General features: G+C 66.0%; 60 protein-coding genes and 2 pseudogenes (2 of these 62 only partly in view). 31 read left to right on the top strand and 31 right to left on the bottom strand.

From position 1 onward, the window contains the following. From FFS49_RS04060 to FFS49_RS04045, 4 genes are all read right to left on the bottom strand, one after another. Nucleotides 1-198: the 5' portion of a BolA family protein gene (locus FFS49_RS04060; RefSeq protein ID WP_071334625.1), read on the bottom strand. Its footprint begins 111 nt before the window's first position; the window shows 198 of its 309 coding nt (coding positions 1-198); it begins with the start codon at nt 196-198; its stop codon lies beyond the left edge, outside the window. Nucleotide 199: 1 nt separating this feature from the next. Continuing rightward, nucleotides 200-730, bottom strand: a complete 531-nt coding sequence (locus FFS49_RS04055) for a septation protein A (RefSeq protein ID WP_011352350.1) — start codon at nt 728-730, stop codon at nt 200-202. Between the two features lie 125 nt (nt 731-855). Continuing rightward, nucleotides 856-1287, bottom strand: coding sequence for a peptide-methionine (R)-S-oxide reductase MsrB (msrB, locus tag FFS49_RS04050; protein WP_046545914.1), 432 nt, complete (start codon nt 1285-1287; stop codon nt 856-858). Between the two features lie 44 nt (nt 1288-1331). Beyond that, entirely contained in the window at nt 1332-2900 is a 1569-nt protein-coding gene (locus tag FFS49_RS04045; protein WP_105818567.1) for a protein adenylyltransferase SelO, read from the bottom strand. Nucleotides 2901-3046: 146 nt separating this feature from the next. Here FFS49_RS04045 and FFS49_RS04040 point away from each other — a divergent pair, with 146 nt between their 5' ends. The 5 genes from FFS49_RS04040 to FFS49_RS04020 all read left to right on the top strand — a co-directional run bounded on the left by FFS49_RS04040 (nt 3047) and on the right by FFS49_RS04020 (nt 10543). Beyond that, nucleotides 3047-4693 (top strand): 3-(methylthio)propionyl-CoA ligase, encoded by a 1647-nt coding sequence (locus FFS49_RS04040; RefSeq protein WP_046545912.1) that lies wholly within the window; start codon nt 3047-3049, stop codon nt 4691-4693. A 200-nt stretch (nt 4694-4893) separates the two neighbouring features. Next, on the top strand, nt 4894-6978 hold the full coding sequence (locus tag FFS49_RS04035) for a 3-hydroxyacyl-CoA dehydrogenase NAD-binding domain-containing protein (protein WP_105818566.1): 2085 nt from the start codon (nt 4894-4896) through the stop codon (nt 6976-6978). 40 nt (nt 6979-7018) lie between these two features. Next, nucleotides 7019-7651, top strand: coding sequence for a bifunctional nicotinamidase/pyrazinamidase (gene pncA, locus FFS49_RS04030; RefSeq protein ID WP_105818565.1), 633 nt, complete (start codon nt 7019-7021; stop codon nt 7649-7651). Between the two features lie 51 nt (nt 7652-7702). Next, nucleotides 7703-8881 carry an acetyl-CoA C-acyltransferase gene (locus tag FFS49_RS04025; protein WP_105818564.1) on the top strand — a complete coding sequence of 393 codons (1179 nt, stop codon included), beginning with the start codon at nt 7703-7705 and terminating at the stop codon, nt 8879-8881. Nucleotides 8882-9142: 261 nt separating this feature from the next. Then, nucleotides 9143-10543: a GGDEF domain-containing protein gene (locus tag FFS49_RS04020; RefSeq protein ID WP_105818563.1), complete on the top strand. Its 1401-nt coding sequence runs from the start codon at nt 9143-9145 to the stop codon at nt 10541-10543. 163 nt (nt 10544-10706) lie between these two features. Here the strand turns inward: FFS49_RS04020 and FFS49_RS04015 are convergent, their stop codons facing one another. Next, nucleotides 10707-12854: a hypothetical protein gene (locus tag FFS49_RS04015; RefSeq protein WP_105818562.1), complete on the bottom strand. Its 2148-nt coding sequence runs from the start codon at nt 12852-12854 to the stop codon at nt 10707-10709. A gap of 794 nt (nt 12855-13648) precedes the next feature. Between FFS49_RS04015 and FFS49_RS04010 the strand changes: the two genes are divergently transcribed. Beyond that, a complete protein-coding gene (locus FFS49_RS04010; protein ID WP_105818561.1) occupies nt 13649-14179 on the top strand; it encodes an isochorismatase family protein in 531 nt (176 codons plus the stop codon). Nucleotides 14180-14461: 282 nt separating this feature from the next. On the opposite strand, the gene FFS49_RS04005 is transcribed toward FFS49_RS04010, so the two are convergent. The 8 genes and pseudogenes from FFS49_RS04005 to FFS49_RS42475 form a co-directional block, all read right to left on the bottom strand. Next, nucleotides 14462-15385, bottom strand: coding sequence for a recombination-associated protein RdgC (locus tag FFS49_RS04005; RefSeq protein WP_039367103.1), 924 nt, complete (start codon nt 15383-15385; stop codon nt 14462-14464). 265 nt (nt 15386-15650) lie between these two features. Then, nucleotides 15651-15935, bottom strand: coding sequence for a hypothetical protein (locus FFS49_RS04000; protein WP_071334617.1), 285 nt, complete (start codon nt 15933-15935; stop codon nt 15651-15653). Between the two features lie 135 nt (nt 15936-16070). Continuing rightward, nucleotides 16071-16286 (bottom strand): hypothetical protein, encoded by a 216-nt coding sequence (locus tag FFS49_RS42480; RefSeq protein WP_105818560.1) that lies wholly within the window; start codon nt 16284-16286, stop codon nt 16071-16073. 489 nt (nt 16287-16775) lie between these two features. Beyond that, nucleotides 16776-16982, bottom strand: a complete 207-nt coding sequence (locus FFS49_RS03990; protein ID WP_039367063.1) for a hypothetical protein — start codon at nt 16980-16982, stop codon at nt 16776-16778. A 9-nt stretch (nt 16983-16991) separates the two neighbouring features. After that, a complete protein-coding gene (rpsU, locus tag FFS49_RS03985; protein WP_039367060.1) occupies nt 16992-17204 on the bottom strand; it encodes a 30S ribosomal protein S21 in 213 nt (70 codons plus the stop codon). Between the two features lie 33 nt (nt 17205-17237). Continuing rightward, on the bottom strand, nt 17238-17447 hold the full coding sequence (locus tag FFS49_RS03980; RefSeq protein ID WP_039367051.1) for a hypothetical protein: 210 nt from the start codon (nt 17445-17447) through the stop codon (nt 17238-17240). A gap of 47 nt (nt 17448-17494) precedes the next feature. Next, the gene (locus FFS49_RS03975; RefSeq protein ID WP_039367200.1) at nt 17495-17779 is read right to left on the bottom strand and encodes a hypothetical protein; all 285 of its coding nucleotides are present in this window, start codon (nt 17777-17779) and stop codon (nt 17495-17497) included. Nucleotides 17780-18085: 306 nt separating this feature from the next. Continuing rightward, nucleotides 18086-18289: pseudogene (locus tag FFS49_RS42475) on the bottom strand (transposase); the annotation flags it as partial. Between the two features lie 294 nt (nt 18290-18583). Here FFS49_RS42475 and FFS49_RS03965 point away from each other — a divergent pair. The 4 genes from FFS49_RS03965 to FFS49_RS03950 all read left to right on the top strand — a co-directional run bounded on the left by FFS49_RS03965 (nt 18584) and on the right by FFS49_RS03950 (nt 20989). Then, complete coding sequence (locus FFS49_RS03965) at nt 18584-18898, top strand: Dabb family protein (protein WP_039367048.1); 315 nt, start codon at nt 18584-18586, stop codon at nt 18896-18898. Beyond that, nucleotides 18895-19374, top strand: a complete 480-nt coding sequence (locus FFS49_RS03960) for a PaaI family thioesterase (RefSeq protein ID WP_039367046.1) — start codon at nt 18895-18897, stop codon at nt 19372-19374. Before FFS49_RS03965 ends, FFS49_RS03960 begins: the two co-directional genes overlap by 4 nt. A 173-nt stretch (nt 19375-19547) precedes the next feature. Further along, nucleotides 19548-20507 (top strand): alpha/beta hydrolase, encoded by a 960-nt coding sequence (locus FFS49_RS03955; protein WP_105818680.1) that lies wholly within the window; start codon nt 19548-19550, stop codon nt 20505-20507. A 41-nt stretch (nt 20508-20548) separates the two neighbouring features. Then, nucleotides 20549-20989 (top strand): GNAT family N-acetyltransferase, encoded by a 441-nt coding sequence (locus FFS49_RS03950; RefSeq protein ID WP_039367044.1) that lies wholly within the window; start codon nt 20549-20551, stop codon nt 20987-20989. A 12-nt stretch (nt 20990-21001) separates the two neighbouring features. Here the strand turns inward: FFS49_RS03950 and FFS49_RS03945 are convergent, their stop codons facing one another. Both FFS49_RS03945 and FFS49_RS03940 read right to left on the bottom strand, forming a co-directional pair. After that, a complete protein-coding gene (locus FFS49_RS03945; RefSeq protein ID WP_046545899.1) occupies nt 21002-21847 on the bottom strand; it encodes an NRDE family protein in 846 nt (281 codons plus the stop codon). 76 nt (nt 21848-21923) lie between these two features. After that, nucleotides 21924-22958 carry a folate-binding protein YgfZ gene (locus FFS49_RS03940; protein ID WP_071334613.1) on the bottom strand — a complete coding sequence of 345 codons (1035 nt, stop codon included), beginning with the start codon at nt 22956-22958 and terminating at the stop codon, nt 21924-21926. A 77-nt stretch (nt 22959-23035) separates the two neighbouring features. Between FFS49_RS03940 and mltG the strand changes: the two genes are divergently transcribed. The 9 genes from mltG to FFS49_RS03895 all read left to right on the top strand — a co-directional run bounded on the left by mltG (nt 23036) and on the right by FFS49_RS03895 (nt 31663). Next, a complete protein-coding gene (mltG, locus tag FFS49_RS03935; RefSeq protein WP_039367038.1) occupies nt 23036-24055 on the top strand; it encodes an endolytic transglycosylase MltG in 1020 nt (339 codons plus the stop codon). Beyond that, nucleotides 24055-24675 carry a dTMP kinase gene (gene tmk, locus FFS49_RS03930; RefSeq protein ID WP_071334611.1) on the top strand — a complete coding sequence of 207 codons (621 nt, stop codon included), beginning with the start codon at nt 24055-24057 and terminating at the stop codon, nt 24673-24675. Before mltG ends, tmk begins: the two co-directional genes overlap by 1 nt. A gap of 19 nt (nt 24676-24694) precedes the next feature. Beyond that, nucleotides 24695-25723, top strand: coding sequence for a DNA polymerase III subunit delta' (locus tag FFS49_RS03925; protein ID WP_071334610.1), 1029 nt, complete (start codon nt 24695-24697; stop codon nt 25721-25723). A gap of 141 nt (nt 25724-25864) precedes the next feature. Continuing rightward, nucleotides 25865-26644, top strand: coding sequence for a TatD family hydrolase (locus tag FFS49_RS03920; protein WP_039367031.1), 780 nt, complete (start codon nt 25865-25867; stop codon nt 26642-26644). A gap of 43 nt (nt 26645-26687) precedes the next feature. Beyond that, the gene (locus FFS49_RS03915; RefSeq protein ID WP_011352329.1) at nt 26688-27398 is read left to right on the top strand and encodes an ankyrin repeat domain-containing protein; all 711 of its coding nucleotides are present in this window, start codon (nt 26688-26690) and stop codon (nt 27396-27398) included. Nucleotides 27399-27517: 119 nt separating this feature from the next. Next, on the top strand, nt 27518-27874 hold the full coding sequence (locus FFS49_RS03910; RefSeq protein ID WP_006485939.1) for a Rap1a/Tai family immunity protein: 357 nt from the start codon (nt 27518-27520) through the stop codon (nt 27872-27874). Nucleotides 27875-27963: 89 nt separating this feature from the next. Further along, nucleotides 27964-29136, top strand: coding sequence for a mechanosensitive ion channel domain-containing protein (locus FFS49_RS03905; protein ID WP_105818558.1), 1173 nt, complete (start codon nt 27964-27966; stop codon nt 29134-29136). Nucleotides 29137-29164: 28 nt separating this feature from the next. Continuing rightward, nucleotides 29165-30343 (top strand): AAA family ATPase, encoded by a 1179-nt coding sequence (locus FFS49_RS03900; RefSeq protein ID WP_105818679.1) that lies wholly within the window; start codon nt 29165-29167, stop codon nt 30341-30343. Between the two features lie 255 nt (nt 30344-30598). Further along, entirely contained in the window at nt 30599-31663 is a 1065-nt protein-coding gene (locus tag FFS49_RS03895) for a glycosyltransferase family 4 protein (protein WP_105818557.1), read from the top strand. 105 nt (nt 31664-31768) lie between these two features. On the opposite strand, the gene FFS49_RS03890 is transcribed toward FFS49_RS03895, so the two are convergent. The 3 genes from FFS49_RS03890 to FFS49_RS03880 all read right to left on the bottom strand — a co-directional run bounded on the left by FFS49_RS03890 (nt 31769) and on the right by FFS49_RS03880 (nt 33601). Continuing rightward, nucleotides 31769-32356 carry a YSC84-related protein gene (locus FFS49_RS03890; protein WP_039367021.1) on the bottom strand — a complete coding sequence of 196 codons (588 nt, stop codon included), beginning with the start codon at nt 32354-32356 and terminating at the stop codon, nt 31769-31771. 227 nt (nt 32357-32583) lie between these two features. Continuing rightward, nucleotides 32584-33033, bottom strand: a complete 450-nt coding sequence (locus FFS49_RS03885; RefSeq protein WP_071334607.1) for a hypothetical protein — start codon at nt 33031-33033, stop codon at nt 32584-32586. A gap of 277 nt (nt 33034-33310) precedes the next feature. Beyond that, complete coding sequence (locus FFS49_RS03880; protein WP_039367016.1) at nt 33311-33601, bottom strand: PsiF family protein; 291 nt, start codon at nt 33599-33601, stop codon at nt 33311-33313. 261 nt (nt 33602-33862) lie between these two features. On the opposite strand from FFS49_RS03880, the gene FFS49_RS03875 reads away from it, so the two are divergent. Continuing rightward, nucleotides 33863-34885, top strand: coding sequence for an asparaginase (locus FFS49_RS03875; protein ID WP_071334606.1), 1023 nt, complete (start codon nt 33863-33865; stop codon nt 34883-34885). 99 nt (nt 34886-34984) lie between these two features. Here FFS49_RS03875 and lysM read toward each other — a convergent pair whose 3' ends face one another. The 5 genes from lysM to gcl all read right to left on the bottom strand — a co-directional run bounded on the left by lysM (nt 34985) and on the right by gcl (nt 39476). Further along, on the bottom strand, nt 34985-35455 hold the full coding sequence (gene lysM, locus FFS49_RS03870; protein WP_039367010.1) for a peptidoglycan-binding protein LysM: 471 nt from the start codon (nt 35453-35455) through the stop codon (nt 34985-34987). Nucleotides 35456-35466: 11 nt separating this feature from the next. Continuing rightward, entirely contained in the window at nt 35467-35592 is a 126-nt protein-coding gene (locus FFS49_RS42890) for a hypothetical protein (protein ID WP_256093589.1), read from the bottom strand. Between the two features lie 321 nt (nt 35593-35913). Then, a complete protein-coding gene (locus tag FFS49_RS03860; protein ID WP_071334605.1) occupies nt 35914-36807 on the bottom strand; it encodes a 2-hydroxy-3-oxopropionate reductase in 894 nt (297 codons plus the stop codon). 40 nt (nt 36808-36847) lie between these two features. Beyond that, nucleotides 36848-37657 carry a hydroxypyruvate isomerase gene (gene hyi, locus FFS49_RS03855; RefSeq protein WP_105818556.1) on the bottom strand — a complete coding sequence of 270 codons (810 nt, stop codon included), beginning with the start codon at nt 37655-37657 and terminating at the stop codon, nt 36848-36850. Between the two features lie 43 nt (nt 37658-37700). Beyond that, complete coding sequence (gcl, locus tag FFS49_RS03850) at nt 37701-39476, bottom strand: glyoxylate carboligase (RefSeq protein ID WP_039367001.1); 1776 nt, start codon at nt 39474-39476, stop codon at nt 37701-37703. A gap of 171 nt (nt 39477-39647) precedes the next feature. Between gcl and FFS49_RS03845 the strand changes: the two genes are divergently transcribed. The 10 genes from FFS49_RS03845 to FFS49_RS03800 all read left to right on the top strand — a co-directional run bounded on the left by FFS49_RS03845 (nt 39648) and on the right by FFS49_RS03800 (nt 47292). Then, complete coding sequence (locus tag FFS49_RS03845; protein ID WP_039366999.1) at nt 39648-40559, top strand: LysR family transcriptional regulator; 912 nt, start codon at nt 39648-39650, stop codon at nt 40557-40559. Nucleotides 40560-40737: 178 nt separating this feature from the next. Continuing rightward, nucleotides 40738-41379 (top strand): RNA polymerase sigma factor, encoded by a 642-nt coding sequence (locus FFS49_RS03840; protein ID WP_039366995.1) that lies wholly within the window; start codon nt 40738-40740, stop codon nt 41377-41379. Next, nucleotides 41369-42265 (top strand): anti-sigma factor, encoded by an 897-nt coding sequence (locus FFS49_RS03835; RefSeq protein ID WP_105818555.1) that lies wholly within the window; start codon nt 41369-41371, stop codon nt 42263-42265. Before FFS49_RS03840 ends, FFS49_RS03835 begins: the two co-directional genes overlap by 11 nt. A gap of 242 nt (nt 42266-42507) precedes the next feature. Next, a complete protein-coding gene (gene rpsF / locus FFS49_RS03830) occupies nt 42508-42882 on the top strand; it encodes a 30S ribosomal protein S6 (protein ID WP_006402295.1) in 375 nt (124 codons plus the stop codon). A 40-nt stretch (nt 42883-42922) separates the two neighbouring features. After that, nucleotides 42923-43222 (top strand): primosomal replication protein N, encoded by a 300-nt coding sequence (gene priB / locus FFS49_RS03825; RefSeq protein WP_011657069.1) that lies wholly within the window; start codon nt 42923-42925, stop codon nt 43220-43222. Nucleotides 43223-43226: 4 nt separating this feature from the next. Then, entirely contained in the window at nt 43227-43502 is a 276-nt protein-coding gene (gene rpsR / locus FFS49_RS03820) for a 30S ribosomal protein S18 (RefSeq protein WP_006486248.1), read from the top strand. A 27-nt stretch (nt 43503-43529) separates the two neighbouring features. Beyond that, entirely contained in the window at nt 43530-43982 is a 453-nt protein-coding gene (gene rplI, locus FFS49_RS03815; RefSeq protein WP_039366989.1) for a 50S ribosomal protein L9, read from the top strand. 140 nt (nt 43983-44122) lie between these two features. Further along, complete coding sequence (locus FFS49_RS03810) at nt 44123-45505, top strand: replicative DNA helicase (protein ID WP_006486249.1); 1383 nt, start codon at nt 44123-44125, stop codon at nt 45503-45505. Between the two features lie 139 nt (nt 45506-45644). After that, nucleotides 45645-46271, top strand: coding sequence for a DUF47 domain-containing protein (locus FFS49_RS03805; RefSeq protein ID WP_039366987.1), 627 nt, complete (start codon nt 45645-45647; stop codon nt 46269-46271). A gap of 10 nt (nt 46272-46281) precedes the next feature. After that, entirely contained in the window at nt 46282-47292 is a 1011-nt protein-coding gene (locus FFS49_RS03800; RefSeq protein ID WP_046543500.1) for an inorganic phosphate transporter, read from the top strand. A gap of 153 nt (nt 47293-47445) precedes the next feature. On the opposite strand, the gene FFS49_RS03795 is transcribed toward FFS49_RS03800, so the two are convergent. Continuing rightward, entirely contained in the window at nt 47446-48540 is a 1095-nt protein-coding gene (locus FFS49_RS03795; protein ID WP_105818554.1) for a C40 family peptidase, read from the bottom strand. 237 nt (nt 48541-48777) lie between these two features. Further along, nucleotides 48778-50580, bottom strand: a complete 1803-nt coding sequence (locus tag FFS49_RS03790; RefSeq protein WP_105818553.1) for a PhoH family protein — start codon at nt 50578-50580, stop codon at nt 48778-48780. Between FFS49_RS03790 and FFS49_RS42470 the strand changes: the two are divergent. Beyond that, a pseudogene (locus tag FFS49_RS42470) lies at nt 50476-50720 on the top strand (hypothetical protein); the annotation flags it as partial. The gene FFS49_RS03790 and the pseudogene FFS49_RS42470 sit on opposite strands and share 105 nt — an antisense overlap. 192 nt (nt 50721-50912) lie before the next feature. On the opposite strand, the gene FFS49_RS03780 reads toward FFS49_RS42470, so the two are convergent. The 6 genes from FFS49_RS03780 to FFS49_RS03755 form a co-directional block, all read right to left on the bottom strand. Continuing rightward, nucleotides 50913-51374, bottom strand: coding sequence for a peroxiredoxin (locus FFS49_RS03780; protein WP_031403668.1), 462 nt, complete (start codon nt 51372-51374; stop codon nt 50913-50915). 108 nt (nt 51375-51482) lie between these two features. Continuing rightward, nucleotides 51483-52379: a polysaccharide deacetylase family protein gene (locus tag FFS49_RS03775; protein ID WP_046545884.1), complete on the bottom strand. Its 897-nt coding sequence runs from the start codon at nt 52377-52379 to the stop codon at nt 51483-51485. Nucleotides 52380-52392: 13 nt separating this feature from the next. Next, nucleotides 52393-53448: a bifunctional UDP-4-keto-pentose/UDP-xylose synthase gene (locus tag FFS49_RS03770; RefSeq protein WP_006482864.1), complete on the bottom strand. Its 1056-nt coding sequence runs from the start codon at nt 53446-53448 to the stop codon at nt 52393-52395. Further along, nucleotides 53445-54392: a formyltransferase gene (locus FFS49_RS03765; protein ID WP_105818552.1), complete on the bottom strand. Its 948-nt coding sequence runs from the start codon at nt 54390-54392 to the stop codon at nt 53445-53447. Before FFS49_RS03765 ends, FFS49_RS03770 begins: the two co-directional genes overlap by 4 nt. Further along, complete coding sequence (locus FFS49_RS03760) at nt 54389-55411, bottom strand: glycosyltransferase (protein WP_039366967.1); 1023 nt, start codon at nt 55409-55411, stop codon at nt 54389-54391. Before FFS49_RS03760 ends, FFS49_RS03765 begins: the two co-directional genes overlap by 4 nt. A 6-nt stretch (nt 55412-55417) precedes the next feature. Next, a protein-coding gene (locus FFS49_RS03755; protein WP_039366965.1) for a DegT/DnrJ/EryC1/StrS aminotransferase family protein crosses the window boundary here: on the bottom strand, nt 55418-55438 show its 3' portion. 1131 nt of this gene lie beyond the right edge of the window; 21 of the gene's 1152 nt are visible here — the last part of the coding sequence; its start codon lies beyond the right edge, outside the window — the gene reads right to left on this strand; the stop codon is at nt 55418-55420.

Below are 55438 nucleotides of genomic sequence, written 5' to 3'. Positions count from 1 at the left end.
GACGCGCGGCTTGCCCGCGAAGGCGGCCGCTACGATCGTGACCGTGAAGTGGCCGCCGGCGGACGCGCCGGCGTGGCCCGCGTGCTGCGCGCTGTCGTCGCGCACGGTGAGCGACAGCGGGGCGAGCGCCGCGGTGAGGCGCGCTTCGATCAGCGCGATGCGTTCGTCGGGCGACGCGTGGAGAAAGGCGTCCGTCATGTCACTCGTCCTTCAGGTATTTCGTGAGCCACAGGCTCTGCAGGATGATGAATACGACCATCGCGCCCGTCGTGCCGAACAGCTTGAAGTTCACCCATTGCGATTCGGTGAAGTTGTGCACCACGTACAGGTTCGCGACACCGAGCACCGCGAAGAACAGCGCCCAGGCGACGTTCAGCTTGTCCCACACGGGGTGCGGCAGCGTGAGCTGCTTGCCCATCATCTTCTCGATCAGGTTGTTGCCGAACGCATAGCGCGCGGCGAGCAGCCCGATCGCAAACAGCCAGTACAGCACAGTCGGTTTCCATTGAATGAATTTCTCGTCATGCAGGACGAGGGTGGCGCCACCGAAAACGACGATCACGCCGAGGCTGACCCACAGCATCGTGTCGACCTTCCGGTGCCGGAAGGCAACCCAGGCGACCTGGGCCAGCGTCGCGACGATCGCGACGGCGGTGGCGGTAAAGATGCCCCAGACCTTGAAGGCGGCAAAAAACAGGATGATCGGAAACAGATCGAACAGGAATTTCATGGCGCTCGCAGCTGCGTGAAAGGCCGCTTGCGCGGCCTTTCACCGTTGTAGGGACCCGCCAGGCACCGCCGGAGCGGATCGGGGCGGTGGCGCGAGGGGCGCCCCGCGAATCCGCCCGGCGCCGCTCATTCGTTTTCGGGTCGGGACTCGAAGTTTAACGCAGCCGAATTGATGCAGTACCGCAAACCGGTCTTGTCGCGCGGGCCGTCCTCGAAGACGTGGCCGAGATGCGCGCCGCAATGGTTGCAGCGCACCTCGACGCGCACCATCCCGTGCGAGTAGTCGACCTTTTCGTCGATCACCTCGCCGTTGAGCGGCTTGAAGTAGCTGGGCCAGCCGCAGCCCGAGTGGAACTTGGCGCCGGACTCGAACAGCGGCGTGCTGCAGACGACGCATTTGTAGATGCCGTCGTCTTCGGTGTCGGTGTATTCGCCGGTGAATGCGCGCTCGGTGGCCGCATGCTGCGTGACTTCGTACTGCATCGGCGTGAGCCGGCGGCGCAGCTCGGCGTCGTCCTTCTCGTACGGGAAGGTCTTGTCGTCGGAATCGTGGGACATGTGGGGTTCTCCTGATCGATGGGGCGATACTCGCGGGTTGCGGCTCAGGACGAGCAGCTCACTTCGAGCGACCCGGCCCAGTCGGGCGGCAACGCCGCGTACGCTTCATGCTCCGGTTGTTCGTCGAACGGGCGGCGCAGGATCTGCGCGAGCCGCTCGATTTCCGAAAAATCCTTTTCCTTCGCGCGCCGGATCGCGACTTCGGCCAGATGGTTGCGAAGCACGTATTTGGGGTTCGCGCGGTTCATTGCAACCGCGCGAGCCGCGTCGTCGCGCGTTTCCTCGGACAGCCGTGCGCGGTAGAGGTTCGCCCATGCGTCGAATGCTTCACGGTCGATGAAGAGGTCGCGCACGGGTGCGTCGCGGCTCGCGTCGTGCTTCGAGATCTGCGCGAGCCGGCGGAACGTCAGCGTGAAATCCGCATGGCTCGCATGCATCGTCTCAAGCAGCTTGTTGGCAAGTTCGGCATCGTGCTCGCGTTCGAGCTCCAGGCCGAGCTTCGCGCGCATCGCACGTTCGAGCGCGGGGCCGAAGCGTTCCGGGAACTTCGCGAGCACGGCCTGCGCGTCCTCCACTGCACGTTCGGCGCGCGCATCGTCGTCGGCGATGCCGTGCTGCAGGCCGATAAGCGGCAGCAGCGCCTGCGCGAGGCAATAGCAGTTCCAGTGCGCGATGCGCGGCTGCATCCGGTATGCGTAGCGGCCGCTCGTATCCGAGTGGTTGCAGATGTGGTTCGCGTCGAACGCATCGACGAAGCCGAACGGGCCGTAGTCGATCGTCACGCCGAGGATCGACATGTTGTCGGTGTTCATCACGCCGTGGCAGAAGCCGACGGCCTGCCACTGCGCGACGAGATCGGCCGTGCGCAGCGTCGCGGCCTCGAGCAGCGCGAGGTACGGATCGTCGGCGTGGCGGCAATCCGGATAGAAGCGGTCGATCACGTGATCGGCGAGCTGGCGCAGCAGGTCGGGGCGATCGTTCGAGAAGAAGTGCTCGAAGTGGCCGAAGCGCACGAAGCTCTCCGACACGCGCGTGACGACTGCCGACGTCTCGATCTCCTCGCGCACCACCGGCTGGTCGGAACCGATCACCGTCAGGGCGCGCGTGGTCGGGATGCCGAGATGATGCATCGCTTCCGAGCACAGGAATTCGCGGATCGACGAGCGCAGCACCGCGCGGCCGTCACCCATGCGCGAGTAAGGCGTGCGGCCGCTGCCTTTCAGCTGCAGCTCGTAGCGGCGGCCGTCCGTGCCGGTGCGCTCGCCGATCGTCAGCGCGCGGCCGTCGCCGAGCTGGCCGGCCCACACGCCGAACTGGTGGCCGGAATACACCGCTGCATACGGCATCGCATGCGCGGGCCAGTCGCGCGTCGGGTTGCCGGCGAACAACTCGGCGAAGCCGGGCTGCGCGGCGATCGACGGCGGCAGATCGAGCAGTTGCGCGACTTCGCCGGAGAGGCCGACGACATACGGCGCGGCCAGCGGCGCGGCCGGCAGCCGCGTATGAAACGCGTCGCCGAGCGTGACGAACGCGCCGGCGGCAGGCTCGCCGAGCGTGGCGGCGAGGTCGGGGAGGGTGTCAGCCGGATCGGCTGCGCTTCGGGAAAACGACATGTTGAGCGCCTCTGGGTAAGCCGATATTGTAAGGCGGCGCCGCGCCGCCCGCATGGTGGCCCGCGCACCGTGCGCCAGGCCCGTCCGGGGCCGCTGACGGGCGCGCCGCAGAGGCACCGATTCGCATCCTCACGGAGAACAAGACGATGGGTAAGCCGTTGCTGGGCCAGATGATGGACATGCCGTTGCTGGTGTCCTCGCTGATTTCTCACGCCGCGCGCCACGCCGGCGATACGGAGATCGTGTCGAAGCGCGTGGAAGGCGACCTGCATCGCTACACGTACCGCGATTGCGAACGCCGCGCGAAGCAGCTGGCGCAGGCGCTTGCGCGGCTCGGCGTCGAAACCGGCGATCGCGTCGGCACGCTGGCGTGGAACGGCTACCGGCATCTGGAAGCGTATTACGGGATCGGCGGGATGGGTGCCGTGTGCCACACGATCAATCCGCGCCTCTTTCCCGAGCAGATCGCGTACATCGTCAATCACGCGGAAGACCGCTACGTCTTCTTCGACATCAATTTCGCGCCGCTCGTCGAGGCCATTGCGCCGCAATGCCCGCACGTGAAGGGCTGGGTCGCGATGACGGACGCCGCGCACCTGCCGTCCGGCACGACGCCGTTCCTCTGCTACGAAACGCTCGTCGAAGCGGAGGACGGCCGTTACGACTGGCCGCGCCTCGACGAGCAGCAGGCGTCGGGGCTCTGCTACACGTCGGGCACGACCGGCAACCCGAAGGGCGTGCTGTATTCGAACCGCTCGACCGTGCTGCACGCGTACGGCGCAGCGCTCCCCGACGCGATGAACCTGTCCGCGATGGACGCCGTGCTGCCCGTCGTGCCGATGTTCCACGTCAACGCATGGGGGCTGCCGTACGCGGTGCCGCTCACGGGCGGCAAGCTCGTGCTGCCCGGCAAGGATCTCGACGGGAAATCGCTGTACCAGCTGATGGAGGCCGAGCGCGTGACGTTCTCCGCGGGCGTGCCGACCGTGTGGCTCGGCCTGCTCAACTACATGCGCGAGGCCGGCGTGCGCTTCTCGACGCTGAACCGCACGGTGATCGGCGGCTCCGCGTGCCCGCCCGCGATGCTGCGCACCTTCGAGGACGAATACGGCGTGCGCGTGATTCACGCATGGGGGATGACCGAGCTGTCGCCGCTCGGCACGCTCGCGAAGCTCAACTGGGCGCAGTCGCAGCGGCCGCTCGACGCGCAGCGCAAGCTGCTCGAGAAGCAGGGGCGCGTGATCTGCGGCGTCGACATGCGCATCGTCGGCGAGGACGGCCACGAGCTGCCGTGGGACGGCGTCGCATTCGGCGAACTGCAGGTGCGTGGCCCGTGGGTGATCGATCACTACTTCCGCGGCGATACGTCGCCGCTGTCGTCGGACGGCTGGTTCCCGACCGGCGACGTCGCGACGATCGATCCCGACGGCTTCCTGCAGATCACCGACCGGAGCAAGGACGTGATCAAGTCGGGCGGCGAGTGGATCAGCTCGATTGACATCGAGAACGTCGCGATTGCGCACCCGGGCGTGGCCGAGGCCGCCTGCATCGCCTGTGCGCACCCGAAATGGACCGAGCGCCCGCTGCTCGTCGTGGTGCCGCGCGAAGGGGCGAACCTGAGCCGCGACGCGCTGCTCGCGTTCTACGAAGGCAAGGTCGCGAAATGGTGGATTCCCGACGACGTCGTATTCGTCGAATCGCTGCCGCACACCGCGACCGGCAAGCTGCAGAAGCTGAAGCTGCGCGAGACGTTCCGCGACTACGTGTTGCCGACGGCGGTCTGCGAGCCGTAACGCAGGCCCGGGCCGGAAGCGGCGCGTGACGCGGTCGCCCGATCCGTCCCCGGATGGGCGACCGACATCGGGAACGAAATTCAAATTGAACGACCGTGCTTTTTCGTTGTATGCTGCCTCCGTTCATCAGGACATGCGGCTGTTCGACCGCGCACAATGAAGCGCAGCCACCCCGGCGCGCGATGCATGGAGGCAGGCAGATGGCAGTGGATTACTCGACTCGCGACGGCGTGGCCGTCCTTACGCTCAACAATCCGCCCGTCAACGGGCTCGGCCTGTCGACCCGCCAGGGCGTCATGGACGCGCTCGATCGCGCCGCGCAGGACCCGTCGGTGACAGCCATCGTGCTGACCGGCGCGGGACGCGCATTCTCGGGCGGCGCCGACATCACCGAATTCAATACGCCGAAGGCGCTGCAGGAGCCCACGCTGCACACCGTGATCCGCGCGGTGGAGGCGAGCGCGAAGCCCGTCGTCGCGGCGCTGCACAGCGTCGTGATGGGCGGCGGCCTCGAGCTTGCGCTCGGCGCGCACTACCGCGTCGCGGCACCGGGCGCGCAGATCGCGCTGCCCGAAGTGAAGCTCGGCCTGCTGCCGGGCGCGGGCGGCACGCAGCGCCTGCCGCGTGCGGTGGGGCTCGAAACCGCGCTGAACATGATCGTGTCGGGCGCGCCCGTGCCGTCGGAGCAGCTTGCGAAGAGCGGGCTGTTCGACGAAATGGCCGACGGCGACCTGCTCGACGCGGCCGTCGCGTTCGCGGGCAAGGTCGGCGCGCAGAAGGGGCCGCATCCGCGCGTGCGCGATCGCAAGATCGTTCACCCGAACGCCGCGGGCTTCATCCAGTTCGCGCGCAATTCCGCGAAGGCCGCCGCGCCGAATTTCCCCGCACCGCACAAGTGCATCGACGCGATCGAGGCCGGCGTGCTGCACGGCTTCGACAAGGGCAGCGTGGCCGAGCGCGAGGGTTTCGTCGCGCTGATGATGACGCCGGAAAGCCGGGCGCTGCGGCATGCGTTCTTCGGCGAGCGCGCGGCGAGCAAGATTCCCGACGTGCCGGCCGATACGCCGCTGCGCGAGATCCGCCGCGTCGGCGTGATCGGCGCGGGCACGATGGGCGGCGGGATCGCGATGAACTTCGTCAACGCAGGCCTGCCCGTCACGCTGCTCGAGACGAAACAGGAGGCGCTCGAGCGCGGCGTCGCGACGATCCGCAAGAACTACGACGCGCAGGTGAAGAAGGGCAAGCTCACGCAGGAGAAGCTCGACGCGCGCATGGCGCTGATCACGCCGACGCTGTCCTACGACGACCTGAAGGACGCCGACCTGATCGTCGAGGCCGTGTTCGAGGAACTCGGCGTGAAGGAGCAGGTGTTCACGAAGCTCGACGAAGTCGCGAAGGCGGGGGCGATCCTCGCGTCGAACACGTCGACGCTCGACGTCGACAAGATCGCGGCATTCACGAAGCGTCCGCAGGACGTCGTCGGCATGCACTTCTTCAGCCCGGCGAACGTGATGAAGCTGCTCGAGGTCGTGCGCGGCGCGCAGACCGCGAAGGACGTGCTTGCCACCGTGATGGCGGTGGCGAAGAAGATCCGCAAGACGGCGGTCGTGTCGGGCGTGTGCGACGGCTTCATCGGCAACCGGATGATCGAGCAGTACATCCGCCAGGCGCTGTTCATGCTCGAGGAAGGCGCGCTGCCCGCGCAGGTCGATCGTGCGATCGAGAAGTTCGGTTTCGCGATGGGCCCGTTCCGGATGAGCGACCTTGCCGGCAACGACATCGGCTGGGCGATCCGCAAGCGCCGCTACATCGAGCAGCCCGATCTCCAGTACTCGAAGATCGCCGACCGCCTGTGCGAGCAGGGCCGCTTCGGCCAGAAGACGGGCGCCGGCTGGTACGACTACGTGCCGGGCGAGCGCAAGGCCAGGCCGTCGTCGCTCGTCGACGAGATGGTCGTCGCGTATTCGAAGGAGCGCGGTGTCGAGCGTCGCAAGATCGGCGACGACGAGATCGTCGAGCGGCTCGTGTTCGCACTCGTCAATGAAGGCGCGAAGATCCTCGAGGAGAAGATCGCGTCGAAGGCGTCCGACATCGACATGGTCTACCTGACCGGCTATGGCTTCCCGCTGTGGCGCGGCGGCCCGATGCTGTACGCGGACGTGGTCGGCCTCTACAACGTCGAGCGCGCGATTCGCCGCTACGCGGCCGCACCGAACGGCGACGCATGGCAGCTCGCACCGTCGATCGCGGAACTCGCGAAGGCCGGCCGCGGGTTCAACGGCTGACGCGCCGGATCGCGGCGCGACACACACCCGGAGAAACGCAATGAAACGCACCGACGACGTACTGCTCGTGATCGACGTGCAATACGACTTCATGCCGGGCGGCGCGCTCGCGGTGCCCGACGGCGACGCGGTCGTGCCGGTGATCAACGCGCTCGCGCAACACTTCGACCAGGTCGTGCTGACGCAGGACTGGCACCCGCGCGAGCACGTGTCGTTCGCGGCGAACCATCCGGGCCGCGAACCGTTTTCCACGCTTTCGCTGCCGTACGGTGAGCAGGTGCTGTGGCCCGTGCACTGCGTGCAGGACACCGATGGCGCGGCGCTGCATCGCGATCTCGACATCCCGCATGCGCGGCTCGTGATCCGCAAGGGCGGCGACGCGCAGGTCGACAGCTATTCCGCGTTCGTCGAAGCCGACCGCACGACGCGCACCGGGCTTGCGGGCTATCTGCGCGAGCTCGGTGCGAAGCGCGTGTGGTGCTGCGGGCTCGCGACCGACTATTGCGTCGCGTGGTCGGCGCTCGATGCGCGCGCGGCCGGTTTCGAAGCCGCGGTGATCAACGATGCGTGCCGCGCGATCGACCTGAACGGGTCGCTCGCCCACGCGTGGCAACAGATGCAGGCAGCGGGCGTCGCGCATGTGACGTCCGCGGGCGCGCGCCCGGCGGCGTAGCGCAATTTCCCATCCGATTCAGGACATGAAGCAGGACCGAAGGAGACTCGCATGACCGAAGCCGTAATCGTATCGACCGCCCGCACGCCGCTGGCGAAATCCTGGCGCGGTGCTTTCAACATGACGCACGGCGCGACGCTCGGCGGCCACGCGGTCGCGGCCGCTGTCGAACGCGCGAAGCTCGACCCCGCACGCGTCGAGGACGTGATCATGGGTTGCGCGAACCCCGAAGGCGCGACCGGCGCGAACATCGCGCGGCAGATCGCACTGCGCGCGGGGCTGCCCGTGACGGTGCCGGGGATGACCGTGAACCGTTTCTGCTCGTCCGGGCTGCAGACCATCGCGCTGGCCGCGCAGCGGATCATCGCGGGCGAAGGCGAAGTGTATGTGGCGGGCGGCGTCGAATCGATCTCGTGCGTGCAGAACGAGATGAACCACCACATGATCCAGGAAGGCTGGCTCGTCCAGCACAAGCCCGAGATCTACTGGAACATGCTGCAGACGGCCGAGAACGTCGCGAAGCGCTACAGCATCTCGAAGGAGCGGCAGGACGAGTACGGCGTGCAGTCGCAACTGCGCGCCGCGGCTGCGCAGGAAGCCGGGCGCTTCCGCGACGAGATCGTGCCGATCACTGTGCTCGCGGGCGTTGCCGACAAGGCGACGGGCCGCCTGTTCACGAAGGAAGTGACGGTCTCGGCCGACGAAGGGATCCGCCCCGACACGACGCTCGAAGGCGTGTCGAAGATTCGCTCGGCCGTGCCGGGCGGCGTGATCACCGCCGGCAACGCGAGCCAGTTCTCGGACGGCGCGTCGGCCTGCGTCGTGATGAGCGCCGACGCCGCGCGGCGCGAAGGGCTGCAACCGCTCGGCGTGTTCCGCGGTTTCGCGGTGGCCGGTTGCGAGCCGGACGAGATGGGCATCGGCCCCGTGTTCGCGGTGCCGAAGCTGCTGAAGCAGGCGGGGCTGAAGGTCGACGATATCGGCCTGTGGGAATTGAACGAAGCATTCGCGGTGCAGGTGCTGTACTGCCGCGACACGCTCGGGATTCCTGAGGACCGTCTTAACGTGAACGGCGGCGCGATCGCGGTCGGCCATCCGTACGGTGTGTCGGGCGCACGCCTGACGGGCCATGCGCTGATCGAAGGCAAGCGGCGCGGCGTGAAGTACGTGGTCGTCACGATGTGCATCGGCGGCGGGCAGGGTGCAGCCGGGCTGTTCGAAATCCTCTGATCTTTGACGCGGAGCGGCCGCGGTTTCGCTTCGGCGAGACAGGCGGCCGCGACGCGAATCGGTGCGAATGATCCGCCATTCGAAACAATCGGGAAGCAATAGGCATGCGCCCGGCAATGCCGTTTCCCCTTACTTGTCAAACGAATTGCCCCACCTATACTTGCTCTGACATTTGCCTTTCGGCACGATGGGCAGGATCGTGCGTCGTGTGATCCGTGCCGCGAAGGTTCGAACCCACGCAGCAGACCGACCGGGGACCGAATGAGTACGACCTATGCAGCCGGGGAACCGCCGCGCGTCGTCAGCGCGGCCGCAAGGCTCTACGCGAAATGCCTGCTGGTCGGATTCGCGTTGCTGCCCGCCTATCTGATTGCGTATCTGTGGTTCTTCAGCGACCCGCACGTCGTGTTCGAGAACCACGCGTTCCATGAAGTCGCGATCGCCGCCGCCACCCTCGAAGGCGCGTTCGTCACCTACGTGACGTGGGTCTGCTACCGGTCGTCCGGCGAGCCGCTGCTGCGCTGGCTGACACTCGGCTTTCTCGGCTTCGCGATGATCTATGCGCTGCACGGTGCATTCACCGGGATGGCGCATCACAACATCTGGCTGTTCCTGCTGTACGGGCCCGCGTCGCGGCTCGTGATGTCGATCCTGCTGCTCACGGGCCTGCTGTCGTATTCGCGTCCGCCCGATCGGATCGAGAAGCGCACGAGCGTGCGCACGTGGCTGCCGTGGATCGTCTTCTTCGTGATCGTCAACGTGGTCGTGGCGTACATCGCGTATTCGCCGGTCGCGGGCGCGCCGGGCACGCGGCTGTCGATGGAAGGCGGTGCGCTCGTATTCTCGCTGCTGAACGTCGCCGTGCTGCTCGCGCGGCGGATCCGCTCGCCGCTGATGATGATCTACGGCGTGTCGATCATGGCGTTTGCACTGTCGTCGCTCGCGTTCATTCTCGGCAAGCCGTGGAATCACATGTGGTGGCTCGCGCACGCGATCTTCGCCGGCGGCTTCTTCCTGCTCAGCTACGGCGTCGTGCAGGCGCTGCAGACGACGCGCTCGTTCTCGGCGATCTACCGCCAGGAAGACCTGATGAGCCGGCTGTCGGAATCGATGGCGCGCACCGAGAGCGCGCTGCAGGAGCTGCGGCGCACGAACCAGAAGCTCGAATACATGGCCGCTACCGACCCGATGACGGGCGCGTCGAACCGCCGGCAGTTCATCGCGCAGGTCGAGCGAGAGATGGTGCGGGCCGAGCGCGACGGCACGCCGTTCTGCCTGCTCGCGCTCGATCTCGACAATTTCAAGAACATCAACGATGCGTACGGGCATCAGATCGGCGATGAGGTGCTGCGCGGCGTCGTGCGCCAGTGCCTCGACGCGATCCGGCCGGCCGGCGGGCTCGCGCGGGTCGGCGGCGAGGAATTCATGGCGCTGCTGCCGGAGATGCCGCTCGAAGGCGCACGGATGACCGCCGAGCGCGTGCGCTCGTCGATCGCGAGCTCGCCGTTCGGGCTCGATTTCAAGCGCGTGCAGGTGACGGTCAGCGTCGGCGTTGCGCAATACGGGGCCGACGGCAGCACGGTCGATGCGTTGCTGCGCGTGGTCGACGAACGGTTGTACCAGGCGAAGCGGGAAGGGCGGAACCGGGTCGTGGCGCGGTGACACGGGTTGGCGCGGCACGCGGGCGCCGGCGAGCGCACGCGGAACATTCGGCAACCCGGGCGTACAGAGGCCGTGTCCGGCGCCTCGATCTCTAACGAAGCCCCGGAGGCGGTAACGCCTCCGGGGCTTTTGCATGGCCGGTCGGCATGCGGCTGGCGACGCGCTACCGTGCTGCCAGCGCCGCCGCGCGCTGTTTCGGCTGAGCACCATCCTGCATCTGCTGCGACGCCTGCCACCAGTACTTGCCGGCGCGCTGCTGCGGATCGCGGATCGCGAGATACGTCGTACTCCAGAGCTGCGCAGCGTTCGCCTCGGTGGCGTCGGCGCTACGCGTACCGAATGCATCGGTCTGGTACTTGCCGTTCACGTACGACCACGTCCACATCTCGGACGTGCGCATGTCGCGTCCGTTCGAGATCACCTGCCAGATCGTCTGCCGCACCTGCGTGAGCAGTGAGCGTGTCGCAGCCGACAAGTCCTGGCGCGCGAGCTGGCGATCGAGCCCGGCCACCCACATCGCCTGCTGCCACGACCAGATCACCGTGCCGTGATACGCGGAACTGGTGAATTTCGGCCACAGCGCCTGGCTTGCATACGCGGGATTCGCGATCAGCATCCCGGCATCGGTCACGAGCCCGGTCGGGAACGGCCGCGTGACGTCGGTGACGATCCGCTGTAGCTCGTCATCCGGCGGCGTGCCGAACAGCAGCGCGAAGCCGCCATCCGAATTCATCACCGGAATCGGGTTGCCCTGCTGATCGAGCGACAGCGCGTAGAACGCCAGTGGCGCGCCCGGTGCGGCGCCGGCCGGCACGCCCGCGGATGGCGCATAGGCCGACACGTCGGTGGCCGCCTGCGCGGCCGGTACGCTGACCTGGAACAGCGGCGGTGCCTGCGTTTCCCATGTGGCCGCCTGATTTGCCGTATTGGCGAGCGTCGCGCGCTGTCCGGCATCCAGGTACGGATCGAGCAGGCCGCGCGCGAGGAATGCGTTCGCCGCGCGCAACGCGGCCGGCACGAGCACCGCGTTGACGTCATACGGATAGACGCCGCCGCCGAGCCCGTCGGTACTGTCGCGCCAATTGCCGACGATTTCGCCGGGCCGCAGGTGGATCAGGTTCGCGACTGTCGGCTGCTGCGCGAACGGCTGCGCGGTTGTCGCGACGTGCAGCAGGTTGACGACCAGGCGGCTGCCATTGGTCTGTCCGTCGCTGCCGCGCTGCGCGAGATACGCGGCCGCGCGGGCCTGGCCGCGCGCATCGTCGATCAGCCACGCGGCCGCGATCGGCGCGAGCAGGTAGTCGCTGTCGATCATCTTGTAGTCGTAGGTCGGTGTCGAATCGTTCGGCCGCCCGTTCTTCTGGTTGTCGACGAGGGCGAATTCGCCGATCCCTTCCTCGTGCGCGACCTTGCCGTCGGTCGACAGCCGGCTCAGCACCGACGACAGGCCGGCCTCGATCGCCGCAGGTTCGAGCACGGGCATCAGCATGCGTACCGAGATCAGCGTATCGCGGCCGAAGTAGGTGTCGTACTGCCATGAGCCGGCCAGCAGCTTGTCGTGGAAGCTCAGGAATTCGAGCACGTTCTGGCTCACCGGGTCGGGGTTCACCGACGGCGCGAGCAGGTCGGCGTGCGTGATCGGCGACAACGGCGTCTCGCCCGACAGCGCATCGACATGCAGCCGCAACGTGTGCGAGCCCGCCGGTGCGCTCAGGACGAGCTTGCCGCCCGCTGCCGGCGCGATGCTGCCGCCGTCGCGCAGCGTGATGCGCAGTGAATAGCCGGGCGCGCCGTCGATCCGGTCGCGTTGCCACAGTGCCGCGCTGCCCTGGACCGTCGGCGCGGTGAGGATCTGCTGCGGAATCGTTGCACCGCCGTTGAAGTCACGCAGGAAGCGCACGTTGCTGAGCACGCCCTGTCGGATCGTCAGCGTGTTGGTGTCCACCGACACGTCGGCGCCGATGCCGTACAGCGGGCGACCGTGCGTGTCGGGTGCCGATAGCGCGGACGGCGGCGTGTCGAGGCTCCAGTTCACCGGTTGCGCGGTATCGTCGAACCACAGCCCGGTGCCGCTGTTGCCGGCGGGGAAGACCACGAGCAGGCGCGGCTTCGCCGACGAGCGCACGAGCAGGTGTGCGGCGACGTTGTCCTGCCGGTAGAACGCGTTGATCTGGCCGCCGGTGTCCATGCGGAACGACAGCGTGGCGTTGTTCGACGGCGGGTTGCTCGATTTGACGTCGTCGTCATTGCAGGCCGCGAGCAGGCCGGCGCAGATGAATCCGAGACACAGCGACTTCGCAAGGCGATGCATGTTGATGTCCCTCCTGATGACTGGCGATTTTTATGAGAATTATCGAATGAGCGGGTGCTCGATCTGCTTCGTCCGGTATTGCGGAATTCCTGGGAAATTCGGAATTAATCCGGGCGTACTTCCGGGGCGAATTGAATGAGAAATAACCGGTTGTCGGTTAATGCCGGAATTGAAAAAACGGAGGCGCTGCCCCGGCCGGGCATGCAAGACTTCTCTGCTGGCGTTCCAGTATCGCGCCGACATGGGTGTGTGCGCGGTATGAAAATCGAAACGTAAGCTGTCGTTGGGGATTCTAAAGTTCGGATAAAGTCGAAGTCAATAATGATTTTGTGGTTTTCGAATAATGTTCTGGAATGAGGTCGCAATTATTGCTTGTTGGGTCGGTAAAATATGCGAATTCGCCAGGGAATGGAGATGCGCTGATTATTGAATTTGGTGAAAATCGATTGGCAATCGTTGTCGGTATTGGTGATTGATTCCGAACCGGGATTGAGTCGTGGCGGTTTGCCTGTCGCCGTGTCGCGGGCGGTGGATTCGACAATACGAAGCGGTGAGCAATCAGCGTTCCTGCGATTGGACCGTGGGGGATTCCATGAACCGGCTCCATGCGATCACGTCAGCGGCGCCGGCAAGTTTGGTAGGCTTGGGGACCGCTTCCGTTTACCGAATTCACGCACTCGGTCATTGACGCGATTCGATATCGGTCTTGTGCGGGACTGACGATCTTGCGACAAAGCGACTTTTCATCGACGGTCGATGGTGGTTGACGTCGCTTTCACTCCGGAGAATGCGCCGTGCTGCACGTGTCCGACGATTCAGTGGTCGTATTGGTTGATTTTCAGGCGCGGCTGATGTCGGTGATCCACGAAGGGGCATCGGTCGTCACGCAGGCTGTCCGACTTGCCCGCATTGCGCAGATCCTCGGGGTGCCGGTGATGGGTACCGAGCAGAGTCCCGTCCAGCTGGGCCGGAACGTATCGGAGATCAAGGATCTATGCTCCGACACCGTCGTCAAGGACCATTTCGACGCGTGCGCGGAGGGCCTGGTCGATGCATTGCCGGCGGGGCGCAACAGTGTCATCGTCGCCGGATGCGAGGCGCACGTGTGCGTGTTGCAAACGGCGTTCGGGCTGTTGCGCAGCGGCCGCAAAGTCACTGTGGTCAGCGATGCCGTGGGGTCGCGCAGGACGACTGACCGTGACGCGGGGATCGCCCGGCTCGGGGCGGCGGGGGTGCAAATCGCGACGGTCGAGATGATCGGGTTCGAATGGCTGGGCTCCAGCCGGCATCCGCGTTTTCGCGATGTGCTGCGCCTGATCAAATGAGTCGCGGCGCCCGGGGGCTGACGGAAACAGCGCTCCGGGAGCCGAATGCGTGAATCTCGGCATGTCGGCGCTTTGGCGTCGGCGAGTCGGGCCGGCTGGCTGCCGGCGGTTGTGGGCGGGATCGTCGCGCTGGCAGGCGGCACGGAGAAAAATCGGGCATCGCGTGCGAGCGCCCGGTGGCGGTCCACCGACAGCGCGACGACAGTCCTCGTTGAGCTGTCTCGCCGGCTCGAAACCTCACCGTCGCGGGGGGAGGCGAGGCTTCTCTGCCGCCGACGGCGCTCAGGCTGCTGCCGCTTGATGAACCGAGTCGCGTTGCTCGCCACCCAGGATATCGATCAGGCTGGCCAACATCCGCTCCAATTCACCGGTCATCAGCGTGACATCCGAGTCGAAGCGTTCGTCGTCGTTCTGCGCGGTCGGATCCGCCGCTTCCTTGATCACGTCGAGCGGCGTCACGCGCTTGATCGTCAGCGATGGCGTCAGCACGAAGGAGATCCGGTTGTCCCAGGTCATCGCAAGGCGCATGCATTGTTTGCCGGCCTCGATGTGCCGGCGCATGTCGTTCGCTTCCAGCGCGTGGCCGACGTATCGCACCGTGGCGCCGCCTTCACCGCTCGAGCGCAGCTCGGCGTCCTGGTCCACGGTGAATCCGCCCGGCGCCTCCCCGGACAACAGCCAATCCGTCATCGCGGCGACCGGCGAACGCACCACCTGCACACCAGCGAGCGGCAACTGATCGATCGATTTGACGAGCAGGCCGCGAACGTCGTCGGCAAGCGCCTGTGAAGCCGCATCGATGACGAGCCAGCCGTTCACCGTATCGATCCACACGCGGGTATCGCGCTGAATGGTGAACGCGCGCGGGAGCAGTTCGTCGGTTACCTGCTCCTTGAGTTCGCGCATCTGCTTTCGCCCCACCTTGAAGCCCTGCTGCTCCTCCATTTCAAGCGCGCGGGCCTTGGTCACCTGAGTGACGACCGACGCCGGGAGCAGCTTCTTCTCGGCACGAAACGTCAGCAACATCTGCCGGTTGATCGAATACACGAGTGCGCCGTCGTCACGCGGCGACGCCCATCCGCAGCGCTGCATCTCGACACTGGTGCCCGGCTGGAACGCGTGGGGCGCCAGCCATTTTTCCATCTGATCGGGGGTAACGGCCCAAGGTGCCGGAAGACGATGAAGCTGAAGGTTCTTGAACCACATAGGAGTACGGGCAAAGCGCACCATTCTATATGACGGTGATGCTTTCGGTGCGATCCCGTTGCACGACGTGACGGTCCAATCCGAACGAACGTAGCGCGTTTCGTAGCTGGCTGGCGGCACAACAGGATCGCAATCGACGCTGCGAAAGAACGTGATCAAATGCTGGTTGATGTTGCTACTGCCGACGGGGCTGCTGACGGGCTGCGCGAGCAGGGCGTCGCGCTCGTCGTCACTCGGAACCGGACTGCTGCTCGGAATGAAAATTTCAGAGATTTGCAAGCAACCGCAACTGATGCTCGGTCTCGGTCCCCATTACCAGGGCATAGAACCGCGCCTCGCGACGCTCAGGTACTGAAAGATCCTGTGCGTCGGAAAACTTGTTCCATTCGACGCCGTCGATGCCCTCGAGTTTGCCGTGGGACCGTGCAAAGGCAAGCAACAACCGACTAGCTTCACGTCGGATAACGATGCGGTCCACATTCAATACATAGGGTCGCCATCCGTTCAGAAGAACAACGTAGTGAGGTACGGAACTTTGGTCGACTGTCATCGCCGGCGTTGCCATTCATCGAGATCTCGTTAGCCAATCAGATTCCTTCCACCGTAGCAATCCGCAGAGGGTTTCCACGTGGAAGAACGGTTTCCTCAGCCAGGTTCGTCGCGTTCGAACGATTGAGGCCGCTCGTCAACCATACCGTGAAGTTAGCCATTCTTCTGCCCATTTTGTTGCGTACGCAACTGCATCCTCGCGATTGTAGAAAGCAGCCAGATCGCTACTATCATGTACTTCCTTTTCCGCGCCGTCCATCTGTGTTGTGGTGATCCGCGCGTGCGCGACATACTGAACATCGGCTCTGCGCGGTGTCGAATCGATTCGGAATCGTGTCGAATTGAAGCGCATTTTTCCTCCATGTATCGTGTTTCGGCCATCGAGCCGGCTGCTGACGATTTCTTCTCGTCAGCTTGCTGCTGTGGTTCGAGTGCTGGCCCCGTGAGAGGAATCAGATCCGCTCCCGAAGATACTGGGTGCACTTCAGTCGCAGGCCCAACCGATTCGCGAGCGCATATCGCGGGTGTGCTGTCGCATCGTCCGCGATACCAGGACGCTGCTCGGAAGGCGCGGAGCTATCCACGGCGTGGACGGACTTCGCTATTTGAAGGGCGGCATGACCTATCCAGACTCGATCGCGCCACTCGCATTTCGCTCGATGGACGACCAGCCATGCCTGCAGCGATTCGACGAGCTGAGGGGGTGACAGCCACTGACGAGTTTTCCTCTGGGTGACGAGCTGCAGCCCAACAAGGAAACAGAGCAAATCAACATACCGGGTCGCGACGCGCATGGTTGGTCTTCTGGTTTTCAATGTTTGTGACCGCGTCGGCGTGAGCATCATCCTTGGATGCTGAGCGCCTTCTCCAATGCCGCAATCAATTTGAATGCGTCGTCCCGACCGATCAGAAAGCCTCGGCTGGTGTACTCACACCCGAATGCATAGAAGCTCGGCAACAGGGTCACCATGTCTTTCTGCCGATTGAAATCGACTTCGCATTTGGTCAGCGGAAAAAACGGAGGCGCCTCGGACGGCATGTTGTACACGATGCTCTCCTAGTACATTTTCCGGGGCGGCAACATGCGCTTCGCACGCAAGTGTTGCCTGGCAACGGCGCTGGCTTTTTTTCGCTTGCGTTCCGTCGTCGGCTTTTCATAGGAGGTGCGACTGCGCAACTCGCGGATCAGCCCCGTTTTCTCGATGTCACGCCGGAAGCGCCGCAGCGCGACATCGATCGGTTCGTTGAGCTTAAGAGTGATTGTGGTCATGTAGATCCTGTATCGAAAGATTCAAACGGAAAGTCAGCCGAGCCGTGTCATGACGGCGCTTGCAATCTCGTCGGATTCGAATTCCGAATATCCGGCTCCGATCGATAGTGCACGTATGGCAGTGAACATTTGCAGCTCATGTGGACGGCACATTGCCGAATCGGCGATTCTGACCGGTACGACGGTGTCGATCCAGGTGACCTCGCGCCGTCTGATCAAGCCGAGCAGTTCGTCGATGATCATTTTGACCTCCAACAGACCGGGAAATTGTGTTGCGCTGACGAGTCGCCTCAGCGCGCGCTGGAAAAGAACCCCTGTTTGCCGCGGTTATCGTCGATGATGTTCTCGGCATAGCGCACCGAGGCACGACGGGCGTCGCCGGCGTTGTCAAATGGGGATGTGTCGCGCAATCTGAACGTCTGGCTCTGTGTCAGCGTATCGGTGGTCCCGCGAAGGCAAATCTTGACTGCCGCGTCGAACCCGGCGTCGTAGTTATGCGGGCTGCCATTCGGCGCCAGCGCGTGAGGATAAATCAGTGGATAAATCTCGAATCCACGGTAGACGTGCATGCTCATGACAAACTCCTGGCGTTCGGCCACGACGAGTCGCATGGGCAAACGCATCCAGCCGGTATCCACGTTGCGGAGCGGGCTGGTTGATGAAAGGGACTGCGTTGCAGCGCGGAAGAGGGCGATGCAGCAAGAGGGCGGATGGAGGGGCGAAAGGTCAGGGGACTATTGGTCGCCCTGATGAGCCCATCATACGCGCATCGTTTGTTGCCCGTCCGATTTATTTCGGCTTTGCGCTGAGCTGGCCCCTTCAACAGGCCAGTGGGCTTCTGGAAAAGTCCCTTTAAACCCGCTCCTGGAAACGGTTCAGACCAGCCGTTTCTTCAGCCGGGCATGCTCCACCTCGAGGTCCTCGAGCCGGCGGGCTTCCGAGGCTTCCATGACGCAGAACTTCGTACGTCAGGTTTAGAACGACACAGCACTGAACCCGTGCCTCATGCACAGTTCCTTGACCGGCATGCCGGCCTCGGCTTCCTTCAGAAACCCGATGATTCGCTGTTCCGTAAAGCGCGTCACATCGCCGGAGCCTGGAGCCGGACGGCTTCACGAACAGATACAGTCCATTGGCGTCGGTAAGTTTGGTAGGCTTGTCGCCTGCCTTCGCTTGTCGGATATTGATGCTGGTAAGTGGCAGGTGAAAAAGGCGGTATCGTCTCTGGCTTGTCGAACTGCTGCCCCTTTTCATCCCCCATTTTTTCTCGGCTGGACACGATTTCCGGCGACGCAAGCGAACGGTAGAAGGGCGTGAAACGCCCGACTGGCAAGGGGCTGCGGCAAGTTGCCGACCCATCACGAACTGGAGCGAACGAAGTGATCAGACACATTGTCATGTGGAAGTTGAAAGAATCGGCCGAAGGCGCGACGCGCGCGCAGAACGCGCTGAAGCTGAAGGAGAAGCTCGAAGGCTGCCGCGACCTCGTGCCGGGCACGCTGCAGATCGACGTCGGCGTGGCGACGCCTGGCCTCGATGCGACCGCCGACATCGTGCTCGTGTCCGATTTCGCGGACAAAGCCGCACTCGATGCGTACCAGGTGCATCCTGTTCACCAGGAAGTGAAGAAATTCGTCGTCGCGGTGGCCGAATCGCGCGAGTGCGTCGACTACCTCGTCGACAGCGCGCGATGAGCGACGCGGCAACCCCGACGGACGGCCCGTCGATCGAAAGCCCGTTCGTCGACATGCTCGGCGTGCAGCTCGTGTCCGCGAGGGACGGCGCAAGCGAGATCGTGCTGCCGCTCGAAGAGCGGCACATGAACACGTGGAGCATCGCGCACGGCGGCGTGACGATGACGCTCGCGGATATCGCGCTCGCGATGGCCGCACGCAGCCTGACCGACGACGGTATCGGCGTCGTCACGGTCGAAATGAAGGTGAACTTCATGCAGCCGGGGCGCGGCGAGCTGCGCGCGTACGGGCGTGTGATGCATCGCTCGACCACGATGGCCTACTGCGAAGGCGAAGTGCGCGACAGCGACGGCAATTTCGTCGCGAAGGCGCTCGGCACGTTCAAGTACATGCGGCGGCTCGCGGTGGGCCGCGACATCAAGCGCCAACGTTCGCGCACGGCACCGGACGCCCAGCCCGGCCCGAGCGACGCGTAAGCGCCCGGACGCACGGCGGTCCCGCCTCTTCACAGGCGGGGCCGTTTTGTCTGGCGGCGTGCATCGCACACCGCGGAATGTCGCAACGCACGGCGCATCGCGCTCGCCTGACGCGCGCATGGCATCATGCACGCTTGTCCGTTCACGGCGCCCGCCAGGCGCCGTCCTCACCGATGCCGCTGAATCCGAAGATCACCCAGGTGCTCGACATGGTCGAGCGCGCGAAACGTCCGTCCTATCACCACCAGACGCCGCAGCAGGCGCGCGCCGCGTACGAGAAGAGCGCGCCGATTCTCGACGTCGCACCGGCGCCGATGCATTCGGTCGAGGAATGCGTCGTGCCGACGCGCGACGGCCGCACGATCGGCGCGAGGCTGTACCTGCCGGTCGCGCCGAGCCTGGCGGAGCCGCTGCCCGCGCTCGTCTACTATCACGGCGGTGGCTTCACGGTCGGCAGCGTCGATACGCACGACGCGCTGTGCCGGATGTTCGCGCACGATGCGCAATGTGCGGTGCTGTCGGTCGGCTACCGGCTCGCGCCCGAACACAGGTTCCCGACCGCGGTGCACGACGCCGACGACGCATTGCAATGGCTGCATCGCGAAGCGGCTGCGTTCGGCATCGATGCCGAACGATTGGCCGTCGGCGGCGACAGCGCGGGCGGCACGCTCGCGACCGTCTGCGCGGTGCTCGCACGCGACGCAGGCATTCGCCTTGCGCTGCAGATGCTGATCTACCCGGGCGTGACGGGTTTCCAGGACACGGAATCGCACGCAAGGCTCGCGAACGGCTACTTGCTGACGCAGGACACGATCCAGTGGTTTTTCATGCAATACATACGCGATCGGGCGGACCGTGACGACTGGCGTTTCGCACCGCTCGACGGCACGCGTGATGCGCCGTCGTTCGCGGGCGTCGCGCCGGCATGGATCGCGACGGCCGAATACGATCCGCTGAGCGACGAAGGCGCTGCGTATGCGGAAAAGTTGCGTGCGGCGGGCAACGCGGTCACGCTCGTCTGCTATCCGGGGATGATCCACGAATTCTTCAAGATGGGCGGCTACGTGCCCGAGGTGCGGGCAGCGCATGCCGACGCGGTCGCGGCGCTGAAGGCCGCATTCGACGACGTTTGACGGTAGTTGTTTGGCGGCGTACGCGCCGCATGGGAGCTGCGATGACGAACGGCGTGGTGGAAACGGGCGACTGGACGGTACTCGGCGGCGATGCCGCGCGGATTCGCGATGCGGTGTTTGTGCGCGAGCAGCAGATACCGCCGGAATGGGAGCTCGATGACGACGATCCACTGTCGCTCCATGCGGTGGCGTACCGCGTCGATGCGGCGACCGGCGCGCGCCGCGCGGTCGCGACGGGGCGGCTGCTGCCGTCCGGCACGATCGGGCGCGTCGCGGTGCTGGCCGACGCGCGCGGGCAGGGCGTCGGGTCAGCCGTGCTGAACGCGCTGCTGGATGCGGCGCGTCGCCGCGGCGAAATCGTCGTGCGGCTCTACGCGCAGGATTCGGCCGTGTCGTTCTACCTGCGGCACGGCTTCGCGGCGGTCGGTGAACCGTTCGTCGAAGCCGGCGTGCCGCACGTCGAGATGGCACGCGCGCCGTAGCGCGGCGCGTGCTCAGCGCGGCGGCGTCGCGTCGAGGTCGAACGTGAGCGCGCGCTCGAACGTGCCGGGCCGGACGGTGCGGTGCGAGCCGTCGTCGTCGCAGCGTTCCTTGATCTCGACCGTCAGCCGCACGCCTTCCTTCATCGTGACGCGCAGCGCGGTCGTGCCGCGCGTGCCGTATTCGGGTGTCTCGATGAACGCAGCCGACAGCGCACGCTCGCGCTCGATCGGAATGCCGGTGTGCGGCAGTGCGTCGTCGTCCGCGACATGCGGGTCGCGCATCAGCGCGATCAGCTCGTCGAGCGACGGGGTCGGATTGTCGGTGAGCAGCGTGCCGAGTTCCGCGCGCTTGCGCACCACTTTCGGCCAGGGCGTATCGAGCCGCGCGTTCGACAGTGCATGCACGCCGGGCGCGATCGCGACGGGCGCGGCGACGCTGCTTTCACCTTCGGGTGCGCGATTGCAGAACCACGCGAGCTCACGCCGTCGCCAGTCGCCGACGAGCAGGTTGAAGCCGTTGTAGACGGCCGCATGCTCCGCGAGCCGTCCGAGGTAGTCGAGCGGCGCGACGGACGGGCCGCCGAGGAAGTCGGACACGAGCTTGCCGCGGGTCGGTGCACCCGCGCGGATGTCGAACGGTGCGCGGTAGTTCGTCAGCGCGGCGAAACGGCCGTCGCGCGATACGCCGAGCCACGTGCCGCCCGCTTCGAGATCGCGGCCGGCCAGCACGCCCGGTACATCTTCCCACCATGAGAGCGGCGCGCTGGTCCGGCGAAAGAACTCGTCGCGGTTGGCGGTGAGGGTAAAGACGGGACCGGCGGCGGCATCAGGCTGCCAGTCGAAGGCAATCAGACACATCGGGCGAATCTCTCGCAGGAAACATCGGGCGCCGGCTGCGACTCGCGAGCCGGCGCGCGAACGGGTTGTCAGTGCATTACGCTTCCGTCGGCCAGGCGTACGGCAGCGTATCGAACGCGAGCACCGGGCCGTCGGCCGAACCGAGGTGCACCGTGCCGCTGTCGAGCGCGGCGAGCTTGATCTCGACGAGCGCGTCGACACCGCCGGAGGGCGCGGCCGCCGCGTTGACGATCATCCCGCACGGCTGGCCGGGATCGTCGCTGTGGAACAGCTCGACGCCGGCATGCGCGGTATCGGTCTCGCCGGCGACGTGCGCGAGCGCCGTGCGGCGCTTGATCGTGCCGCGGTACTGGCTGCGCGCGACGATTTCCTGGCCCGGGTAGCATCCCTTGCGAAAGTTAACGGCGCCGATCACGTCGAAGTTGACCATCTGCGGCACGAACTGTTCGACGGCAGGCTGCGTGATGCGCGGTTCGCCCGCGCGGATGTCGAGCCAGTCCCATACGGCCGGCGACACGACCGGCAGCGACCCGCCGAGCGCGGCGATGCGCGCGTCGACTTCCGCGCGCGGGCCGATCCACAGATAGCGCTTGCGGCCGGCTGCATCGGGCACGCGGATCAGCGTGCCGGCGGGGCCGTCGACCTTCACGTGCACGCCGTCCGGCAGCGCATCGAAGATGCCCGACAGCGCGTCGCGCACGTCGCCCGCGAAACCGACCACCGCGAGCGCGTCGCTCGCATCCGTCAGCTTCGCTTTGGCACGCAGCACGAACATCGACAGCCGCTTCTGCACGGCGGGCTGCACGTCCTTCGACACCAGCAGGCGCACGCCGTGGCCGGCGCGCCACGTGAGGAACGAGCCGAGGAGGCGCCCCTTCGGCGAGCAATAGCCGGACAGCCGCGCACTCGCGGCGTCGAGATGTTCGATGTCGTTGGTGAGCTGGCTGTGCAGGAACGTCGCGGCATCGTCGCCGGCCACGTCGATCACGCCGAACTGCGGCAACGGCATGCAGGCGCCCGGCGCGTCGAAATCGGCGGCGGACGGACGGGGGAAAACGGGGAGCGAGGCGGGTGCGGCCTGGACTGCCGGTGAAGCGAACGGTGTGCTCATGGAATGAGGGAACAGTCAACCCTGACTTTGACGGAGGCGAGCAAGTATTATATGGGTCTTACCTGAGTCACGTTTCCATGTCCCTACTGAAGAAATGCGCCGCGACGATCGTGGCGCTGGCCGTCGTTGTGGCCGCTGCCGGCGCGGGCGGCGGGTATTACTGGGCAACCCGGCCGCTGTTGCTGGGTTCGGCATCGCTCGACGTCACGATCAAGCCGCGCAGCAGCGTGAAGAGCGTCGCGCTGCAGTTGAAGCGCGGCGGCGTGCCGGTCGAGCCGCTCGGCTTCGTCGCGATGACGCGCGTGCTCGGGCTGTCGAGCCGGCTCAAGTCCGGCAACTACGAATTCAAGACCGGCATCACGCCTTACGAGGTGCTGCAGAAAATCGCGCGCGGCGACGTGAACGAGTACGTCGCGACGGTCATCGAAGGCTGGACCTTCAAGCGGATGCGCGCGGAACTCGACTCGAACCCCGATCTTGCGCACTCGACAGCCAGCATGAGCGACGCCGAGCTGCTGCGCGCGATCGGCGCGCCGGACAGCGCGGTGCAGCGCGGCAGCGGCGAGGGGCTGTTCTTCCCCGACACCTATCTGTTCGACAAGGGCACGAGCGACCTGAACATCTACCGGCGCGCGTACCATCTGATGCAGACGCGTCTCGACGAGGCCTGGGCCGCGCGCGTGCCGGGCCTGCCGTACAAGACGCCTTACGAAGCGCTGACGATCGCGTCGATCGTCGAAAAGGAAACGGGCCATGCGGCCGACCGTGCGTTCGTCGCGGCCGTGTTCGCGAACCGGCTGCGCATCGGCATGCCGCTGCAGACCGATCCGTCGGTGATCTACGGGCTCGGCGATGCGTACGACGGCCGCCTGCGCAAGCGCGACCTGCAGGCCGACACTCCTTACAATACCTACACCCGACGCGGGCTGCCCCCGACGCCGATCGCGCTGCCGGGCGTGGCCGCGCTGCAGGCGGCGATCAACCCGGCACCGACGAGCGCGCTCTATTTCGTCGCGAAAGGCGATGGCACGAGCGTGTTCTCGGACACGCTCGGCGACCACAACAAGGCCGTGGACAAGTACATACGAGGTCAATAATGGCGAGCGGTAAATTCATCACGTTCGAAGGCATCGACGGGGCGGGGAAGACCACCCACCTGCAATGGTTCTGCGAACGCCTCCAGGGCAAGCTGGCCGCGACCGGCCGGCAAGTCGTCGTCACCCGCGAGCCGGGCGGCACGCAGCTCGGCGAGAAACTGCGCGAGATCCTGCTGAACCAGCCGATGGACCTCGAGACGGAGGCGCTGCTGATGTTCGCCGCGCGCCGCGAGCATCTCGCGCTCGTGATCGAGCCGGCGCTCGCGCGCGGCGACTGGGTCGTCTCCGATCGCTTCACCGATGCGACGTTCGCATACCAGGGCGGCGGCCGCGGGCTGCCGCGCGACAAGCTCGAGACGCTCGAGCGCTGGGTGCAGGGCGGTTTCCAGCCCGACCTGACGGTGCTGTTCGACGTCGCGCCGCAGGTGGCAAGCGAGCGCCGCGGCGCCGCGCGCATGCCCGACAAGTTCGAGAGCGAATCCGACGCGTTCTTCTCGCGCACGCGCAGCGAATACCTGCGGCGCGCGGAAGAGGCGCCGCACCGCTTCGCGATCGTCGATGCGACGCAGACGATTCCCGAGATCCGCCAGCAGCTCGAACGCGTGCTCGCCGCGCTGTAACTCGCAAGGAACGCACCCCATGATCTACCCGTGGCAGACCGACGACTGGAACCGCCTGCAGCAACTGCGTGCGCAATGGCCGCACGCGCTGCTGCTGCACGGCCAGGCCGGGATCGGCAAGCTGCAGTTCGCGCAGCATCTCGCGCAGGGCTTCCTGTGCGAATCGCCGCAGCCGAACGGCGAGCCGTGCGGCGCCTGCGCGGCCTGCACCTGGTTCTCGCAGGGCAACCATCCGGATTACCGGATCGTGCTGCCCGAGGCGCTGGCGGGCGAGGCGCCGGGCGCCGCGGACGACACGAAGGCGGCCGACGCGGACGAAGGCGGCAAGAAGACGCGGGCGCCGAGCAAGGAAATCAAGATCGAGCAGGTGCGCGCGCTGCTCGACTTCTGCGGAGTCGGTTCGCATCGCGGCGGCGCGCGCGTCGTCGTGCTGTATCCGGCCGAGGCGCTCAACGTCGCGGCGTCGAACGCGTTGCTGAAAACGCTGGAGGAACCGCCTTCCGGCGTTGTATTCCTGCTCGTGTCGGCGCGTATCGACCGCCTGCTGCCGACCATCATCAGCCGCTGCCGGCAGTGGCCGATGACCGTGCCGGCGCCCGATGCGGCCGCAGCCTGGCTCGCCGCGCAGGGCGTCGAGCATGCGCCGGCGCTGCTCGCCGAGGCCGGCGGTGCGCCGCTCGCCGCGCTGGCGCTCGCGAGCGACGAGAACCGCCCGCTGCGCGACTACACGCTCGGGCAGCTCGCGGCCGGTGCGGCCTGCGACCCGTTCGCGTGCGGCGAGACGCTGCAGAAGCTGCCGGTGCCGCTGGTGCTCGGCTGGCTGCAGCGCTGGCTGTACGACCTGCTGGCCCAGCGGATGGCGGGCGCGCCGCGCTACTTCCCGATGCACGCGTCGGCGCTCGCGCGCTGCGCGGAAGCGGTCGATGCGAATGCGTTCGCCCGCTTCATGAAGGCCGTGACGCGGCAGCGGACGGTCGAGAACCATCCGCTCAACGCGCGGCTCGTATTCGAGGAATTGTTTCTCGGATACAGGGAAATGTTCGCGTGACCCGGCAATGTTTCCTGCGGGTTGCGAAATGATGACGGCCCCGCACCGTGACGCGACCGTGGCCGGCCGGCCCGCGAACGCCGCCCGTTGCCGCATGCCGGCGCGCGCATGCGCGCTCGCCTTACGTATTCAGGAAAAATGATGTTCGTCGATTCTCACTGCCATATCAATTTCAAGGGCCTGGCCGACCGCCTGCCGGCTGTTCTCGAGAACATGCGCGAGCACGACGTCACGCACGCGCTGTGCGTGTCGGTCGATTTCGAGACGCTGCCCGAGGTCCTGGCAATCGCGGACGCGTACGACAACGTCTATGCGTCGGTCGGCGTGCATCCCGATCACGAGGACATGCACGAGCCGACGCTCGCGGAGCTCGTCGAGCTGGCCGCGCACCCGAAGGTCGTCGCGATCGGCGAAACGGGCCTCGACTACTACCGTCTCGAAGGCCGGTCGATCGACGACATGGAATGGCAGCGCGAACGCTTTCGCACGCATATCCGCGCGGCGACCGCGACGATGAAGCCGCTGATCATCCACACACGCTCGTCGTCGGAAGACACGCTGCGGATCATGGCCGAGGAGCGCGCGGACGTGCCGGGCGGCGTAATGCACTGCTTCACCGAGCCGTGGCCGGTGGCCGAGCAGGCGCTCGCGCAGAACTTCCATATCTCGCTGTCGGGCATCGTCACGTTCAAGAGCGCGACCGACGTGCAGGACGTCGCGCGGCGCGTGCCGCTCGACCGGCTGCTGATCGAGACCGACTCGCCGTACCTCGCGCCGGTGCCATATCGCGGCAAGCCGAATGAACCTGCGTACGTCAGCCATGTCGGACGCTTTATCGCATCCGAGCGCGGGATCGCCGTCGAGGCGCTCGCCGATGCGACGACACAGAACTTTTTCCGGCTGTTCAAGATCGCCCGCTAACGACGTGCGCGCAGCCGACAACCCAGGGAAGGAGCCCACAACAATGACGAAGCCGACCAACCATCTGCCGAAACGCGCACTCGTTGCCGCCGCGCTCGTCGCGAGCGGCCTGTTCGCGGCAGCCGGCGCACATGCCGAATCGCTCGATGCGATCGTCAAGGCCGTCAAGTTCGACGACATCGCCGACATCGGCAAGCAGCTCAAGAGCGGCAAGCTCGACCCGAACACGATCGCGCCGAACGGCGACCCGCTGATCGTGATCGCCGCGCGCGAGAAGTCCGACAAGGTCGCGGCGGCGCTTGCCACGACACCGAACGTCGATCTCGAGAAGGAAGACAAGGCCGGCGAAACCGCGCTGATGCTCGCGTCGCTGAACGGCGATGTCGGCCTCGCGAAGCTGCTGATCGACAAGGGCGCGGAAGTCAGCAAGAAGGGCTGGGCGCCGCTGCACTACGCGGCCACCAACGGCCAGGACGCAGTCGTCAAGCTGCTGCTCGACCACGACGCGTACATCGATACCGCATCGCCGAACGGCACGACGCCGCTGATGATGGCCGCACGCGGCAACCATCCGTCGACGGTCACGCTGCTGCTCGACCAGGGTGCCGATCCGCAGGTGAAGAACCAGCTCGGCATCACCGCGCTCGAATTCGCGAAGCACTACAACGCGCCGGACGCGATCGAGATCCTGAGCAAGCGGACGACCCGCATCGGGGCATCGACGCCGGCAGATGCGCAAAAGAGTGCAAAATGACGGTTTTCGGTGCGGCGGACGGTGCCCGCCCGGCCGGATTCCGGCCGGAGCAGGGCGTCCCGGCGCCGCGCCGGCCAGGGCAGCAGGCGGTCTCGGGCCGCATTGACATAAGGAACACCATGTTGCGCGCAATGTTTTGTGCCGCGGCGTTTGCCGTGCCGTTGTCGGCGGCGGCTTTCACGGGCGCTGATCTCGACCGGCTGTGCGCGAAGACGGACGTCAAGTCGCGGGCGTCGTGCGCGGCCTACATCGAAGGCGCCGCCGACGGCGTCTACAACACCATCGATGCGATCGGCGGCACGACGGGGCCGCGGGTCGGCCAGTATTTCTGCCTGCCGCCCGACATCCGGGCGCAGCAGATGACCGACGCGGTGCGCAAGTACATCGCGGAAAATCCGAAGCTGGCCGACTACAACGCGAGCACCGCGGTGTCGCTCGGTCTCGGCAAGGCGTTTCCCTGCAGGAGCGGCAACTGACCTGACGCCGTGTCCGGGCCCGCGCGCGGCCCGGGCGTCGCCGACGCATCCAGGACGAGGCGTGCGCGCCTCATAACCCACGGGCGCCGATGATTTCAATCGAGGAACTGCAGCGCATCACCGATGCGCCGCTGCATTCATGGCTCGGCACGCTTGCCGTGTCCGTCATCGTCTTGCTGGTCGTCACGGTCGTGCACCGTCTCGGCGCACGCATCGTCAAGCGCATCGCGCAGCCGTATCCGTTGATGAGCGCGATCCTGCGCTACATCGACAGGCCGTCGCTCGTCGTGCTCGCGCTGCTGGCGCTCGAATTCCTGTGGGTCCAGGCCGACGACGGCATGTCGTTCGTGCGCGGCATGCGCACGGCGGCGGCGGTCGGCTCCATCGTTTCGCTCACGTGGCTGCTGGTGCGGCTCGCCGCCGGCGTCGGCGACGCCATCATCCGGGCGCATCCGATCGATACGGCCGACAACCTGCAGGCCCGGCGCATCCATACGCAGGCCAAGGTGCTCGTGCGGACCGTGATGGTGCTGATCGTGATCATCGGCACCGGCGCCGCGCTGATGACGTTCCCGAACGTGCGCCAGGTCGGCGCGAGCCTGCTGGCGTCGGCCGGTGTCGCGGGCCTGGTCGCCGGTATTGCCGCGCGGCCGGTGCTCGGCAACCTGATCGCCGGGCTGCAGATTGCACTCACGCAGCCGATCCGGCTCGACGACGTGGTCGTGATCCAGGGCGAGTGGGGGCGCATCGAGGAAATCACCGGGTCGTTCGTGTCGGTCCGGCTGTGGGACCAGCGGCGCCTCGTCGTGCCGCTGCAGTGGATCATCGAGAACCCGTTCACGAACTGGACGCGCAGCAGTTCGGAAATCATCGGTACGGTCTATCTGTCGGTCGATTACCGCACGCCGCTCGCGTCGCTGCGCGAGGAGCTCGCGCGGCTCGTCCACGCGGCGCCTGAGTGGGACGGCCGCGTGCAGGTGCTGCAGGTGACCGACGCAACGGAACGCACGATGCAGTTGCGTGCGCTCGTGAGCGCGGCCGACTCGTCGTCGTGCTGGGACCTGCGCTGTCGCGTCCGCGAAGGGCTGATCGCCTACCTGCAGGACCGCTATCCGCAATGCCTGCCGCGTAGCCGGATGGAACTGTATCCGCATGATGCCGCGCCGGACGCGCCGAATCCCGAGCGGCCGCACGCGCGGCAGCCTGCCGCCAGCACCGCGGCCAACACCGCGGCCGATCCGCAGGCCGCCGAAGGCCGCTGAAAGCGGCCCGCATACCGTCACCCTCGTCATGACCGCGCTGAAAACGCTTGCCATCGCCAATTACCGCTCGCTGCGCGAGCTGATCGTGCCGCTCGCGGCGCTCAACGTCGTCACCGGGCCGAACGGCAGCGGCAAGTCGAGCGTGTACCGCGCACTGCGGCTGCTCGCCGACACCGCGCAGGGGCGCGTGATCCCGTCGCTCGCCCGCGAAGGCGGGTTGCCGTCGACGCTGTGGGCCGGCCCCGAGCGCTTCTCGCGGGCGATGCTGGACGGCGATATGCCGGTGACCGGCACGGTGCGCAAGGGGCCCGTGAGCCTGAAACTCGGCTTCGCCTGCGACGATTTCGGCTATTCGATCGATCTCGGTCTGCCGGTGAAGAACGACGCGACGCAGTTCTCGCTCGACCCGGTAGTCAAGCGCGAGTGCATCTGGGGCGGCGCGCTGCTGCGCCCGTCGACGCTGCTCGTCGACCGGCAGGGCGCGCAGATCCGTGCGCGCACCGCATCGGGAGACTGGCAGACGATTCCGCAGCCGGTGGCCAGCTTCGACAGCATGATGACCGAGTTCGCCGATCCGACCGGCGCACCCGAGATGATCGCGGTGCGCGAACGGATCCGCTCGTGGCGCTTCTACGACCACTTCCGGACCGATGCGCAGGCGCCCGCACGGCAGTCGCACATCGGCACCCATACGCCGGTGCTCGCGGACGATGGCGCCGACCTGGCCGCCGCGCTGCAGACGATCCGCGAGATCGGCAACGGCGCGGCACTCGATGCGGCGATCGACGACGCGTTTCCCGGCGCGTCGGTCGAAATCGACAATCCGGGCGGCCGCGGCCGCTTCGACGTGCTGATGCGCCAGCCGGGGCTGCTGCGGCCGCTCGCGGCGGCCGAGCTGTCGGACGGCACGCTGCGCTACCTGCTGCTCGCGGCCGCGCTGCTGACGCCGCGGCCGCCCGCATTGATGGTGCTGAACGAACCGGAGACGAGCCTGCATCCCGACCTGCTGCCGGCGCTCGGCCGCCTGATCGCGCAGGCGGCACAGCGTTCGCAGGTGCTCGTCGTGTCGCATGCGGCACGGCTCATCGCTACGCTCGAGCGCGAAGCCGGCTGCGAATCGCTGGTGCTCGACAAGCAGCTCGGCGCGACGGGGCTCGTCGACGCCGACACGCGTGACCTGCCGGCATGGAAGTGGCCGTCGCGCTGACGGGCAGGGCGGCAGCACGCGTTCGGGCGTGCTCGTCGCATCGGGGGCCGGATCGGCCCGGCAGGCGGAATGTATCCTGCCTGTAACAACACCCATAAAATGAAAGACGGGCGGTTCTGCGCAGCGGGATCGCGAATAATGAAGAGATATCCGGCTGACGCCGTGCCGGCCAGCGCTGCATGGGGGCGAGCGGGGGCGAAAGCCCAAAGGCCCGCCGGCCGTGCGGCAACGGACAGGACACAGGAGACGTGGACCATGAGAATTGCCCAGATCGCGCCGCTGACCGAATCCGTGCCGCCGAAACTGTACGGCGGCACGGAGCGCGTCGTGTCCTACATCACCGAGGCGCTTGTCGACCTCGGCCATGATGTGACGTTGTTCGCGAGCGGCGATTCGACGACACGGGCGAAGCTTGAGCCGGTCTGGCCGCGCGCGTTGCGGCTCGATTCGTCGATCCGCGACCGGGTCGCGCCGCACATGCTGCTGATGGAGACGGTCGCGCGCCGCGCGAAGGACTTCGACGTGCTCCATTTCCACATGGACTACTACTCGTTCTCGGTCTTCAACCGGCAGGAAACGCCGTACGTGACGACGCTGCACGGCCGGCTCGACCTGCCCGAGCAGCAGCCGGTGTTCGACACCTTCAACACGGCGCCGGTGATCTCGATTTCGAACTCGCAGCGCCAGCCGCTGCCGCAGGCGAAATGGCTGACGACGGTCTACCACGGGCTGCCCGACACGCTGTACATGCCGCAGCCCGTCGAGCCGCGCTATCTCGCGTTCCTCGGCCGCATTTCGCCGGAGAAGCGTGTCGACACGGCGATCCGCATCGCCCGCCAGTGCGGGCTGCCGATCAGGATCGCCGCGAAGATCGACGCGGCCGACCAGGAGTACTTCGAGCGCGAGATCAAGCCGCTCTTCGCGTTGCCGCACGTCGAATTCATCGGCGAGATCGCGGATCACCAGAAGGCCGAGTTCCTGTCGGGCGCGCATGCGCTGCTGTTCCCGATCGACTGGCCGGAGCCGTTCGGCCTGGTGATGATCGAGGCGATGTCGTGCGGCACGCCGGTGATCGCGTTCAATCGAGGCGCGGTGCCGGAAGTGGTGGACGAGGGCGTGTCGGGTTTCATCGTCGAGGACGAAATCAGCGCGGTGGCCGCCGTGAACCGGCTGCACCTGCTGCCGCGTGCGCGCGTGCGGCAGCGCTTCGAGGAACGCTTCACGTCGCGCCGCATGGCGCAGCAGTATGTCGACGTCTACCAGTCGGTGATCCGTGCGCAGAAGCGCTCGCGCTTCAAGGTGATCGACTCGACGACCTGACGCGCGAGGCGCAGGACGCGCGCGGATGGAAAAACGGCGATGCCCGCAAGGACATCGCCGTTTGTGCATGGCCCGCGCGCGGTGCGTACGGGCGGTGCGCAAGCGTCAGATCTTCAGCTTCGTGACCTTCGTGCCGTTGATCGACACGTCGCCCATCAGGCCCGCGTTCGTCAGCACGACGACCTGGACCGGCGCGGTGGCCGTGGTCGTGTCGACCGCGCCGTTCGCGCCCATCTTCACGAGCGCGACCGACGCGCCGGCGCCGGCTGCCCAGCCGTCCGAGCCGCGGAATTCGTCGAGCGCTTCCTGCGTCATGAACAGGAACACGATCGCCTTCGACTGCGCACCGGCCTGCAGGCCGACCGACAGCGACGAAGTGTTGTAGTAGCCGACCGTGCTGCCGCCGACGCGCAGTGCGCCGTTGCCGGACTGGCCGCCGACGATGAAGCCGGCCTGGATGACGTCCGGGAAGACGAGCACGCCGCGCGACTTCGCGACGAGTTCGCGCGAACCCTTGACCGTGGAGTACATGCGCGACAGCGTTGCGTCGACGCTCGAGTCGATTGCCTGGCGCTTCGACGCGTTCGTCGCGGCGTTGTCCGGTTTGTCAGGGGTGGTGGTGCAACCGGTGAGCGCGAGGCTACCGACGATGAGCGCAGCGGCGGCTTTCAGCACAAGATTCCGTTTTTGCATCGTTCTTCTCCATCGGATGATGTTCGGAGTGAGTCTCGCTCAGGGAGCGGATCACGTCGGCAGTTATATCACAGCGGATTACAGCCTCTTTTCGTTGCGACGTGAAAAAGCGTCAAATCGCCCGGGGATGTCGCGGCGCGCCAACGGACGAACCGGCACCCGCGCGCCGACGTATCGGCATGCGGGAAACACGGTGGTCGATCGGATGGCGGCGCCTGCCGCGCACATCAGTGCGTGACGGGCGGAACAGGCGGCTTGATCGGGGGGCGGCGCAGCGCGCGGCGGATCAGCGCGATCACGATGCCGCAGGCGAACAGGAACGCGGCCGGCACGACCCAGTAGCCGACGAACGCGTGCCACAGGTAGCTCGCCAGCGTGCTGCGGCGCACCACGTATTCGTCGCGGGCCGCCTGCTGGCGCGGCGCATTGGCGGCGAGCACGTCGGCCGGGCAACCGGCCGCGCGCGCCTCGTCAGGATCCCCGTGGCACTTCGCGGCGGCACCGGCGGCCTGCTGCGCATCGGTGAGCTGCCAGGTGGTCAGCGCGAGCTGCAGGTCTGCCTTGTTGTACGCCATTTCCTCGCGGATCTCGCGCACGGCGACGATCGCAACGGGCACGGCCCAGAACACGATCACGATCAGCCAGCGGCGGAACCAGCGGTGTTGTCTCCATGCCATCCATGCCTCCGTTTGACGCGTGTGCGCGTCTGTCTCGAGGGCGGCCCGATGGCGCTTCTTGTACTTGGATGGGCCGCGTTGCAGCCATCATAGAAGAAAACGCGGCGAATTGCCGCACCATGTGGCGGCGCCGGCACGGCGGGCCGGGAAAGCGGGGCGGGAGGCGTCACAAAAGCGCGGATGAAGCGGGGGGCGCGCGTCGATGCGCGTGCAACGAAAACAAAAATGCCGCGCCCGCCGAAGCGGTGCGCGGCATTCGATACGGGAGCGCCGGAACTCAGGCGGCCGGCGCGTTGCTCAGGCAGCTCTTCATGAACGCCTTGCGGTCGTCGCCTTTCTTGCCGGTGGCCTGCGTGTTGCACGCCTTCATCTTTTCCTGCTGCGACATGGCCTTCGCGGGCTTCGCCGACAGGCAGTCCTTCATGAACGCCTTGCGTTCATCGCCCGTCTTGCCGGCTGCCTGGGTGTTGCAGGCCTTCATCTTGTCCTGCTGGCTGTTCGCCGCGAATGCGGGGGAAGCCAGCATGCCGCCGAGAAGCACTGCGGCTACGAGCGATTGGATTTTCATTTCGACACTCCCATGGGGTGAATTGCGTGTTATCGACGCCGTCACGAAGCACCGTGCAATGACGATAGGGTCGTATCGCATGGCGCGCTCCGATTATGGCAAATCCATGTGAAAACACCAAAACGGCACTTTCTATAACGTTGCGGACGCCACGGCCGTTGACGGCACGCGTGACCGGACGATCGGGACAAACCATGATGCGCGGCGGCCAGCCTCGGTCGCCGCGCCGGAACCCGGCCGCAAGCCTTTACAATCGCGGCCATGAATACTTCGAATTCCGCATCCCCTTCGTCCGCGGCGGCCCTGCCGCGCATCGCCGTGCTCGCCACCGGCGGCACGATCGCCGGTGCCGCGCCCGACGCGGCCAGCACGGCCGGCTACCAGGCCGGCGCGCTCGGCGTCAATTTCCTGGTCGACGCGGTGCCGGCGCTCGCGTCCGTCGCGCGCATCGACGCCGAGCAGATCGCCAGCATCGACAGCAAGGATCTCGCGCTGCCACTGTGGAATACGCTCGCCGCGCGGATCGACGCGCTGATGGCCGACCCGGCGGTCGACGGCATCGTGATCACCCACGGCACCGATACGCTCGAGGAAACCGCGTATGCGCTGCACCTGGTCGTCAACGGCGACAAGCCTGTCGTGCTGACGGCCGCGATGCGGCCGGCGACCGCGCTGTCGTCCGATGGTCCGCTGAACCTGCTGAACGCGGTGACGGTCGCCGCGCACCCGTCCGCACGCGGGCAGGGCGTGCTGGTCGCATTCAACAACCGGATCCACGGCGCGCGCGACGTCGTGAAGACGAGCACCTATGCGGTCGATGCGTTCCAGTCGCCGGAGCTCGGTGCGCTCGGCTGGGTGCAGGACGGCCGGGTCGAATTCGCCCGCCGCGTCACGCGTTCGCGCGACACGCAACTGGCGATCGCCGCCGCGTGGCCGCCCGTCGAAGTCGTCGCGAGCTACGCGGGCGTGACGCGGACGGCCGTCGATGCACTCGTCGCGGCCGGCGTGCGCGGTCTCGTCGTCGCGGGCACGGGCAACGGCTCGATCCATGCGACGCTGCAGGCGGCGCTGGCCGATGCGGCGAATGCGGGCGTCGTGGTGGTTCGCGCGTCGCGCGTCGGGTCAGGGCACGTGATGCGCAACGGCGCGGCGAGCGACGATGCGCTCGGCTTCGTGAGCGCAGGGTCGCTGAACCCGTTCAAGGCGCGCGTGCTGCTGATGCTCGCGCTCGCGAACGGCATTCACGGCCGCGACGCACTGCAACGCGCGTTCGATACGCTGTGAACGGCTGACCGCTGCGCGCGGCGCGGGCCGCGCGCGTCACCATGAAAAAAGGCAGGCCGATGGCCTGCCTTCTTGCGTCCGTCAGTCCTGCAACAATGCTCAGGACTGCGGCGGAATCACGAGCTTCTGGCCCGGGTAGATCCGGTCCGGGCTCGACAGCATCGGCTTGTTCGCCTCGAAGATCACCGGGTACTTGTTCGCATCGCCGTAGACTTCCTTGGCGATCGCCGACAGCGTGTCGCCCGGCTTCACGTCGTGGTACTGCACTTCCGGATCGTCCGGCTGCAGATCGTCGTCGTTGACGCCCGCGACGCCTTGCACGTTGCCGGCCGCGACCTTGACCTTGGCCTTCGTGTCGAGGTCGGCGACGCTGCCCGACAGCGTCACGGTGCGCGACGCGCCGTCGAACGCCACGGTCAGGTTCGACGTGTCGAGACCTTGCGTGTTGATGTAGTTCTTGATGGCATCGGCCGCGGTCTGGTTTGCGGCATTCGGATCTTCCGCGGCTTGCGCATCGGCATGACCCAGCAGTTTTTCACCCGCCTCTTTGATAAACGAAAGAAGACCCATCGTTGCACTCCTTAGGTGGTTGAAAAGAAAACGCGCCGTGAAGTGGCGAAAAAAACACCGCGCTGGGCGCGGTCACCGGAGGTGAACGCAAGCGCGGCGGTTTTCTCGAAAGGCGTGGCGAAAGTGTAGGCGTTCATGACGACGATTGCATGAAAAATCGCACGCTTGAACGTAAAGAAATGTAATACGCGAAATCCGACAGGCGGACACCCGACGACGACGTCTGACCGACCAAGGCTTCCCCGGCGTCGCCGGGTGCCGCTGCGGACCCCACCACGCCGCTCTCAGCCCAGAGCGGCGTTTTTCGCCCCGTCCCGCATGCCGTCGGCAGTGCAGGGCGGGGCGCCCCACCGTGATGCGCGAGCGTGTCGCGCATCGATGCGACCGGCCGTGCCGGTCACGTGTGTCTGTCGCGCGCGTCCGCCATCGCAGCGGAAACGCGCATCGTTGCAGCCGTGTTACGCGGCCGGCGTCTGGCCGATCTCGAAGTTCGACATGATCTCGAGCGCGCGCACGAGTGCCGAGTGATCCCATGCCTTGCCGCCGTGCGATGCACACACGCTGAACAGCTGCTGCGCGCTGGCCGTGTGCGGCAGCGCTAGGCCGAGCTTGCGTGCGCCGTCGAGCGCGAGGTTCAGGTCCTTCTGGTGCAGCTCGATGCGGAAGCCCGGATCGAACGTGCGCTTCGTCATCCGCGCGCCGTGCACTTCGAGGATGCGCGACGCGGCGAAGCCGCCCATCAGCGCCTGGCGCACACGCTCCGGATCGGCACCCGAACGTGCGGCGAACAGCAGCGCTTCGCCCACCGCCTCGATGTTCAGCGCGACGATGATCTGGTTCGCGACCTTGCAGGTCTGGCCCGCGCCGTTGTCGCCGACAAGCGTGATGTTCTTGCCCATCTTCTCGAACAGCGGCTTCGCGCGCTCGAACGCCGCCTCCGGGCCGCCGACCATGATCGTCAGCGTCGCTTCGCGTGCGCCGACTTCACCGCCGGACACCGGCGCGTCGAGGTAGTCGCAGCCGAGCGCGTTGATCTGCTTCGCGAATTCCTGCGTGTCGAGCGGCGAGATCGAGCTCATGTCGATCACGAGCTTGCCGGCCGTCAGGCCCTTCGCGACGCCGTCGTCGGCGAACAGCACGTTACGCACGTCCGGCGTGTCCGGCACCATCGAGATGATGATGTCCGCGTTCCGCGCGACTTCGGTCGAGTTCGCGACGACCTTCGCGCTCGTGCGCAGGTCCTCGGGAATCGGGAACGCGCCGTTCACGACGAGCTGGTGGTCGCCCTTGAGCAGGTTGCGCGCCATGTGCGCGCCCATGATGCCGAGGCCGATGAAACCGATGGTTGCCATGTGAAAGTCTCCTATAGGGCTGAAACGGGAAGGGCGCGACTCAGGCGGCGCGACGCGCCGAGCCGGGTGCGCAGCCGGCGATGCTTTGCAGCCAGCCGAGGCCTTCCGTCGTGGTGGTGCGGGGCTTGTACTCGCAGCCGACGTAGCCGGCATAGCCGAGCCGGTCGAGCAGCGCGAACAGGAACGCGTAGTTGATCTCGCCCGTGCCCGGCTCGTTGCGGCCCGGGTTGTCCGCGAGCTGGACGTGGCCGATCGACGCGAGGTTGCGTTCGATCGTCGCGGCCAGTTCGCCTTCCATGCGCTGCATGTGATAGATGTCGTACTGCAGGAACAGGTTGTCCGAGCCGACCGCGCGGATCACGTCGAGCCCTTCGGACGAGCGGTTCAGCGCGAAGCCCGGGATGTCGAAGCTGTTGCACGGCTCGACGAGCAGGCGGATGCCTTCGCGCTTCAACGCATCGGCGGCAAAGCGCAGGTTGTCGACGATCGTGACGAACGTCTTGTCGCGCGCCGTGCTGGCCGACGGGATGCCGACGAGGCAGTTCAGTAGCGGCACCTTCAGCGCCTTCGCGTACTCGATCGCACGGCCGACGCCTTCCTGGAATTCGCCGACGCGGTCGGGCAGGCACGCGATGCCGCGCTCGCCCTGGTCCCAGTTGCCGGCCGGCAGGTTGTGCAGCACGAGGCGCAGGCGATGCGTCTCGAGCCGCTCGGCGAGTTCCTCTTTCGCGTACGGGTACGGGAACAGGAACTCGACGGCGTCGAAGCCCGCATCGGCGGCCGCCTTGAAGCGGTCGAGGAACGGCACTTCGTTGAACAGCATGGTCAGGTTTGCAGCAAACTTCGGCATGAGCTAAGCCTCTTCGGTCGGTCAGTCAAAAATGTCGTGCGGTTCAGTCGAGCATCGAGATCGCGGTCGGTGCGTGCTCGGCCTTTTCGGCGAGATCCTCGAATTCGTTGATCGCGTCGATTTCGGTGCCCATCGAGATGTTCGTCACACGCTCGAGGATCACTTCCACGACCACCGGCACGCTGAACTCTTCCGCGAGCGTTTGCGCCTGACGCAGCGCCGGCTCGATCTCTTCCGGCTTGAACACGCGCAGCGCCTTGCAGCCGAGGCCTTCCGCGACGGCCACGTGGTCGACGCCGTAGCCGTTCAGTTCCGGCGCATTCACGTTGTCGAACGCGAGCTGCACGCAGTAGTCCATGTCGAACGCACGCTGCGCCTGGCGGATCAGCCCGAGGTACGAGTTGTTCACGACGACGTGCACGTACGGCAGCTTGAATTGCGCGCCGGCCGCCAGTTCCTCGATCATGAACTGGAAGTCGTAGTCGCCGGACAGCGCGACGATCGGGCGGCCCGGGTCTGCTGCACGCACGCCGAGCGCGGCGGGGATCGTCCAGCCGAGCGGGCCGGCCTGGCCGCAGTTGATCCAGTTGCGTGCCTTGAACACGTGCAGGAACTGCGCGGCGGCGATCTGCGACAGGCCGATCGTGCTGACGTAGCAGGTATCGCGGCCGAACACCTTGTTCATCTCTTCGTACACGCGCTGCGGCTTGACCGGCACGTTGTCGAAGTGGGTCTTGCGCTGCAGCGTGCGCTTGCGCTCCTGGCATTCCGACACCCACGCGCTGCGGTCCTTCAGCTTGCCGGCGGCCTTCCATTCCTGTGCAACGGCGACGAACAGCTCCAGTGCGGCCTTCGCGTCCGACACGATGCCGAGATCCGGGCCGAACACGCGACCGATCTGCGTCGGTTCGATGTCGACGTGGACGAACTTGCGGCCCTTCGTATAGACCTCGACGCTGCCCGTGTGGCGGTTCGCCCAGCGGTTGCCGATGCCGAGCACGAAGTCGGACGCGAGCATCGTGGCGTTGCCGTAGCGGTGCGACGTCTGCAGGCCGACCATGCCGGCCATCAGCGGGTGGTCGTCCGCAATCGCGCCCCACGACATCAGCGTCGGGATCACCGGCACGCCGATCGTTTCGGCGAACTGGACGAGCAGGTCTTCCGCCGCTGCGTTGAGCACGCCGCCGCCCGACACGATCAGCGGCTTGTCCGCGTCGTTGAGCATCGCGAGCGCCTTCTCGATCTGCGCGCGGGTGGCAGCGGGCTTGTAGACCGGCAGCGGTTCGTACGTGTCGATGTCGAATTCGATTTCGGCGAGCTGCACGTCGATCGGCAGGTCGACCAGCACCGGGCCCGGACGGCCCGAGCGCATCAGGTGGAATGCCTGCTGGAACACGCGCGGCACGAGCGCCGGTTCGCGCACGGTGACGGCCCACTTCGTGACGGGCTTCGCGATCGATTCGATGTCGACGGCCTGGAAGTCTTCCTTGTACAGGCGGGCACGCGGTGCCTGGCCCGTGATCGCGAGGATCGGAATCGAGTCGGCCGAGGCGGAGTAGAGGCCCGTGATCATGTCGGTGCCGGCGGGGCCCGACGTGCCGATGCACACGCCGATGTTGCCCGGGGCCGCACGCGTGAAGCCTTCGGCCATGTGCGACGCGCCTTCGACGTGGCGTGCCAGTACGTGGCTGATGCCACCGGACTTGCGCATGGCCGAGTAGAACGGGTTGATCGCTGCGCCCGGCACGCCGAATGCGGTCTGGATGCCTTCTTTCTCGAGCACGAGCACAGCTGCGTCGACGGCTCTCATCTTGGCCATGAATGTCTCCTTGAATGGGGTGGATCTTGCAAGTGGGTCTGTTGGGGACACTTTAGGGATGCAGGAAAGGTTTGATAAGATCAGCCGCAGTCGCTTTTTTCGAAACTAAAAGTATGGAATGACGGCCTGGCGGGCTTTCCGCTGGCGCCGGAACAGAGACGGAGACGGGAGATGGATCGCTTCAAGCAGATCGAGACGTTCGTGCGGGTGGCCGATGCCGGCAGCCTGGCGGCGGCGGCGCTCGAGGAGGGCGTGTCGCCGGTGGTGCTGGGGCGACGCATCGACGCGCTCGAAAAGCGTCTCGGCGTGAAGCTGATGTACCGTTCGACGCGGCGGCTGGTGGTCAGCGAGGAGGGCGCGGCGTTCCTCGAGCGTTGCCGCGGCCTCCTGTCCGAATGGGACCAGGCCGAGAACGAACTGGCCGCCGGGCGGCGCGCGGTCAGCGGGCACCTGATCGTGTCCGCGCCGGCCGCATTCGGGCGCAAGCATGTCGCGCCGCATGCGCCCGGCTTTCTGGCCGACAAGCCCGAGATGCAGTTGTCGTTCAACCTGACCGATCGCGTCGTCGATCTCGTGCGCGAAGGCTACGACCTGTCGATCCGGATCGGCGGGGCCGTCGATCCGAACTTCGTCGCGGTGAAGCTCGCGTCGAACCGGCGCGTGGTGTGCGGCACGCCCGGATATTTCCGCCAGCATGGCCGGCCGAAGTCGCTCGACGACCTGCTCAAGCACAACTGCCTGGCGTTCAACCTGCAGGGCGGGCAGAACCGCGGCTGGTATTTCCAGCGCCACGGCAAGATCGCGACGATGCGTGTCGCAGGCAATCTCGACTGCAACGACGGCGAACTGCTGCACCGCTGGGTGGCCGAAGGTCTCGGGCTCGGCTGGCGCTCGACGTGGGAAATCGCCGCCCAGCTCGAGACGGGCGAGCTTGAAACCGTGCTCGACGAATATGCGTTGCCCGACTACGACATCCTCGCGGTCTACCCGCAGCAGCGCTACGTGCCGGCGCGCGTGCGCTACTTCATCGACTACCTGCGCGCCGCTTACGCGAGCCCGGGCTACTGGAGCACCACGCCGTAACCGGCACGGACGGCCTGGCCACCGGGCCGTTTGACGATTTATTTGCGCTTCAGCCGCGCGTCGCGGGAATAAACTCGACGCAACGACGGTAAGGTCATCAAGCGTGCACGTTGCCGGTCTGTCCGGGCACCGTGTCCGGAACGGGCGCGGCTTCGGCCGCCGGGACCAGGGAGGCCATGTGGGGCAAGCCGGACAGGCGGTCGAAGAGCGGTCGGCAGACGACGCGGTTGCGCGTGGCGAGCGGTTTCGTGCGCTCGTGCTGCCACATCTCGACGCCGCATACAATCTCGCGCGCTGGCTGAGCGGCAACGCCGGCGATGCGGACGACGTCGTCCAGGACGCGTGCATGCGCGCACTGCGCTTCGTCGATTCGTGTCGCGGCGACAACGCGCGGCCGTGGCTGCTGACGATCGTGCGCCATACCTGGTACACGGAATGGCGACGCCGCACGCATGCGCACGAGGTCGCGCTGCCCGACACGCTCGACGACACCGACGTGCCCGACGACTGGCAACCGGCGACCGACGATCCGCTCGCGCACCTGCTGCGCGGCGAGAACGTGCGGCTCGTGAACGAAGCGCTCGCGAAGCTGCCGCCCGAATACCGCGAGGTGCTCGTGCTGCGCGAGATGGAGGACCTGAGCTACCGCGAGATTGCGGCGATCGCGGACGTGCCGGTCGGCACGGTGATGTCGCGGCTCGCACGGGGCCGGCGCAAGCTCGCCGCGCTGCTGGGCGGCCCGCCGGCACCGGCGACCGAAGGCAGGCCGGGCCGTACGCCGGCTGGCGGAACCGCATCGGAGGCTATCGATGGACTGTAACGAAGCGCGAGCGTTGCTGGACGCGGACGTCGACCGCGAGCTGTCGGCGCCCGATGCGTTGCGGGTCCAGCAGCATGTCGAAGGGTGCGAAGCGTGCCGCCGCGAACGCGCGCGGATCGTCACGCTGGTGCAGGCCGTGCGCCAGGCTGACTATCACCGTGCGCCGGATGCGTTGCGGGCCAGCATTCTCGCGAGCCTGCCGGCAGCGGCCGATGCGCCCGTGCGCGAGCAGGCGCGGGCGGAGCCGCAGCCCGAACCGCGCTCAAAGCCGCAGCCGCGTCCACGCGGTCGCCGCTGGTTTTCGTGGCTGACGGGCCAGGGCGGGGCGGCACGCCCGGCGTCGGCCGGCATGGGGCCGCGCGTTGCCGCGCTGCCCGGCCTCGGTTGGGGTGTCGCGCTGCTGGTGGCGCTTGCCGCGGCGGGCGGGATGGCGTTGTCCGCCCGCCACGCCGAGACCGACCGCACGGTCGACGAACTCGTGTCGAGCCACGTGCGGGCCGACCTGTCGGCGCGCGACATCGACGTGATCTCGACCGACCGGCATACGGTCAAGCCGTGGTTCAACGGCCGGATCGACTATGCGCCGCCGGTCGAGGATCTCGCGGCGGACGGCTTCGCGCTGGTCGGCGGCCGGCTCGACTACGTCGGGCGTCGCCGCGTCGCGGTGCTCGTCTACCGTTACCGGCAGCACGTGATCGACGTCTACGTGCGGCCGGCCGGAGAGGGGGCAGGGGCGCCGTACTCGACCGTGTCGCAGGGCTACGCGCTCGACCGGTGGGACGCGGCCGGGATGACGTGGTGGGCCGTGACCGACGCCGAGCCGTCGGCGCTCGCGGCATTCAGGACCGCGCTCGATGCGCGGCTCGGGGTCACGCGCACCGAGTGACGGCACGGCTGCGGGCTACGGGCCCGCCGCGAGCTTCTGTTCCGACCCTGACCGGGAAAAGAGAGTCGAAGGGCGGCCCGCTTGCCGGGCGCGCCCTTCAAGTCGTTGAAAACATGGCCGAATCCGTGTGCGAATCGTCGATTGGTCTTGCATGTGCCCCGTATCCGGGTTAGAATCTTCGGCTTCTCACTTGCCACACCGGTTCAGACGCCCGGGTGGCTTTAATCCACAAGGAGTGTGTAATGCGTCATTACGAAATCGTATTCATCGTGCACCCCGATCAGAGCGAGCAAGTGCCCGCGATGATCGAGCGTTACAAGACCACGATCACGTCGCACGGCGGTCAGATCCACCGCGTCGAAGACTGGGGCCGTCGCCAACTGGCCTACATGATCGAGAAACTCGCGAAGGCTCACTACGTCTGCATGAACATCGAGTGCGACCAGACGACGCTCGACGAACTCGAACACGCGTTCAAGTTCAACGACGCCGTGCTGCGCCACCTCATCGTCAAGATGAAGAAGGCCGAAACCGGCCCGTCGCCGATGATGAAGGAAGTTCAGCGCGAAGAAGCCAAGAAGGCGGCTGCAGCTCAGCCGACCGAAGCGCAGGCTTAAGTTCGTCACTCATTAAGCCATCAAGGAGCGCGTCACTCACGTGAACAGGTTGCAATTGACGGCAAGCGTCGTCGAACGCGCACCGGTGCGATATACGCCGGCAGGTGTTCCGATCGCAAGCGCCACATTGCATCACCGCACGGAAGTCGTCGAAGCAGGCATTCCCCGTCAGGTCGAAATGACGATCGAGGCGGTGGCGGCCGGTGAGGCGAGCGGCAGGCTGGAGAGTCGTGAAATGGGCGTCGAAACGCTGTTCACGGGCTTCCTGGCAAAAAAGAGCCGCAACGCGAGAACCTTGGTGTTTCACATCACAGCATTGCAGGACATTGGAAAGGACTGAAATCATGCCCCGCCCGACTGGTAAGAAATTCGACAAGCGTCGTCAGCAACAAAACCCGCTCTTCAAGCGCAAGAAGTTCTGCCGTTTCACGGCCGCAGGCGTCGAGCAGATCGACTACAAGGACACGGAAACGCTGAAGGACTTCATCGGCGAAAACGGCAAGATCACGCCGGCTCGTCTGACGGGTACGAAGGCGCACTATCAGCGTCAGCTGGATACGGCCATCAAGCGTGCGCGTTTCCTCGCGCTGCTGCCGTACACCGATCAGCACAAGGCGTAATCAGGCGACGCAAAAAGGAGAATTCGAATGCAAATCATTCTGTTGGAAAAAGTCGCCAATCTGGGTAACCTCGGCGACATCGTCAAGGTCAAGGACGGTTACGCTCGCAACTTCCTGATCCCGAACCGCAAGGCTCGCCGCGCAACGAAGGAAGCGATCGCCGAATTCGAAGTTCGCCGCGCTGAACTCGAAAAGATCGCCGCTGAAAAGCTGGCAGCATCGCAGGCAGTCGGCGAGAAGCTGAACGGCCAGTCGTTCGAAATCACGCAGAAGTCGGGCGTTGACGGCCGTCTGTTCGGCTCGGTCACGAACGGCGACGTCGCGGAACTGCTGAAGAAGGCAGGTTTCGAAGTCGAGAAGCTGCAAGTTCGCATGCCGGAAGGCCCGCTGAAGATGATCGGCGAGCACAGCGTCCAGGTCGCGCTGCATACGGACGTCGTCGTCGACGTCACGATCAACGTGATCGGCGACCACGCGTAAGCGTACGCAAGCTTTCCGGGCGGCTTCCGCCGTCCGGACAAGGGCAGGCGCCCGGGCAACCGGGGCCTGCCTTTTTTATTGCGCGCTCGCCGGCAAGCGGTGGTAGCGCTGCCGCCATCTATTCGCGATAATCCCAACCCATGAACGCGCCGCAAGATCCTCAAATCGAATCGCTGAAAGTCCCGCCGCATTCGGTCGAAGCCGAGCAGTCGGTGCTCGGCGGCCTGTTGCTCGACAACGCGGCCTGGGACCGGATTGCCGACTTCCTGTCGCAAGGCGATTTCTACCGCTACGACCACCGGATCATCTACGAGCACATCGGCCGCCTGATCGCGTCGACGCGCCCGGCCGACGTCGTGACCGTGTACGAAGCGCTGACCACGTCCGGCAAAGCCGACGACGTCGGCGGGCTTGCCTACCTGAACGCGCTCGCACAGAACACGCCGAGCGCGGCGAACATCCGCCGTTATGCGGAAATCGTGCGCGACCGCGCGGTGCTGCGCCGGCTCGTGTCGGTCGCCGACGAGATCTCGGCCGATGCGTTCAACCCGCAGGGCAAGGAAGTCCGCCAGCTGCTCGACGAGGCCGAGTCGAAGGTGTTCTCGATCGCCGAAGAGGGCGCGCGCGGCAACCAGGGCTTCCTCGAGATCGGCCCGCTGCTCACGCAGGTCGTCGAGCGCATCGATACGCTGTACCACACGGCGAACCCGAGCGACGTCACGGGCACGCCGACGGGCTTCGTCGACCTCGACCGGATGACGTCGGGGATGCACGGCGGCGAACTGATCATCGTTGCGGGAAGACCGTCGATGGGCAAGACCGCATTCTCGATGAACATCGGCGAATACGTCGCGGTCGAGTACGGGCTGCCGGTCGCGGTGTTCTCGATGGAAATGCCGGGCACCCAGCTCGTGATGCGGATGCTCGGCTCGATCGGCCGGCTCGACCAGCACCGGATGCGCACGGGCCGCCTGACGGACGAGGATTGGCCGAAACTGACGCACGCCGTGCAGAAGATGAGCGAGGCGCAGCTCTTCATCGACGAGACGGGCGGCCTGAACCCGATGGAATTGCGCTCGCGCGCGCGGCGTCTGGCGCGGCAGTGCGGCAAGCTCGGCTTGATCATCGTCGACTACCTGCAGCTGATGTCGGGTTCGTCGCAGGGGGAGAACCGCGCGACCGAAATCTCGGAAATCTCGCGATCGCTGAAGAGCCTCGCGAAGGAACTCGACGTGCCGGTGATCGCGCTGTCGCAGCTGAACCGCGGCCTCGAACAGCGTCCGAACAAGCGCCCGGTGATGTCGGACTTGCGCGAATCGGGCGCAATCGAACAGGACGCGGACGTGATCCTGTTCATCTACCGTGACGAAGTCTACAACCCGGACAGCCCCGACAAGGGCACGGCCGAAATCATCATCGGCAAGCAGCGTAACGGTCCGATCGGCCCCGTTCGGCTCACGTTCCTGGGGCAATACACGAAGTTCGACAACTTTGCAGGGGCGCAGACGTTCTACGGCGAGTAACGCCGGTTTGTAAAGCCCTAAATCGCCAAACGTTGTATCCAATCCCGGCGCGCGCATGTGCGCGCGTCGCGTCGCGACCGAAAACGGTACAATGTCGCCCGTTTTCGTGACAGTAGTTTGACAATCTCTCAGGAATCCCATGTTCGGTCGATTCATGCCCACCGAGGGCAAGTTCTTTGAACTCTTCAACGCGCACGCGAAGCACATCGTTTCCGGTGGCCGCGAACTCGAACTGCTGATCGACAATCTCGCCGACGCCGAGATTCACAAGCAAAACGTGCAGACTGCCGAGAAGGCCGCCGACAAGCTCACGCACGAGGCGATCGATCTGCTGCACAAGACGTTCATCACGCCGCTCGATCGCGACGAGATCCACAAGCTGATCACGACGATGGACGACATCCTCGACCTGATGGAAGACGTCGCGACGGCCGTGTCGCTGTACGACGTCCGTGCCGTCACGTCCGAAGCGAGCCAGCTCGCGCACATCGTCACGCAGTCGGCCCAGCACGTGCAGCAGGCAGTGGCCATGCTTTCCGACATGAAGCAGTCGGCGCAGATCCTCAAGCAGTGCGAGGAGATCGACCGCTGGGAGTCGGAGGCCGATCGCGTGCTGCGTGCGGCCATGTCGAAGCTGTTCCGCGAGGAAGACGACGTGAAGACGCTCATCAAGCTGAAGGCGATCTACGAGCTGCTCGAAGAGATCACCGACAAGTGCGAGGACGTCGCGAACATCATCGAAGGCATCGTGCTGGAAAACGCCTGAGCGGACCACGATGCATTCGATACAACTCGCCCTATGGATGGTCGCGGCGCTGGTGCTCGTCGCGCTCGTATTCGACTTCATGAACGGCTTTCACGACGCGGCGAACTCGATCGCCACCGTCGTGTCGACCGGGGTGCTGAAGCCCCAGCAGGCCGTCGTGTTCGCGGCCGCGTTCAACGTGATCGCGTACTTCATCTTCCACCTGAAAGTCGCGCAGACCGTCGGTAAAGGCACGATCGACCCCGAGATCGTCGACCACTACGTCATATTCGGCGCGCTGGTCGGTGCGATCGGCTGGAACGTGATCACGTGGTACTACGGGATTCCGTCGAGCTCGTCGCACGCGCTGATCGGCGGCCTGGTCGGCGCGGCGCTCGCCAAGTCGGGCTGGAGCTCGCTGAACATCGACGGGCTGCTGAAGACCATCGCGTTCATCTTCATCTCGCCGCTGCTCGGCTTCATCCTCGGCTCGCTGTTCATGCTCGGCGTGTCGTGGCTGTACTTCCGCACCGCGCCCAGCAAGGTCGACCGGCGCTTCCGGCGGCTGCAGCTGCTGTCGGCGGGGCTGTACAGCCTCGGGCACGGCGGCAACGACGCGCAGAAGACGATCGGCATCATCTGGATGCTGCTGATCGCGTCGGGCTATGCGTCGGCAACCGCCGATGCGCCGCCGGCGTGGGTGATCGGCGCGTGCTACCTGTCGATGGGCCTCGGCACGCTGTTCGGCGGCTGGCGCATCGTGCGCACGATGGGCCAGAAGATCACGAAGCTCAAGCCGGTCGGCGGTTTCTGTGCGGAAACCGGTGGCGCGATGACGCTGTTCCTCGCATCGTTCCTCGGCATTCCGGTGTCGACCACGCACACGATCACCGGTGCGATCGTCGGTGTCGGTGCAACGCAGAAGCTGTCGGCCGTGCGCTGGGGCGTGGCCGGCAACATCGTGTGGGCATGGGTGCTGACGCTGCCCGCGGCCGCACTGTTCGCGGCCGGCGGATGGTGGCTCGGCCACCAGATCTTCTGATTGCCGACGTCGTAGCCGGATCGACATCCGATGCGCCGCAAGCCGAGAGGCTGCGGCGCATTTTCTTTTGGAGCGGGGAAGTTTTCGACGGAACGGGGGGGGGCGGCGGCAGATACCGCCAACGTCATTTACTGTCGAGGTTCGGGCAACCGGTCAGTAGCTTCCGTTCGCAAACCGCGCGATCGGATCGTCTGTCGTACTGGTGCGCGGGCGGACAGGCGCGGATTGCGTCGACGCGCGCAATACCTGCACAGGTGCGGGCTCGATACTGCGCGGAGACGCCGACGCGGCGGCAGGTGGCGGTTCGGCATCGAACGCGGCGGCCTGAGCGGCCGTGAGCGCCGTCGTCGGAATCTGCGTGCCGGACTCCACCGGGGCGGCAGGCGCTGCATTGGCCGTCATCGCGGTCATGCCGTCATTCGTTGACGTTGCCTGTTGCTGCGCGGCCTGCATACGCGGTGGCGGCGGTTCGTACGGATCGGCGGCCGGGGCAGCAGGTGCGGCTGCGGCGGTCGTCACGACCGGCGCGGCAGCGATGACGGGCGAGGGCGCAGGCGCCTGCGCCGTTCTCGCTTGCGACGACGCATAGGCAGGCGGCCGCGGCGCAGCGGCAGTTGCGACCACCGTGGCCGGTACGGCCGCCGGCGCGCTGCGCGGCTCGTCGCGCTTCGCCTCGTAGGTCGGCGCGTCGAACGGCGTAGGCGCCCCGCGCGGCGGCGCGACGCGGCGAATACCGTCGAAACGCTTGGCCCAGTACGGGTTCGTCAGGTAGTCGAGCCGCACGGTGCCGCCCGTCGACGGTGCGTTGACGAAGCGCAGCTTGCCGACGTAGATGCCGACGTGCGAATGCGCGCGGCCGGTCGTATTGAAGAAGATCAGGTCACCCGGCGCGATCTGGTCCGGGTCGATCGATACGCCGCGGCTGCTCATGTCGGCGGTCGTGCGCGGCAGGTTCACGTCGGCCGCGCGGCCAATCACGTAGCGCACGAGCCCGCTGCAGTCGAAGCCGCTCGTCGGTGTGTTGCCGCCCCAGCGATACGGGACGCCGACGAGGCTCATCGCCTGGATCGAGATTTCTTCCTGGCCGACGCTGTGATCGACGAATTTCGGGAAATTGGCAGGAGCGGGAAACGCGCGCGGTGTCGTGATCCTCATGCCCGAATCGGAGCGCGATGCCGACTGCGGCGGCACGCTGGAGCAGGCCGCAAGCAGGGAAACGACAGCAACGGGAACCCAGATTCGAAGCATGGCAAGGCGGGCAAGCGCGGCGCGCTCGCGAATCGTATGACAACAGACAGACCCGATGGTAGACGCTCCGGCGGGGCTTAAGCAACCATTCTTGAGAATTTACTTGAAGTTTCGCGCGTAAACAGCGTTGTTGCGTGACGAAGCGTTACTTGCGTTTTCGACCCCAAATAAAAACGGCGCTCCGTTTCCGGAGCGCCGCGAGGCGTCGACAGTCGGCCGATCGGCCGGCTGGCCGCGTTACAGGATGTCCGACGCGTAGTCGGCGAGCCGCGAGCGTTCGCCGCGCGCGAGCGTCACGTGGCCGCTGTGCCCCCAGCCCTTGAAGCGGTCGACGACGTACGTGAGGCCCGAGCTGCCCTCGGTCAGGTAAGGCGTGTCGATCTGCGCGATGTTGCCGAGGCACACGATCTTCGTGCCCGGGCCCGCGCGCGTGACGAGCGTCTTCATCTGCTTCGGCGTCAGGTTCTGCGCCTCGTCGATGATCAGGTACTTGTCGACGAACGTGCGGCCGCGCATGAAGTTCATGCTCTTCACCTTCAGGCGCGAACGGATCAGTTCCTGCGTCGCGGCACGGCCCCATTCGCCAGCCGCGTCGTCGGTCTTCTGCAGCACTTCGAGGTTGTCGTCGAATGCGCCCATCCACGGCTGCATCTTCTCTTCCTCGGTGCCCGGCAGGAAACCGATGTCCTCGCCGACGGGCACGGTCGCGCGCGTCACGATGATCTCGTTGTAGCGCTTGTCGTCGAGCACCTGCGCGAGGCCGGCCGCGAGCGCGACGAGCGTCTTGCCGGTGCCGGCCTGGCCGAGCAGCGTGACGAAGTCGATCTCGGGGTTCATCAGCAGGTTCAGCGCGAAGTTCTGCTCGCGGTTGCGCGCGGTGATGCCCCACACGTTGTTCTTGTGGTGGCTGTAGTCGCGCAGCGTCTGCAGCAGCGCCGTCTTGCCGTTCAGCTCGCGGACGATCGCATGGAACGTCGGCTCGCCGTTCTGCGGCTCGAGATAGACGAACTCGTTGACGAGCATCGACGCGACGAGCGGGCCCGTCACGCGGTAGTACGTGGTGCCCGTCTTCGTGTCCTGCCAGCTCTCCATGCCCTTCGCATGCTTGGTCCAGAAGTCCTGTGGCAGTTCGCGCACGCCGTTGTACAGGAGATCGGAATCCTCGAGTACCTGGTCGTTGAAGTAGTCTTCCGCGGGCAGGCCGAGCGCGTGCGCCTTGATCCGCATGTTGATGTCTTTCGACACCAGCACGACCTGACGGTCGGGCCGGTCGCGCTGCAGCGCGCGCACGACGCCGAGGATCTGGTTGTCGGCCTTGCCTTCGGGCAAGCCTTCGACGGGTGCGATATCCGCGAGCTTGGTCTGGAAGTACAGGCGGCCGAGCGCCTCGCGGCTGCCGAGGCGCGACAGCGGAATGCCGGCCGTGATCGCGCCGGCATCGGCGACGAGCGCGTCGAGCGTGCGGCTGACCTGGCGTGCGTTGCGCGCGACTTCGGACATCCCCTTCTTGTGGTTGTCGAGTTCCTCGAGCGTCATCATCGGCAGATAGACGTCGTGTTCCTCGAAGCGGAAGAGGCTGCTCGGGTCGTGCATCAGCACGTTGGTGTCGAGCACGAACAGCTTCTGCTGTTCGGCTTCCGCGGGCTTGCGGCTGCGCGACTTCGTCGCGGCGCCGGTATCGCGCGCGGGGGCGGCGGCCGGTCTGTCGGCAGCCGGTTTGTCGTTGCGCGCGACGATCGGCGCCGCGGGTTCGGCGGCCGCCGGCATCGGCTGCAGCAGGGTAGCCGTCTGTTTCGGCTTGCGGCCACGTGCGGGTGTGCTTGCGGCATCTTGCGTCGAAGACGCGACGGCGCGCAGCGGCGCGGCCGTGTTCGCGGCTTCGGTCATCGGTTGGGCCACGCTCGCCGGACCAAAGTCACCGGCTGTGGATGCGTCCCCTTCGGCGGATTTCTTCGCGGCTTTCGCGGGCCGCGCTTTCGCCTTGTATTCGTCGGGCGGCAGCAGGCTGCCGAGCTTGCTGGGGGGAGTAGGCAAAGGCATGGTGTCCCTCGGGAGGAATCGTGTCGCATGGCGTGCGCCGCTGATCGCATCCTGCGTGACGTAGACGCATGCAGTTTGCGCGCGGTGGCGCACAGGAAGTTCGTCTAGCCGGTTCGCCTAAGTGTCGATCAGCTCCTTGACGCGGTGAGGGCCGGACCGAGGCCCGGCGCGCAATCCATAAAAAAAGCCGCTGCCTCGTCGATAGAGGCATGCGGCTCGGCTGATACGGTCGTAATGCGCGTCAGGTGCCGGCAAGCATCGCAACGAGCACCGGCGCAGCTACGAGAAATATGGGGCGAACTGGCATTCATTGCGGCCCAATATAACGCGCCTCAAAGCGCTTGTACAGCACTTAGCACGTCGTCCACATGACCCGGTACCTTGATGCCGCGCCATGCCTGGCGAAGCACGCCGTCGGCGTCGATCAGGAACGTGGAGCGCTCGATTCCGCGCACTTCCTTGCCATACATTTTCTTCATCTTGATGACATCGAACAGCGCGCACAGCGCTTCGTCGGCATCGGAAATCAGCGGGAACGGCAGTTCGAGCTTCGCCTTGAAATTGTCATGCGAGCGCAGGCTGTCGCGCGACACGCCGATGACTTCCGCGCCGGCTTTCTTGAACTTCGGATAGAGATCGCGGAACTGCAGCCCTTCGGTCGTGCAGCCCGGCGTGTTGTCCTTCGGATAGAAGTACAGCACGAGTTTCCTGCCCTTCAGGTCGGACAGCGAAATGTCGCCGCCCGTGGCCGGTGCGGTGAAATCGGGAACTTGACGGTCAACTTCGACGGACACGTGTTTCTCCTGTTGTTATGGAAAGGCGCCGCTGCGGCGGCGCGGTTCGGCGGGGCGTCGCGGCAGTGCGCCGCAAGGGCGCAGCGGGCGACGCCGGCACGCGCGAACTCAGTCGGGCTGGACGATCAGCTCGCCGGAGCGGCCGGGAATTTCGCCCCACGTGACAGGGTACGATGGCAGCGAGTCGCGGTCCAGCGCTGCGTGGTAGTCGCCCATCGTCGCGAACGTGTGGCCTTGCGCGCGCCAGCCGGCGAGCAGTTGCTCGAACACGGGCGCGAGCTTCTGGCCTTCCAGTTCCGCATGCAGCGTGAACACCTGGTCGTGCGGATTGGTTTCGGTGAACTTGAGGATGTGCGCGGCGACGTTGTGCGTGTCGACGCCGTCGATGCCGAGCACTTCGTCGAGCGTCGGCAGCGTGGTGGGCATCTGCACGTGCGACAGCGTGCGGCCATTGACGACGGGCAGGTACGGCGAATGGCCGCGGCCATCGGATGCGTAGCGCATCCCCCATGCGTCGATCTGCTCGAACGCGGAATCGTTCATCTGCCAGCCGGCCGCGCCGTGCGTGACGGGCGGCGCGCCGAAGATCTCGATGAAGCGCGCGTGGCTCTTCTGCATTTCACGCGCGGTCCAGTCGCGATCGCGCACGCGGACGTTGTCCTGCCAGTACACGTGATCCCACGTGTGGATCCCGCATTCGAAGCCGGCCTCGTGAATCGCGCGCATGTCGGCGATCGCGCGGCGGCCGATGTCGGGGCCCGGCAGCAGCACGCCGTACATCAGCTGCTTCACGCCGTAATGCTCGACCACCGACGTGCGCGACACCTTCTTCAGGAAGCCGGGGCGGAACACGCGCCGCAGCGCCCAGCCCGTGTGATCGGGCCCGAGGCTGAAGAGGAAGGTCGCGCGCGCACTGAAGCGGTCGAAGATGCGCGCGAGATTCGGCACGCCTTCGCGCGTGCCGCGCAGCGTGTCGACGTCGATCTTGAGGACGATGCGAGCCAAGCGAACGTCCCGATCAGCCTTGCTGTTCGACGAGCGCGCGCGCGTCGGCGACGTGGCCGCGATACGCTTCGAAGATGTTGCGCAGTGCGTCGTCGAACGTCGCTTGCGGCGCCCAGCCGAGTTCCTGCATCGTGTTGTCGATCTTCGGCACGCGGTTCTGCACGTCCTGGTAGCCGTTGCCGTAGTAGGCGCCGGACGTCGTCTCGACGAGCTTCACCTGCTTGGCCGAATCGGCATACTCGGGGAATTCCGCCGCCAGTTCGAGCATCTTGTGCGCGAGTTCGCGAACCGAGAAATTGTTCTTCGGATTCCCGATGTTGTAGATCTTGCCCGACGCGACGCCGTCCTTGTTCTCGATGATCTTCATCAGCGCGCTGATGCCGTCGCCGATGTCGGTGAACGCGCGCTTCTGCGAGCCGCCGTCGACGAGGCTGATGTTCTCGCCGCGCACGATGTGGCCGAGGAACTGCGTGACCACGCGCGAGCTGCCTTCCTTCGGCGTGTAGATCGAGTCGAGGCCCGGGCCGATCCAGTTGAACGGACGGAACAGCGTGAAGTTCAGGCCTTCCATCCCGTAGCCCCAGATCACGCGGTCCATCAGCTGCTTCGAGCATGCGTAGATCCAGCGCGGCTTGTTGATCGGGCCGTAGGTGAGGGCCGATGCGTCCGGGTCGAACTGCTCGTCCGAGCACATGCCGTAGACCTCGGAGGTCGACGGGAACACGAGGTGCTTGCCGTACTTGACGGCCGAACGCACGATCGGCAGGTTCGCCTCGAAGTCGAGTTCGAACACGCGCAGCGGCTGCTGGACGTAGGTGGCGGGCGTCGCGATCGCGACGAGCGGCAGGATCACGTCGCACTTCTTCACGTGATACTCGACCCACTCCTTGTTGATCGTGATGTCGCCTTCGAAGAAATGCATCCGCTCGTGGTTGACGAGGTCGCCCAGCCGATCGGTCTGCATGTCCATGCCGAACACTTCCCAATCGGTGGTTTCAAGAATGCGCTTCGACAGGTGATGGCCGATGAAGCCGTTCACACCCAGGATCAGGACTTTTTTTGCTTTCATGAATGACGGGGAGAATGAATGAACTGCGCGAATTCCGCGGGCGTCACGACGGTTTCGCTGCCGTCCCGCTGCTGCCACAGCTCGAGAATGGATAGGGCGCGGCTGTCGCCGCAGACGCCGAATAGCGCATTATCGCTTACGTGCAGGCCGGGCGGCAAATCTGCCGCGGCGGCCGCTGCCGTGCTGCCGGGCGCCGCGAGGCGCGCGCGTGCGATCACGAAACGCGTGCCGTCGACGTCCGTGAACGCGCCCGGATACGGGGGCGCGACCGCGCGCACCAGGTTGTAGACCTGCGCGGCCGGCTTCGACCAGTCGATGCGACCGTCCTCGGGCTTGCGCCCGCCGTAGTAGCTGCCGGTGGCGAGATCGTTCGGCAGGTGCGGCGCCTCGCCGGCGAGTAGCGCGGGCAGCACGCGCCAGAGCGTCTGCTCGGCGGCTACCGTGACCTTGTCGAACACCTGCGTGGCGGTGTCGTCCGGCAGGATCGGCACCGCGGTCTGGCCGATGATCGCGCCGGCGTCGGGTTTCGCCGCCATCTCGTGCAGCGTCGCGCCGGTTTCGGTTTCGCCGTTCAGTACCGCCCAGTTGGTCGGTACCCGACCCCGGTATTTCGGCAGCAGCGACCCGTGCATGTTGTACGCGCCCTTCGGCGCGATCGCGAGCAGGTCCACCGGCAGCATGTGCCGGTAGTAGAACGAGAAGATGAAGTCCGGCTGCGCGTCGGAAACCGCGCGGCGCAGCGCCGGATCGGCGGGATCGGCCGGCGTGACGACCGGAATGCCGTGCTCGGCCGCGACGGACGCGACGCTGCCGAACCAGATGTTCTCGTTCGGGTTGTCCTCGTGCGTGACGACGAGCGCGACGTCGACGCCGCGCGCGAGCAGCACCTGCAGGCAGCGCACGCCGACGTTGTGATATGCGAAGACGACAGCGCGCGGCTTCATTGCGTGGCACCCGTGCGGTTTGCGCCGGCCGGCACTGCCGGCACGCCGTCGTGCTGCTCGAGCACGGCCTGGATCAGGTAGCGCGGCCGTGCACGCACCTGCTGGTAGATGCGGCCGACGTATTCGCCGAGCAGGCCGAGCGCGAAGATGATCACGCCGAGCAGGAAGAACGTGATGGCAAACAGCGTGAACACGCCTTGCACTTCCGCGCCGACGATGAAGCGTCGCACGAGCAGCAGCACGAACAACGCGGCTGAGCCGAGCGACAGGATCACGCCGATGAACGACAGCCACTGCAGCGGCACGACCGAGAAGCCCGTCACGAGGTCGAAGTTCAGCCGGATCAGGCTGTACAGCGAGTACTTCGACTCGCCGGCGAAGCGCTCCTCGTGCGCGACCTCGATTTCGGTCGGTTTCTGCGCGAACGTGTACGCGAGGGCGGGGATGAACGTGTTGACTTCGCCGCACACGTTGATCGTGTCGATGATGCGGCGGCTGTACGCGCGCAGCATGCAGCCCTGGTCGGTCATCTTGATGCGCGTGATGCGCTCGCGCAGACGGTTCATCATCTGCGACGCCTTGCGCCGCCACAGACTGTCCTGGCGCTGCTTGCGGATCGAGCCGACGTAGTCGTAGCCCTCGCGCATCTTCGCGATCAGCTTGCCGATTTCCTCGGGCGGGTTCTGCAGGTCGGCGTCGAGCGTGATGACGATCTCGCCGCGCGACTGCGCGAAGCCGGCGAGGATCGCCATATGCTGGCCGTAGTTGCCGTTGAGCAGCACGACGCGCGTCGTGTCGGGACGTACGTGGAACTGATCGGCGAGCATCGCGGCCGAGCGATCGCGGCTGCCGTCGTTGATCAGGATCACTTCGTACGACGTGCCGAGTGCGTCGAGTGCCGGGTACAGCCGCGCGAACAGCGCAGCCAGGCCATCTTCCTCGTTGTACACGGGGATGATGATCGATACTTCCGGGTTCGCGGCGCCCGGATGCCCGGCGCGTGCTTCAAGGTGACTCATGTACGCTTATTTTCCGTATTGTTCGCA

Source organism: Burkholderia sp. 4NA327C6, from assembly GCF_005502655.1.
Classification (GTDB): domain Bacteria; phylum Pseudomonadota; class Gammaproteobacteria; order Burkholderiales; family Burkholderiaceae; genus Burkholderia; species Burkholderia contaminans.
This window is presented reverse-complemented; position numbering and strand designations above follow the sequence as displayed.

Coding starts and splice junctions, on each gene's coding strand:
- FFS49_RS04055 (WP_011352350.1), bottom strand. CDS start 730: ATGAAATTCCTGTTCGATCTGTTTCCGATCATCCTGTTTTTTGCCGCC.
- msrB (WP_046545914.1), bottom strand. CDS start 1,287: ATGTCCCACGATTCCGACGACAAGACCTTCCCGTACGAGAAGGACGAC.
- FFS49_RS04045 (WP_105818567.1), bottom strand. CDS start 2,900: ATGTCGTTTTCCCGAAGCGCAGCCGATCCGGCTGACACCCTCCCCGAC.
- FFS49_RS04040 (WP_046545912.1), top strand. CDS start 3,047: ATGGGTAAGCCGTTGCTGGGCCAGATGATGGACATGCCGTTGCTGGTG.
- FFS49_RS04035 (WP_105818566.1), top strand. CDS start 4,894: ATGGCAGTGGATTACTCGACTCGCGACGGCGTGGCCGTCCTTACGCTC.
- pncA (WP_105818565.1), top strand. CDS start 7,019: ATGAAACGCACCGACGACGTACTGCTCGTGATCGACGTGCAATACGAC.
- FFS49_RS04025 (WP_105818564.1), top strand. CDS start 7,703: ATGACCGAAGCCGTAATCGTATCGACCGCCCGCACGCCGCTGGCGAAA.
- FFS49_RS04020 (WP_105818563.1), top strand. CDS start 9,143: ATGAGTACGACCTATGCAGCCGGGGAACCGCCGCGCGTCGTCAGCGCG.
- FFS49_RS04015 (WP_105818562.1), bottom strand. CDS start 12,854: ATGCATCGCCTTGCGAAGTCGCTGTGTCTCGGATTCATCTGCGCCGGC.
- FFS49_RS04005 (WP_039367103.1), bottom strand. CDS start 15,385: ATGTGGTTCAAGAACCTTCAGCTTCATCGTCTTCCGGCACCTTGGGCC.
- FFS49_RS04000 (WP_071334617.1), bottom strand. CDS start 15,935: ATGACAGTCGACCAAAGTTCCGTACCTCACTACGTTGTTCTTCTGAAC.
- FFS49_RS42480 (WP_105818560.1), bottom strand. CDS start 16,286: ATGCGCTTCAATTCGACACGATTCCGAATCGATTCGACACCGCGCAGA.
- rpsU (WP_039367060.1), bottom strand. CDS start 17,204: ATGACCACAATCACTCTTAAGCTCAACGAACCGATCGATGTCGCGCTG.
- FFS49_RS03980 (WP_039367051.1), bottom strand. CDS start 17,447: ATGATCATCGACGAACTGCTCGGCTTGATCAGACGGCGCGAGGTCACC.
- FFS49_RS03975 (WP_039367200.1), bottom strand. CDS start 17,779: ATGAGCATGCACGTCTACCGTGGATTCGAGATTTATCCACTGATTTAT.
- FFS49_RS03960 (WP_039367046.1), top strand. CDS start 18,895: ATGAGCGACGCGGCAACCCCGACGGACGGCCCGTCGATCGAAAGCCCG.
- FFS49_RS03955 (WP_105818680.1), top strand. CDS start 19,548: ATGCCGCTGAATCCGAAGATCACCCAGGTGCTCGACATGGTCGAGCGC.
- FFS49_RS03950 (WP_039367044.1), top strand. CDS start 20,549: ATGACGAACGGCGTGGTGGAAACGGGCGACTGGACGGTACTCGGCGGC.
- FFS49_RS03945 (WP_046545899.1), bottom strand. CDS start 21,847: ATGTGTCTGATTGCCTTCGACTGGCAGCCTGATGCCGCCGCCGGTCCC.
- FFS49_RS03940 (WP_071334613.1), bottom strand. CDS start 22,958: ATGAGCACACCGTTCGCTTCACCGGCAGTCCAGGCCGCACCCGCCTCG.
- mltG (WP_039367038.1), top strand. CDS start 23,036: ATGTCCCTACTGAAGAAATGCGCCGCGACGATCGTGGCGCTGGCCGTC.
- tmk (WP_071334611.1), top strand. CDS start 24,055: ATGGCGAGCGGTAAATTCATCACGTTCGAAGGCATCGACGGGGCGGGG.
- FFS49_RS03925 (WP_071334610.1), top strand. CDS start 24,695: ATGATCTACCCGTGGCAGACCGACGACTGGAACCGCCTGCAGCAACTG.
- FFS49_RS03920 (WP_039367031.1), top strand. CDS start 25,865: ATGTTCGTCGATTCTCACTGCCATATCAATTTCAAGGGCCTGGCCGAC.
- FFS49_RS03915 (WP_011352329.1), top strand. CDS start 26,688: ATGACGAAGCCGACCAACCATCTGCCGAAACGCGCACTCGTTGCCGCC.
- FFS49_RS03910 (WP_006485939.1), top strand. CDS start 27,518: ATGTTGCGCGCAATGTTTTGTGCCGCGGCGTTTGCCGTGCCGTTGTCG.
- FFS49_RS03905 (WP_105818558.1), top strand. CDS start 27,964: ATGATTTCAATCGAGGAACTGCAGCGCATCACCGATGCGCCGCTGCAT.
- FFS49_RS03900 (WP_105818679.1), top strand. CDS start 29,165: ATGACCGCGCTGAAAACGCTTGCCATCGCCAATTACCGCTCGCTGCGC.
- FFS49_RS03895 (WP_105818557.1), top strand. CDS start 30,599: ATGAGAATTGCCCAGATCGCGCCGCTGACCGAATCCGTGCCGCCGAAA.
- FFS49_RS03890 (WP_039367021.1), bottom strand. CDS start 32,356: ATGCAAAAACGGAATCTTGTGCTGAAAGCCGCCGCTGCGCTCATCGTC.
- FFS49_RS03885 (WP_071334607.1), bottom strand. CDS start 33,033: ATGGCATGGAGACAACACCGCTGGTTCCGCCGCTGGCTGATCGTGATC.
- FFS49_RS03880 (WP_039367016.1), bottom strand. CDS start 33,601: ATGAAAATCCAATCGCTCGTAGCCGCAGTGCTTCTCGGCGGCATGCTG.
- FFS49_RS03875 (WP_071334606.1), top strand. CDS start 33,863: ATGAATACTTCGAATTCCGCATCCCCTTCGTCCGCGGCGGCCCTGCCG.
- lysM (WP_039367010.1), bottom strand. CDS start 35,455: ATGGGTCTTCTTTCGTTTATCAAAGAGGCGGGTGAAAAACTGCTGGGT.
- FFS49_RS42890 (WP_256093589.1), bottom strand. CDS start 35,592: ATGAACGCCTACACTTTCGCCACGCCTTTCGAGAAAACCGCCGCGCTT.
- FFS49_RS03860 (WP_071334605.1), bottom strand. CDS start 36,807: ATGGCAACCATCGGTTTCATCGGCCTCGGCATCATGGGCGCGCACATG.
- hyi (WP_105818556.1), bottom strand. CDS start 37,657: ATGCCGAAGTTTGCTGCAAACCTGACCATGCTGTTCAACGAAGTGCCG.
- gcl (WP_039367001.1), bottom strand. CDS start 39,476: ATGGCCAAGATGAGAGCCGTCGACGCAGCTGTGCTCGTGCTCGAGAAA.
- FFS49_RS03845 (WP_039366999.1), top strand. CDS start 39,648: ATGGATCGCTTCAAGCAGATCGAGACGTTCGTGCGGGTGGCCGATGCC.
- FFS49_RS03835 (WP_105818555.1), top strand. CDS start 41,369: ATGGACTGTAACGAAGCGCGAGCGTTGCTGGACGCGGACGTCGACCGC.
- rpsF (WP_006402295.1), top strand. CDS start 42,508: ATGCGTCATTACGAAATCGTATTCATCGTGCACCCCGATCAGAGCGAG.
- rpsR (WP_006486248.1), top strand. CDS start 43,227: ATGCCCCGCCCGACTGGTAAGAAATTCGACAAGCGTCGTCAGCAACAA.
- rplI (WP_039366989.1), top strand. CDS start 43,530: ATGCAAATCATTCTGTTGGAAAAAGTCGCCAATCTGGGTAACCTCGGC.
- FFS49_RS03810 (WP_006486249.1), top strand. CDS start 44,123: ATGAACGCGCCGCAAGATCCTCAAATCGAATCGCTGAAAGTCCCGCCG.
- FFS49_RS03805 (WP_039366987.1), top strand. CDS start 45,645: ATGTTCGGTCGATTCATGCCCACCGAGGGCAAGTTCTTTGAACTCTTC.
- FFS49_RS03800 (WP_046543500.1), top strand. CDS start 46,282: ATGCATTCGATACAACTCGCCCTATGGATGGTCGCGGCGCTGGTGCTC.
- FFS49_RS03795 (WP_105818554.1), bottom strand. CDS start 48,540: ATGCTTCGAATCTGGGTTCCCGTTGCTGTCGTTTCCCTGCTTGCGGCC.
- FFS49_RS03790 (WP_105818553.1), bottom strand. CDS start 50,580: ATGCCTTTGCCTACTCCCCCCAGCAAGCTCGGCAGCCTGCTGCCGCCC.
- FFS49_RS03770 (WP_006482864.1), bottom strand. CDS start 53,448: ATGAAAGCAAAAAAAGTCCTGATCCTGGGTGTGAACGGCTTCATCGGC.
- FFS49_RS03765 (WP_105818552.1), bottom strand. CDS start 54,392: ATGAAGCCGCGCGCTGTCGTCTTCGCATATCACAACGTCGGCGTGCGC.
- FFS49_RS03760 (WP_039366967.1), bottom strand. CDS start 55,411: ATGAGTCACCTTGAAGCACGCGCCGGGCATCCGGGCGCCGCGAACCCG.